Below are 57671 nucleotides of genomic sequence, written 5' to 3' on the forward strand. Positions count from 1 at the left end.
TCAGCAATTCTACCTCGAATGCGATTCGCTACCTCAATCGCCTGGCTTCGACTTGTATTGTTCAAAACTACAAGAAATTCTTCGCCGCCATACCTTCCGCATATGTCAGTTTTGCTAATACTTTCCAGGATTGTTGAGGCTACTTGCTGCAAGACTATATCGCCAACCGCATGACCATACCGATCATTAACCAGTTTAAAATTGTCAATATCCAGCATTATTACAGCCAAGCAACTTCTTTGTTGGCGGACTGTTTCACTATGGTGTTCCAACAGCTTATCTAAATAATAGCGATTGTAAATATGGCAGAGTCCGTCTTTTTGAGCCTGTTCCTTTAATAATTGTCCCTCGACTTTCTCGGTTACATCCATACAACTGCCAATATAGCCGGTAAATACCCCCTCGTCGTCATATACGGGAACGCCTCTATCATTAATCCAGCGATAATTCCCGTCAAATCGCCTCAGTCGGTATTCCATTTCAAAGGGCGCCCTTTTGGCAAAAGACTCAAGATAGACCTGCAGACATTTGTTATAGTCATCTGGATGCACTCCCGCGGTCCAACCATCGCCGATTTCTTGTTCAATTGTACGTCCTGTGAATTTTAGCCAAGTCCGATTGAAATAATCACACTTTGCATCAAGCCCCGCCCGCCAAATCATATTGGGAGTTGATTCAACAATTAATTTGTACTGCTTAAAATCCAGTTCCATTATCTCACCCTCTCTTAGATTTACTTTAATAGTGAGCTAGTAACTGCCTTCACCATGTATTCCTTTTAGAATTAATATATAGACTGGAGCTTACCTAAGAGAAGTTTTACTATCACGAATAACGATATTATCTACTACTTCTCCAATAACTGACATATTCCTCTAGGATTTTTATAGATAACATTCAGACCTTTTATTTCTTTTGCACCAAAACCGTTGCTTGCTCCGCCCACCTCCTCGATAGCTTTTAATCAGACTTCACCCTCATCTTACTGTTTTTATGTAACATTACGTTGATAATCGCAATATAATATATAAACCAGTAATGCTTTAGCTAGGGAGGGATCTTTATGCCAGAGTTATTAGCGGCAATCTCCCTACTTGGTCTTATCGGCATTGGTGTATTCACTTACCTTCAGTCCTGCCGCAAAAACTAGGCGACACTTTGTTGTCGCCTAGTTTTTGTTGTCTGTAACCCCATATTCGACTTATATGAATAAATTTACATTGGAATCTTCCGCTTCGTTAAGATAATAACCGACACCGCCATATTTTATGCCGTCAATCAGTTCTTCCGGCTGTAAACCCATTACATCCATGGACATTTGGCAAGCGACTATCTCAATTCCTGAAGCTAAGGCCGCTTGAATAAGTTCTTCGAGAGAACTTACATTTTTATTTTTCATCACCATACGCATCATTTTACTCCCCATCCCCATCATATTCATATTGGAGAGGTTTAGCTCTTTACTGCCTTTGGGCATCATTAGACCAAACATTTTATCAATAAAGCCTTTCTTTACGGAAACATGTTCGGATTTTCTTAGAATATTTAAACCCCAGAAGGTGAAAAATAAAGTTACCTTTTTTCCCATCGAAGCCGCGCCGTTGGCTATAATAAAGGCAGCCATAGCTTTGTCGAGGTCTCCACTAAAGACAACTATGGTTTTGTTGTCTTTCATTGGTAAGGTGGACACGCTTTGATTTGTAATTTTAGGATCACTGCCTTTTTTCACATAGGCTATAATTTGACCTTGCTCTTTCTTTATATCGAGAAGTTCATTATTTGTTCGAATGCACCAGGCTTTACTATCTTCATAGAAACCTGGATCAGAGGCAACTACTTTAAGGATTTGGCCATTGCCCATTTCATCAATCGATGCTTTAACTTGCATCAAAGGGCCGGGGCAACTTAGCCCGCTAACATCCAATAATTTATCATAGTCTTTTGTTGGGAATTTTGCCTCTTTAATAAGCTGCGTATCAGGATCTATGATAGATTTTTTCTTAGAAACAGCGGTAGTACTATCTGGTTTAAAGCGCAGTGCGGATGCGGATTTGTAACCGCCAGTCATGTTTTTAACGTTAAAACCATGTTGGGTTAAAATTCGCGATGCGATATAGCCCCGCAATCCTACCTGGCAGTATGCTAGAATTGGTTTGCTTTTATCCAGCTTGTCTAACTCTTGTCTCAGTTTATCAACAGGGAGGTTGATGGCTCCTTCCAAATGGCCATTTTCAAACTCAAATTCAGTTCGGACATCCACTAATTGAGTTTCCTCTTTATTGTAGTTTTCCAATTCCTCGTAAGTAAACGTTTCAACACGACCTGCCAAGACATTTTCTGCTACATAGCCAGCCATATTAACAGGATCTTTAGCCGAAGAAAAAGGCGGTGCATAGCAAAGTTCAAGTTCTGCTAAATCGGATACTTTCCCCTTAAGACGAATTACAGTAGCAATTACGTCAATGCGTTTATCTACGCCGTCAGAGCCAACTGCCTGTGCTCCCAAAATAGTACCTTCCTCGTTAAAGATAAGCTTTAATGACAATGGCAATGCTCCCGGATAATAGGAGGCATGGGATACAGGATGCACGTAAATTACCTTATAAGGAATAGTTAATCGTTTGAGTGTTCTTTCATTACTGCCTGTACTTGCGGCCGTTAGACTGAAAACCTTGAGTATCGAGGTTCCCTGAGTACCCTTATAGGTGGAAGTTAATCCAGCAATATTATCGGCTGCAATTCTTCCTTGCTTGTTCGCTGGACCAGCCAAAGGAATTGCCACATTTTGTTTTGTTACAAAGTCAACAACTTCAATGGCATCACCTACGGCATAAACACCTGGACAGGAAGTTTCCAGCTTTTCATTAACAAGAATGTGTCCTTTAGCCCCTAATTCAATGCCACTGCCTTTAAGAAACCTGGTATCCGGTGTTACTCCAATGGCTAGAATAACCGTATCAGCAGTAAGTGATTTACCGCTATTTAAAACGACCTCTATCGTGCTGCCTTTATCTTCAAAGGATTTTACACCATCGCTTAGCAAAAGTTTTACATTGCTATTCTCCAATTCCTTTTCCACAATAACTGCCATATCTGTGTCAAAAGGCGGCAAGATATGAGGTGCTGCTTCTACCAGGGTTACTTCTAATCCCCGGTCTTTTAGGTTTTCCGCCATCTCCACACCGATAAAACCGCCACCAATAACGACGGCCTGCCTGACTTCTTGTTTTTCAATAAAACTTTTTATTGTATCGGTATCAGGAATATTTCGTAATGTGAAAATCTTATCGCTGTCAATTCCCGGAATGGGCGGTCTAATCGCTTTAGCCCCCGGAGATAATACTAGATAGTCGTAGGATTCTTCATAGATGCCTCTATCTTTACTGTTTACGGTTACTGTTTTTCGATCAGGATTAATACTAGTTACTTCGCTATGAATTCGGACATCAATAGCAAACCGTTCTTGCATACTTTGTGGTGTCTGCACCAAAAGCTTACTTCGCTCCTTGATGTTTTGTCCGATATAATACGGCAAGCCACAGTTGGCAAAGGAAATATGCTGATCCCTCTCAAACATAATGATTTCAGCTGTTTCGTCTAATCTTCTCAGTCTTGCTGCCGCAGATGCTCCTCCGGCAACTCCACCAACTAATAATACCTTTTTAGCCATGATAATACCTCCTTTAAAAATTTAAGTGAAAACAAACATCGTTATGTCCTGCTTTTAAATAGGACATCGACCAAGGCGATTGCTTTCTGATCACGTACTTTATAATTAATCTCCAAACCATTGCGAACACCTTCGATAACACCGGCTGCTCTTAGTTTTTGTAAATGCTGGGATATTGTTGATTGAGGAGCATTAAGACAATTCTGCATGTGTGAAACGTTGCATTCACCTTTTTCAATCAGACCTTTTACAATACATAGCCTGATCGGATGAGCAAGCACTTTCAAAAGTTCCGCTGCTTCAGTAAATAGGGAAAGATCACCAACATCCATGTATATCACCTTCTACGTTGTATTGTTTTATTTATATATTACAATATTACGATATATATGTCAATCTACTTCCAGTTAGCTTCGGGTCATACTTTCTGCCACACAGAAATTCCGCCAAGGCTTCTGAAACATTATAAGTATCATTGTCCTCCCCAAAATTGACAATGTATAGCACCAGTGCTATACTCAAATAAAACAAACGATTGTTTGAATTAAAGCAAGGCCTATTACATTTCTAAAAGAGGTTATTGTCATGGAAAATAAGACCCGCTTAAAATTGATTGAAGTTGCAACAGAACTGTTTGCTGTCAAAGGATTTGCCGCTGTATCAGTACGCGAACTGACCGTGGCCGCTCAAACTAACGTATCTGCTATTTCTTATTATTTTAACGGCAAGGAGGGACTTTACGAGGCCGTATTGATAGAACAACTTTCTCCCATTCTGCAGGCAATAGGAAAAGTACAAAAAAATGATTCTACCTCGCCCGTCGCGCAGCTCACCCTTTATGCCAACCAGATTGCGCATATACATGCGCTGCGCCCCCTTATATCCCGTTTTATATACAGCGAAGTGACGAATCCCACAGAATACGGTGCACCTATTATCGAAAAACATCTATCGCAGGTCTATCAGTTTATAGATGCTACCTTACGGGAAGGCATTGCCAGAGGTTACCTTAGGGAAGACTTAAATATTACATATGCAGCAGTTTCGCTAGTTGGTATTCTAAACTTTTATTTCATTGCCAAACCTTTTGTTTCCAAAATTTTTCCCTTGCCGGAACATGCCGATAGTGAATCCGAATATGTAGCGCATGCCTTTCGTATTTATCTGCACGGTATTATGAACTCGGAAACCTAGTAATTATGTAATTACAAGGTAAAACAAAGGCTACAAGTTGATTTATAAAGATGGATGATCGTCTCAGCCGATCCAAACAAACGTTTGTTTATTGATAATTTTTTAGGAAAAGAGAGATTGTATGAAAATACCATCAAAATTCATGAAACTTATAACTGTTCTTTTGCTAGTTATTGCTGGCGCTGGTGGCTATTATTATTTTCACCGTGGTGAGGTATCAACAGATAATGCCGCCATTGAAGGGCGCACAGTCGTTTTAAGTCCAAAAGTACAAGGTTATGTAAAAACTTTGAATATACAAGACAATCAACTGGTTAAAGCTGGTGATGTTCTTATGGAGATTGATCCGACTGACTATATTATCCGTCGTGATCGGGCCAAAGCTGCATTAGTGGCTGCTGAAGCGGCTGCCAACGCTTCCCACAATAATCTGGAAACAACCACTGTTTCCGCATCATCCAATATTGATGCCTCTGCTGCTCAAGTGGCATCCGCTCAGGCAACCTGGGAAAAATCACTAGCTGATAAGCAACGTATGGAGAGCTTGTTCACTGCAGGTGCCTGTTCCCGTCAGCAGCTGGATCAAGCAATTGCAACAGAAAAAGCAGATCGTTCCGCTTTGGATAAATTACATGCCGATCTTCGTACAGCCAAAACAGCACCCAGTGTAATTGCCGCAGCTAAAGATACTGGTGAGCAACTTTTGGCTCAGGTGCAGCAGGCCCAAGCGGATTTAGCGCAAGCTGAAACAGATCTGGGCAATACCAAAATCACTGCCCCGATGGATGGACGAATTACCAAACGCAGCGTGGAAACCGGCAACTATGTCCAGGCAGGCCAGCAATTGGCCTCGCTAGTTGGGACAGAATTATGGATTGTTGCTAATTTCAAAGAAACACAACTGGATCATATGCGTCCCGGTCAACCTGTCGATATCCGTATTGACGCCTTTCCCAGCGTGAAATTGCACGGCAGAATAGATAGCTTTCAAGCAGGAACCGGTTCTCATTTTTCTCTTTTTCCGGCGGAAAATGCTACTGGAAATTTTGTTAAAACCGTACAGCGTGTTCCCGTAAAAATTGTGTTTGACAATCCGCCTGATGCTACTCTTCCGCTAGGACCGGGGATGTCAGTTATACCTACTGTATATACTGAAAGCCCGGGAGCAAAGATATGAACGAAGCGGCTCCCAAGCCAGTAAACCCTATTTGGGTATCAATCGCCGTCAGTCTTGCCGCCTTTATGGAAGTGCTGGACACGACCATTGCCAATGTTGCGCTTACACATATTGCGGGTTCACTTGGAGCAAGTTCAGAGGAAAGTACCTGGGTTCTAACCTCTTATCTTGTGTCCAACGGTATTGTTTTGCCGCTATCCGGCTGGTTATCCGGTCTTATGGGACGTAAAAATTTCTTCATTCTTTGTATCATTGGCTTTACATTTACCTCATTTATGTGCGGTATTGCGACATCACTCCCCATGCTAATTATATTTCGATTGTTGCAGGGGCTGGCAGGCGGTGGTTTGCAACCAGCCCAGCAGGCCATCATTAAAGATAGTTTTCCCCCTGAAAAATTGGGGATGGCCTTTGCTATCACAGGTATAACGACAGTATTGGCGCCGATACTGGGGCCGACTCTGGGCGGCTATATCACCGATAATTATAACTGGCGCTGGATTTTTTTCATGAATGTACCTGTCGGCCTGTTAGCCGCCTTTCTGGTCAAAGTTCTTGTACAAGACCCGCCCAGTGCGCAAAAACAAGTTGTCGATTCCATTGATTATATTGGTCTTGGACTAATCGCTCTCGGCCTCGGGGCGCTGCAGATTGTTTTAGATAAGGGACAGCAGGAAGACTGGTTTGACAGTTCGTTTATTATACTTTTTGCCGTTATATCTGCCATCAGTCTCGTGTTGGCAATCTATTGGTTATTGCAGCAAAAACGTCCGGTAGTCGAACTGAAGCTCTTTAAGATACCCAGTTTTGGTATGCCCTGTGTTATGATGTTCTTCGTCGGTTTTGCTTTATATGGCAGCACCACGCTGTTACCGATGATGGTACAGGCCAACTTTGGCTATGACGCCACCTTGTCCGGCCTCCTCCTATCGCCAGGCGGAATCGTAGTCCTCTTTATGATGCCGGTCGTCGGCAAACTGGTTAATGTAGTTCCAGCAAAGTATTTAATCTCCTTAGGCATGCTGATTAACGCCTTTGGTATGTGGGCTACCGGCCTTATAACTCCGCAGACGGATTATAGTACCTTCGTTTTTGTACGCATCCTGCAAACTCTCGGCTTACCCTTTTTGTTTGTGCCAGCCAGTACGCTTGCCTTCTCGAAAATTTCTCCGGAAAATAGTAGCAATGCTTCGGCGATTATTTCTCTTACGCGCAATCTGGGGGGAAGCATTGGCATTGCGTTGGTAACCAATAAACTTATACACAGTCAACAAATTCAGCAATCCTATTTAGTGCAGCATTTGACAATGGCTGATGCCGGTTACCGCTACGCACTTGATACCTACACACAGGTAATGACGAATTTAGGGGTGCCATCCACTCTGGTCTCAACAAAGGCTATGGGGAAAATATATCAGGATCTTCTTCATCAAGCTAGTATTCTTGCCTACCGGGACGCTTATAACTTCGTTGCTGTCCTATTAATTGTTTTAGGGATTGCGGCTCTGTTCATGCCAACCAATAGACCACCCAAAAAAGGATCTCCTGTTGAGTCACATTAATAAAGAAAAGTGATGATCTTTCATAAGCTGCTGTATGAAACGGAAATAATTATGGCCTTGAACCTTTATCTCATAAGGTTCAAGGCCATAATTTACTTAGATTGGTTGTGATATTGCGAAACCATCATAGTTAAGAACTATGATCTATTTTTAAACCAAGATGGTACTGACATTTCGAGGATACCAGTCCCTAAGCTAACACCAATCATAACAAGGAAAAGCGCATAAAAATGCCGCCAGTCAATTCTTCACCAAGAAATAAGGCAGAACCAAAAATACCAATAATTAGGGAAGCGCTTTGAAAGAGAGCTGTCGTAATGACTCCATAGTTCTGCAAAACCTTCTGCAATCCAATCAAATTATATTACCAGATTGCTAATTTCAGCTTAGTTTTTATGTTACGCTAGCAATTTTCTCGAGTTCTGTAACAATTGCTGTCAATTGTTGCATAGTAGCAGACATTTCTTCGGTGGCTGCAGCCTGCCGTTCGCCAAGTTCTGAAGTCATTGAAATGATCTGTACCACTGATTGAGTATCATTCTGGACAGTTTGCAATATTTGTTTGATATCTTTAACCGATTGAGAACTGTTAAGCGCCATTTTACGGATTTCATCGGCAACTACTGCAAAGCCGCGCCCTTGTTCTCCAGCCCGAGCAGCTTCAATAGCAGCGTTAAGTCCTAATAGGTTTGAGTTATCAGCCACCTCGCTAACAAACTGCAAGATATTATCTGTCTTACCAATATGCCCCAATACCGTTTGCCCAACGTCTTTTGCTTTGTTTATATTCTCGGCAAGCTTAACCGCCGTCGTAGCCAATTCTCCGGCAGTAGAATTTATCTGTTCAGCAGTTGCAGAAATTGACCTGGCAGCAGCATGGATTGAATCCTGTAGTTTCATGGATGTTCCAATGCCTATTGTTCCAGAAACAGATCCATCCTCTTCAATAATCGGGGCAACAGCTATCTTGAGCTTTACCCCATATAAATGTTCCGGAAGAATCGCACTCAATTGCTGCCTTGAAGAAATACATTGCTGAATGGTAGTTCCTTGGTTTAATATCATGTCTACTTTCAAACCAGTATCATAGGTATTGGCAGGAATATAACAAAGGATTTTTCCTTCGACATCTGTTACAGTGGCATGACAGTCGTAAGGATTCAAAGCACAGAATGCTTCGGCAGATACAATAATAGACTCTAGTTTTTTAATGATTTTTCGCCTCTTTTCGAAGTCAAGATTAGCTAATACATACTATATACTATAAAATCTATTTTCCGGTAGCTGCGGAAATCATAGCTTTTATATTCTCTACTTTCGCATTGAGGGGAACACAGCAACCAACCGCAAGAATAAAGCCTTTAGGCCCAAGGTCCTTGACCAACTTGCAGCTATAGTCATACACTTCCTCGGGAGTTCCTAATGTGAGCTTGGCTGCAGGTAAGTCACCCATCAGACACATATGGTCACCAAGCACCTCTTTTGCTTTAAACAAATCGGTATTGCTGTCAGAAGCAAGAATACATTTGCCCTTAGGTAGTTCTTTTAGGTACTCTAACGAACGATCCCAGTTATTGTCCCAGTGTAACAGCGGGTAGGAACCTGCATTTACAACTGTTTCGACGATTTCTTTAATGTTCGGGAAGCAAAAACGCTCCCACATCTTCTTCGACATATATTCCGTTGCGGAGCGGGTGGCACCAATAAAGTAGGCGAATGGTTTTGTCTGAGCGATTGTAGTCTTGATTGTTTCCTTCATCTCTTCGGTCATTATCTTGATTACAGCTTCTACTTTATCAGGAACGCGATATAAATCTGTGAGTAAATTTGCCATCCCACGTGCATTGGAAAGACGGTCAAACGGCGGTGCAGTAGTTGCTGGACTGACCGGAACAATACCGGCATTTTTGTAGTTTTCTGTTATTTTTGACCAGTTAGCGGACCGATGCCATAGAAAATCATCCCAAGACTGCTTCAACTCATTTTGAAAAATCTGTTGTGACCAGGCGTTAAAACCCTTGTCAATGATTACATCATAGTCTTCGATTTTCATCGGATTAATTTCGTCAATTTGCCACTGTGCATCAACAGGCAGTTCTCTGCCGGGCAGTTTCAATTTTGCCATAGATGCCATACCTAACGCCCTGATAACGGGAACTAAATATTCAACCCCATCAACCTCTCCGAGTTGGGCAATAGATGCTATGTTAGTACGGCTGGCAGTTTCTAAATCATTAATATAATCAGCCAATGGAACCCCCATATGGCGGGCGTAAAAAGAGTCCGCAGCCAGTATCACCGGTACACGGTCGGGCGTACCCAATTCAATGGCATTTGTAATGCGATTAAAATGTTTGACATATAATTCATTACTATTTTTCATTTAAAATCCCTCACAAATAAATTAGTCAAAAGCGACTGCTTACAATAATGTCTAAACCACAAAATCACTAACCTTTTATTGCAGTATATTGTTGCACATAATGTTTAATGGGGCCCCGAGCGGGTCGGAGCCCATTAAACTAACTAACATTAATTAGTAATAGAATTCAAATTTGGTCATGTAGGTTTTACCAAGATCATTGGAACTCAAACCGGTTAAGTTTTTATTCTTGATCTTAAGATCTTGTCCCTCAATCGTCCAGATTACATTTTTGCTGATTGTATTTTGAAAAGCTACAAAAAGACCTTTTATGTTATCCGTACCTTTTATGATGGTGGAGTAGGGATCTGTAGCATAGCTAACGGCTTGGGCGTCAAATCCACCGGCACCGGAAGGAACTGCACCCGCGTCAATACTCCGATAGGCAACTGACCAACCGAAATCGCCCTTTTTCTTATAATCCACAAGATTTTTCACTGAGAAGAAGGCCGGAGGCTGATTGACGGCGCTTGAAAGTTCGACTGCCCAGCCTTTAGGTGATGATGGGAGTCCTCTTGCATTGGTAAGACTTGTTGAAACATAGTCCCCAATAAGCATTAAGTTACCCACCTTGGCATCAAAGCCGGCTGTCCAGCCTTTAGACTGAGCAAAAGAACCAACATTGGTATTAAGTGATCCTGTTCCCGCTGCAGTGCTGGTACCCGGAACATCTGACCAGTAGTAACCAGTTTTCCAGCCAGTTTTATCATTTAATTTTCCCGTTAATTGAGCGGTAGTAAGGGTTTTGGCATCGCCGCTGTCCCCGGTACCTGTATTTTGATTAACATTGCTCTTAACGTTGTTTACCGCGCCGGTAAATAATACTTTACCTATATTTTTGTCAATGCGAATACCGTCAACACCCACTGCCTTACCAAAGATAGCATGCGTAAAGGAATCCAATGGGAAACGGCCAATACGGACTTTATCAAAACCGAGAGTATCCTTGGCAGTTACAGCAAATATATCAAAAGCAGCGTTGCTTCCATCGGTTGCGTTGTTGTAATTTCCTGCTTTACCTGTTATCAGAAGTCGCGCTGTCCAGGAAACGTCATCATTAATGGTTCCATTAAGTTTAACTCGTTGGCGGAAGTCGAAGCGGTCTGAACCATGCATCTTTGTTCCGCCCGCTTTGGGATCGTTACCCAAATAACGGAAACGGGTTTCCCCGCTCACCCAGGTATTTGTTTTAGCTTCCACTTTTGCTACCCTTGCGCCCAAACGGTTAAGTTCACTGGCAAATTCAGCAGACAATTTGTCAATCAGTTGCTTATTACTTTCATCAGCTGCCTCAAATTTGTCCATTGCTTTGGCAACAATAAATGCGAATTCATAGCGACTCATGGTTCTATCGCCTTTAAATGTTTTATCACTATACCCATCTACTATTCCAGCTTTTGCTAACTTAGCCACTGCATCATAAGCCCAATTACCAGCAGGAACGTCACTAAAGGATGGAGTTGTAGCCGCGTAAACAGGCGTGATTACCGTAGGCGTTCCTGTCATTGTAAAAGACATTAGAGCTAACGGGACAATTGCCAGCAAACTTTTTGCTTTTATCATTTCTCTTGTTTTTTTCATAAACATCGCTCTCCTTATATATACGTATATATATGTTAGAATAGAGAATTTCAAGGCAATAGCAATAGCGATATAATTTAATGGATGTTAGTTATACCTTCCATATTTTTCAACAGCATCAAAGAAGGCTTTTACATTCTCTAATTTTGAATTCATTGGCATATTGCAGCCTGAGGAATACAGCAATCCTTCACCATTACGGAAGGTAGTCATAAGCTTTTTAGCGTACTCGTCAAGTTCACTTGGAGAAGCTACTGTAAATAATGATGCGCCTACATCTCCTTTAATCGCACAATGACCTTTCAAAATTTCGTGTGCTTTAAAAATATCAGTAGCACTATCCAATTCTAAAACAAATTTAGCTTTTGGCAGATCCAAGAAATATTCAAGATTTTTGGTCCAGTCGGAATCAAAATGCAAAATTGGCACAATATTTTTTTCGACCAAAGCCGTAACCATGGTTTTTAATTGCGGCCAAACAAACCGGTCAAATTGTTTTTTTCCAATAAACTGACCTGAACCTCTTGTTCCGCCAACAAACACCCGATTAACCCCTGTAGCCTTCACTGCCGCCTCAGATCCGGCAATGATTGCGTCATTAACGATCAACAGTAATTCCTCTATTTCGCTGCCAATTTGAAACGTATCTTTATAAAATCGTTCCATCGAACGGCAAATAGAAAGTGCATCAAAAGGAAGTGTCCCCATAATAGCGCCCCAAGTTAAACTTTGACCCCGGGCGTAACTACGTTCAATTTCATCCTGACGGAGTCTGGCCATTTCTTTCTGTCCTGCTAAAACCTCTTCACGACTCACCTGATGAGCGCGTTCCAGAAAAGTAAGCCGATACTCCGTCCACCCCTTTTCTTTAATTATGGAATAATCCTCGCGAGTCATAGCCTCGAATTCATGGATTTGATATTGGGCATTGTCTTCCAATTCAGCACCTGGCATCCTAAATCTTCCCGGACCACATTTTTTTGCTACCTGAGCAATACGTCCATGTAACATGTAAGCATTACTGTCCCAGACAGGAAACGCTTCCCAAAATTTTTGAATAGCTTCCTGCGCTTTATCCCAATTCCAAATAAATTCCTTATTTGTCATTCCTGCAAATTGTCCGGCATTTTGCTCAATGATCGGTGCACAAACTACCCGATCCACTGGCTGAAGATTAATGGAAGCAACAATTCGCTCCTCAGCGGTCATAATATCTTTTGACATATTCTTTTCCCCCTGTTTAAAATATATATTTAATTTTTTGACAACATTATTTATAGTTTTACTATCTTACCTTAATTGACTGATTTGAATCAGCATTATTCAATTGCGGAGCCTTAGCAAATAGTAACGCAATAATACTGATGACACACAACACAATATTTAGCTCTATTGCCGGAGTATAGCTTTTAAAGATATCGAATATTTTTCCGCCAATAAATCCGGAAGGTGCGCAGATAATAGTGGATATCACCATTAGCATGCTAAATAATTTAGCGAACGGAGCCGGTCCAAAGAAATTAGCGAGAATAGCATTCATGCAGGAAAATGTCCAACCGAAACCGGCACCTAACAAAATTGCAGCAGCATAGGACATCAGCACTAGGTTTGCGTTTAAGAACAGAGCCAACACGCTGCCAGCAATTGTAGAGCCCAGACCCAAAATAAATGCATAGCGAGGAGGCATTTTATCCATTAACCAGCCGCCAACTAATCGTCCGCCGATCCCCCCCATAGTGTAAAGCCCCATAGCCCAAGCAGCGTTTGCAGGCGCAATGCCAATTCCTTTTAGAAATAATACCATGTGAGCGATTACCCAATAGAACGGAAAAGAACAACCAATACACCCTACTACCACAAGCCAATACGCTGCCGTTTTATACGCTTGTGCCGGAGTCCATACAGCTTGACTGCTAACTGGGCTGCTTTTTGCTGTTTGTCCTGCCTGAATATCAGCCGCCACACCATCTGGCAATTGACCCAAATCTTCAGGACGTTCTTTTATGAAAGCGTAGGCAATAATTCCCGCTACAACAATAATACCGGCAATAACAAGCCAAGCCTGCCGCCAATCGCCTCCATTAGCCTCCAGTACTTTATTAATTATTGGAGCACCAACAAACCCTGAAAAACCGGATGCCGTCAAAGCAATCCCCATTGCTCTTCCCCGAAAGCGGACAAACCATCTGGTGATAGCTGTAGACATCGGAACAATTGTACAAAAACATTGCCCTATTCCAATAATACAACCATAGGCAACCAAGTATTGCCATGGTTCGGATACCCAGAAAGTCATTAGCAAACCACCGAAGATCATAACCCCTATGCCAATACAAAAGGTGCTTTTGATGCCCCACTTAAATATTGATGAAGCAACCAAAAATGAGGGAACGCCCACAAAGAAATTATACAAAGTAAACGATAAACCAAAGATTGACCTATCCATGGTAATCTCTTTTAGCATATAAGTATTAGCAATAACACCACCATAAAGCGGAAAACCCATGTTCAGGAAGTATAAAAACCACAAGGCGCCCAGCATCTTCCACCCATAAAACTTCTGTGTATCTCCCACTGTTTACCACACTCCTTTTTGTCTATATAGTTGTCCACCAAACGAATAAGAAGTAGCTACAAAACTCTTATGTTCCCTTATCAGTCTTGCTGCACCAATAACCAGCCTGTTCACCTCCTTTTTAAGTGCCAAGTTCCGTATTCCTTGCCATATTCAATGACTAGAACCAGGAAAAAGAGTACAATTACGTAAGCTATTGCTATCTATCCGTAGTGGCAGCAATCCTAGCTTTGACATTTTGGGATTTTGCCTTAAGCGACTAATTTGTCGAAAAATTCTTATGAATCATATAATAGTCCTGCCAGATACTTTTCGTCAAATTCTATTAAACCCAACGACTATTCCAAACTATGATATCAAATTACCATTTTAAAATACCTTGCCTAAAGCAGCATTTTTCACTTTTTTCTTTCTGTAAATGTTAGCAATGCAAAGGTCTAAGGATGTTTTTGACGAATATATATATAATTTATGATCTTTTATCCCATTCTTAGGTATGCAAATTGGACGGAAAAGTAACGCTTGCTTGGCAAACACTAAATATTGTAATCGAATAATATTCACTCTAATATTATTCATCAATTTCTAATAATTCCAATAATTTTTCCAAACAATGATACCAATTACCTATTTACATCTGTCATTTTATTGTGGCTGCTTACATTGTTCACAGCAATCAGTTAGGAGGTAAGCATGGATATCCGACATTTACGTTCCTTTATAATGGTGGCACAATGTTTGAGTTTTACTGAGGCTGCCAAACGTATATTCATAGGTCAATCAGCACTAAGCAAACACATTGCTGATCTTGAAGAAGAGATGGGCGTCGAATTGCTGATTCGTCATCACCGTTCTCTTGAATTAACGGCAGCAGGTAAAACTCTATTAAGAGAAAGCGTTAACCTCCTCGACAGAGTTTCTGATATTATAGAAAAAACCCGTCAAGCCGACCGCGGAATACGTGGAAGTTTAAAAATCGGTTGCTTCGGGGGAGAAAGTGCCTTTTTCCCTTACGCTTTAAAAAGATTCCATTCTCTTTATCCTCAAATAAGTATAGACCTGCAATTACTTACTCTTAGAATGATAGAAACCGCTTTAGAATCTGAAGAATTAGATCTCGGCTTTGTAGTAATACTTGGAAACGAATTAAAACCCAACAAATTCATGCAGCGCTTGATTTATAGAGTTCCTTTATGCTTTCTGATGCCCAGTCATCATCCTTACGCTGGTGAACCTTCTATCGACATTGCTGCTTTATCTAATGAATCATTTATTTTGTTGTCTGCAGCAGAATCTGATGAAGGTATTAAGTGGTTCAATGCCTTTTGTGAAAAACGCGGGTTTTTACCATCTATATCAACTACAACGACTCGAATGGACGGTGTATTATGGCTAGTTGAAGCAGGCTTTGGTATTTCCTTCTGGTCCAAAAATCCTACGCTAACGCGTTATACCCACCCGGGTATCTCTTTCGTTGATATGCAGGGCAAAGAGGCTTATAGTAATATCGTCGCTCAATGGAAAAAGAACCGCCATAATCCTGCAATTTCACTTTTTCTTAACATGCTTGAGACTATTGATAAAAGCAACTAGATTAAGAGTAGTATGAATTCAATCGCGTTTATAAAAACTTTGCAGATTCTTTAACTTAAATCCAACAGGCTATAAGAAAAACCGCTATCGCGGTCCTATGGCTTCGAGTACATCCGAAATTCGGTACTCAAATCCATAGACTCCTTTGTAAATATCTTTGTAATATCGTGGATACATTGCCTTGCCACAGGATTCACATCTGAATTGCGGAGGGTAGCTTAGATCCCTTGTATTATCCTGCTATCAAAGTCCCTTACCACTTGGTAGGGGATTTCTTCTTGTTTTTCACAGCCCAGACAGATGTAATGTATCGCTTCACTCGTTCCTGCCACTTCCCAAGAATCTTACTGCATATACCCCGGATTCTTCGACCATAGATGCCATAATGCGTAAGCATCCAGTGTGGGATCTCCACAATGCTGAAACTTTTCAACCTCTTTCCGTACAACAGGTCGAATTTGTCTTCCATACTTTTCCACGAATCGAAGTTGTTCTGTCCAGGGAAAGTTATACTTTCCATTGGATAAACAAAAAACCCGCGAAATTCGCGGGTTTTAGGGCAACAAGCCTTACTTAATCAATATTCTATCTGAATCCGTAAATACTTTTTCCGTGAAATCCTGTCCTATACCTGGAAGTTCCGGAACAGTATAGCGTCCGTTTACTGGTTGATAATTATGAACACACAGTTCAACATACTCAGGTAATAAAGTTTTTTGGTGATGTTCATGAATGCAGAAATTAGGAATTGCTGTTTCAGCATGTAACGCTGCCGCTTCTGCTACACCCGTTCCGGCCACATGCGCTTGTACTGTAACCTCATAGGCATGTGCAATATCTGCGATTTTTTTGAATTCGGAAAAGCCACCGCAGGAACCGATGTCAGGCTGAATTATATCAATAGAACGATCAGCAAAGAAAGGTAAATACCCCCAGCGAGTATATATTCTTTCACCTGAAGCTATAGGAATATTGATCTTTTCTTTGGCTTTTTGCAGTAATTTGGGATTCAAAGGTGTGTTAATTTCTTCATAAAAGAAAATATTATATTCCTCAATCGCTTTCGCAAACTGAATTGCACTAACCATATCCGTATTAGCATGATTTTCAATAATGATATCAACATTCGGGCCAACTGCCTCGCGAATTGCTTTCACACGTTCCACGCCTATCTGAATTACCGAATTGGGTAATGGGCCTTCCAAATGCACATTTTCATTAGTTCCCTTACGATTAAGTGCCAACACGTCAACTTTTATGGCGTCATATCCTTGGGCAACAGCCTTCAAGGCTTCTTCTGCATATTCTTCTTTTAGTCCCTTCGGCTTCCGCTCCAGACCCCAGCCAAACTGAATTTGTGAAGCATATACTCTGAGATCATTCCTGCACTTTCCGCCTAAAAGTTTATATAATGGCAATCCCAATGCTTTTCCTTTAATATCCCAAAGTGCCATATCAAGTGCACTCATTCCAGAAAAAACAACAGTTCCCCCGCCTTGTCCCCAGAAAGTTTTTTTGAAGAATTTTTCCCATATAAATTCCGTATTAAATGGGTCCAATCCCAAGATCAGCCGGGAAAGATCCTTAATCATACCAGCTGCGCCACTTCCGCCTACACCATAAGCCATACCCGCTTCCCCAACGCCAAAGATCCCCTCATCGGTATCAATTCTTACTAAAATAGGACGTTGCCCGGAATTTTTACGTAGATGCACATGAAATACTTCTACCTGCGTAATTTTCATTTATAAAACCCACCTTTATTTTTCTAAATAGCGTAAATTTGATCTGCAGCTTCACTTAAAGAAGCTTGGTCATTTTTCATTACTTTATCTAAAATTAATCTTTCGAAATAGGCAAAATTATTATCTTTTACCCTAGGCCGGGCAAGTGTTATTTTTTTATCCATGGCTATTTTCCCCTCTTCAATTAGTACTACTCGATCTGCCAGAAAAATAGCTTCACTCACGTCATGAGTCACTAAGACGACTGAAAATCCTTGTTCCCGCCATAATTTTTCGATTAATATCTGCATATTAATGCGGGTCAAAGCATCAAGTGCACCTAACGGTTCATCCAATAACAGCAATTTAGGTTCTCCAGCCAAGGCTCGGGCTAAGGAAACCCTTTGCTTTTGCCCTCCTGATAGAACAGCTGGCCATTCTTCTGCTTTACTTTCTAAATCAACCTCTTTTAAAGCATTAAAGGCCTTTTCTTTACTTCTATCTTTTGAACCTATCGCAACATTTTCCCATACCGATTTCCATGGCAATAATCTTGCTTCCTGAAATAAGTAACGAACAGCCGGATTAATTTTTTTCACTGGCACATTATCTAATGTAATTTGCCCGTCACTTGGGACTTCAAGATTAGAAATAAGCCGTAACAGCGTACTTTTTCCGCAGCCACTCTGTCCCACTAAGGCAACAAATTCTCCTTGCTCTATTGTTAGATTGATATTTTCCAATACTTGGAAATCACCAAAAAATTTACTTAAATTTTGTATTTTAATTTCAAATCCTTTTATTTCACTCATTTTGCTCTCCTGCCACACTTATCTATAATTTGCATGCCATCGTAATACTCTTTTTTCAATTAAGCCTGCTATAAAATCAGAGATACTGCCTAATAGTGCGTAAATAATCAGGCTAAGCACAATTACATCCATCAGCATAAACTCTCTGGCATTGGTAGCCATAAAACCTATCCCGGATTTTGCCGCGACCGTTTCCGCTACAATCAAGGTTAGCCACATACGGCCAAGCGATTGGCGTATCCCGATCATAATGGAGGCTATTGAACCTGGAAAAATAATATCTTTGAACAATTCAAATCTTGTCAAACCATACGTCTTTCCCATTTCAATTAAACTATTATCAACATACCGAATTCCGTGAAAAGTGTTGAGATATATTGGAAAGAATGTTCCCAGAGAAATCAACACAATTTTAGCTGTTTCCCCAATACCAAACCAAATAAGAATCAAGGGAATCATAGCAAGATGTGGAACATTACGAATCATTTGAATCGGTGTATTTAATATCTTTTCTGCAAGCCGAAACTGCCCATTTACCACTCCTAGAAGAAAACCAATTAAACCGCCGATAACAAATCCCGCCGACGCTCTCAAAGTACTAATTTCAATATTTTTTGCCAATGTGCCATCTTGTATCAGACGGATTACAGCATTTCCAACATCACCAGGGGGTGGAAATAAACTTGCATTACTTTGTCCCAGCGTTATGATATACCAGAATATAAGTACACTGAATGGAATACTCCAAGATAGCAGCAGGTCGGTAGCTTCAAATTTATTATTCAAGTCGCCCACCCCGTTTCTTACTAATACTTTTTGAATTTGCTGATTTCAGCATCAAATGAATGATCAAAAATTTTACTAATATCAATTCCGCTCTTTAACAGCCCCAGCTTGGCAAAAGTATTCACAATATCTTGTTCAGAAGCAATTGTTGCATTGTCAATTGGAACAATTATTGTTTTCGTCTGTTGGGTTTCTTCGTTAAATTGATTCAAATAGTCCTGAGTTTTTTGATTAATTTGTGGTGCATAATGTGCTGCCCATTTATCAGGATTTTGCCTTGCCCACTCATTGGCTTCATGAAACCGTGACAGGTAATCCAAAATAGCTGCATGTTTTTTAGGATCCTGAATGGCACCAGGAGTAGCATACCAGTAAAAGTCGCCCGAAAGAATACCGGTTGCTGATTGTAATGTTACTGCACCCTTGGCGTGAGCTGATCGTATTGCATTTCCATAGCTTGCAAGTGCATCAACTTCTCCTGTAAGTAGAGCCGACAGTCCGTCTGACGTTGACATAGCTATTGTTTCTGCATCACCCCAGGAAAGACCGGCATTTTCTAACATCTTTGCAAGAAAATATTGTGATGTTGTACTTTTCACATAGGCGATTTTTTTCCCTTTTAGATCTTTAACCGCTTTAATTGGTGAATTTGCTGCAACAATTAATTCTTGATCTAGAGTTGACGATTTCTTGGTTGCAATAATCTTTAAATTACCCTCATTTTTTGACTGTGAGGCAAAAATTGGCGGAATCTGACTACCAGTTCCCAAATCAATTTGATTTGCTGCCATTGCCTCTAGTACAAGGTTTCCACCTTGCATTACATGAAATTCAACCTTATAAGGGGTTTTATCTAATCCGGCAGCTTCTATAATTGCCTGACCATTTTTTCCTTCAGCTGCTCCTATTCTAATAACCACCCCGGAAAAGTCTACATCAGTATTTGTATTGGAAGTCACCTTTTTAGCACTTTCATTATCAGGCTTAGAATTTCCGCAGCCTACTAGAATTAATGGCACCAATAATAATAGGGATAATAAAAACACTTTATATTTTTTCATTTTCTCTACCTCTCTTTTAGTGTAATAGTAATTGGTGACTGAATCACATTGTTCTCTATGGACTTTGCCTATCCCCTCTCTCTCCAGCATAGCTGGGTACTAATTTAAAATAAAAAAAGAGGCCAATTCCTCGACGGAATTGGTCTCTAGTTATCTAGTCAACCAAGTTAAACCTTTTTTGTATATATTAACCCAAATGATTTTCCTTGTCAAGCTGCTTTCTCTGTTTTTAACTTTAATTTTAGTGATCAAAATGGAATTGTACATGGCAACGTCCATTACTCATTTCCGATTTCATTTTATCGGCGTACTTTCTCATAAGAAAACCGGACAGCCTGATAAATGCGGACTCATCTTCCATTAGTTCAGCTTCTGTAGGACGTACCACAGGAAAATCCATCAAAATTCCATCATAATATATATCTACATCAAGATTAAACTCCTCAAAACTGACGTCCACTTTTATTTTTCCATTAGCTAGGCCAAGTTCGGTAGCTGACTCGACAAATTCATTGATCGCGAATGCGGCCCGTTTGATGATTTCACTTCGCGCCCCCCAAATTTCCCCGCTGGTTTCCATAAAATCAAACACTGTGCTGGAAGACGTGGTGCCTTGTTCCAATTCCAGAATTCGATGCTTATCAATACCAATTCGAAAAATTAAACTCAGAAAAATTGCCATAATTGAAGCCATAGCCATGCTCGTCTTGAACAAAGGCTGAAGCCATTCCGGCAAGGTCATGTAAAAATCAGGAATAATTTCGATCGCCATACCGAAGGCAAAGGATAAACCGATAACAAATATTTTTCTGGCATCCAGCATCCGTGAAGAACATATTTGCATTCCAGTCGGCAGCACAAAACTGATCTCGATTAGCAAAATGACACCCATTACTGGCTTGGGCATAATAGCAAATAATGCTGCAATTTTAGGTAAAAAGGCAAGCAAGATGAACATCGTGCCTACTCCGTAGGAGATACGCCGACTGGTAGCTCCGGTAGCTACAGACAAACCGACACTGCCAGAGCTGGTGGTTTGACCCATAGTACCTAAAAGCCCGCTTATTACCGAACTACATCCCTCCGAAAAAAGCCCCTTACTCACCGTATGAATATCCATCCGTTGCCAATTAGCATCGTTAACTTTTTGACAAGTAGAAATATTCGCGATAGTTTTGATGCTGGAACAAAATGCAGCTACCAAAAATGGAGCCAGCAAAGAGGAATCGAATGACCAGCCGACATGGTCCATGTCCGGGAAGGCAAAAAATGGAGCTTCCACAAATTTGGTTAGATGGGCTTCCGTAAGAACTCCCGTGTAATACGAAATCACATAGCCAACCAAAATTCCGCCAAGGATAGAATACTCACGCATCCTAGCCGTACCCCATACATGCATCACGATGATGACAGCCAGTGTCAGACAGGATATCCAAACTGTAGCGGCAACACTTACTCCCTCGTTTCTATCCAGGCCGACAAAACTCGGAATACTGTAATTGATAAAAGAAACAGCCATCATTGTAACAATCAGGCCCGTAATTTCCACCGGAAACAGAACACGCATTTTATGTAGCACCCGACTCATCAATATTTGGGATAGGCCAGCTACTATGGTCATGCCAAACATCAATGGAAAACCACCGGCCTTCACCGCCATTACAGAAGCAGGAAAGTAAGGCGCACCAGTTTCCTGTGCACAAAAATATCCGGAACCAAGCGGCCCTTTGTGACATGCCTGCATCAGTGTGCCGATTCCCATGGCAACCATCATCAGGCTGACAACGCTTTGCGCCAATTCGGTTGTACCTCCAATAGCCGAAACAATGAGCACCGGAAATATTAAATCAACTGACAGCATAATAATTTGCTGCAAAACTAAAGGAATGAATGATCGTAATGGCATACTATCTTCTACTCCATAAGCGAGATTCGCTGGTTTTTTGGGCTTGTCTTCCGACAATATGTCCACACTCCTCTTAAAATAAAGATAAAATAAATTACATAAGAGCTCTACCTTGCTATTAGAACATTCCACAAAGCTATAATAAATCCTTTTCATGGTATTGCCTAATTATCTGGAATGTTATTTTTACCAATGTCTTTTTCTTTTTATGAAATAATAATATGTGTAATTTCATAACGTATCGCGTGCTTTTGGCAAAGAAAAAAGCTGTTGTCAGCGATAAATTTATATCGCTACGACAGCCCCCGTTTCTAATCATATGCATTATCTCGATACCATAAATTATTCTTTCAGCAGTTTCAAAACCCCTCAATAAAGGCTAGCCCTGAAATAATTTCAGCCACTCCCCATAGCCTTCCTTCGCCAATTCTTCTTTGGGAATAAATCGCAATGCGGCAGAATTGATACAATATCGTAAATTCCCCGGCTGTGGACCATCAGTAAATACGTGTCCCAAATGTGAGTCTGCTTTTTTACTGCGCACTTCTGTACGAGCCATCCCATGGCTTGTATCAACCTTTTCCCGTATTTTCTCTTTATCTAACGGTTTTGTAAAACTAGGCCACGCACATCCGGAATTAAATTTCTCCACTGAACTAAATAACGGCTCCCCCGAAACAATATCAACATAAATACCTTCACGCTTATTATCCCAATACTCGTTTTGAAAGGGGATTTCAGTCGCATTTTCCTGAGTCACAGCAAATTGAAGCGGATTCAGACGCTTTTTCAACTGTTCATTATGGTCATAATTAGCACATTCCCTATCCATGCAATCCCTCTTTTCGTATAAATTTTCCAAACTACATATTTCACATTCCTGTTCAATCAATAAACATTTCGTTCAAAAGCCCTACGAAACCTTACCTCACTTTAGCGTTCTTCCCCTCTGACTAGGGAAGTTACTATCATCGAAACTTTTGCTGTGTATCCAGAATAACTATATCGAATATATTGTACTACGGCCGGATTATATATACCTCTGGTTTCTCTCCACCTAGCGACAATGGCAAATGATCGCTAAAACTTTTGTATTTCCCGCGCCAGGCGCATGCCGTTTAGCGTTACCAAGAGCGAAGCGCCGGTGTCAGCTAACACTGCCAGCCACAAATTGACGAAACCAGCGAAAGTCCCCAGCACAAACAACAATTTTATCACCAAAGAAAAGGTAACATTCTGCTTGATAATTGCCACCGTCTTGCGGCTAAGTTTCATAACATAGGACAGTTTGCTCAGATCATCGGACATCAGCGCAATATCGGCGGTTTCCAGCGCCGTATCCGACCCGGCCACCCCCATGGCGATGCCCACATCGGCTGTAGCCAATGCCGGAGCGTCGTTGACGCCGTCCCCCACCATGGCTACTCTGCCATACTTATGAGTCAATTGTTTTAAAGCCGACACTTTGTCTTCCGGCAGCAGTTCGCTGTAAAAAGCATCTATATTTAATTTATCAGCAATGGCTGCTGCCACCCGCTGGTTATCGCCAGTCAGCATCGCCATATTTTGTATTCCGGCAGCCCGCAGCGCGGCAAGCGCTTCCATGCTATTTTCCCGCAATGTGTCAGCGACAGCAATGGCACCCATTACTTGCTGCTTAGTACCGACCAGCATCACGGTCTTTCCTTGCTGTTCCAACTGAATCAACTGCTCTTCGTAGCTCGCCAAGGCATGCCCGATTTCTTCAAATAAGCGGCAGTTGCCAACATACACCGTCTGATCATCTACATTGGCCTGCGCTCCCCGGCCGGTGAGTGCCTTAAATTGGGTTACTGACTTTAAAGGTGCATTGCCAGCTTTAGCAACAATCGCCTGGGCCAGCGGGTGCTCCGACCACTTTTCGACCGCCGCGGCCAACAGTAACAGTTCTTCTTTGGCATTACCGTTTAACGGCACCACATCGGTCACCATCGGTTTACCAATGGTCAGCGTCCCCGTTTTGTCAAAGGCCACTGCTTGAATACGCCCCATCTGTTCTAAATGAGCCCCGCCCTTAATCAGCACCCCGCGACGCGAGGCATTACCGATAGCGGCTACAATCGATACCGGTGTGGAAATGACCAGTGCGCACGGACAAGAGATGACCAGCAGCACTAATGCCCGGTAAAACCAAAGATCAAAGGGTTGATTGAACACCAGCGACGGGATGAACATCAAACCTAACGACGCCAGAATAACAGCCGGCGTATAGTACTTGGCAAAAACATCAACAAACTGCTGCATAGGCGCCCTGTCCGCCTGCGCCTCTTCCACCATGTGCATGATCTTAGCCAGTGTCGAGTCGGCGGTCAGTTTTGTGACCGCGATTTCTAAAACACCCTGTTCATTAACTGTTCCAGCATACACCAGATCACCGACCTGCTTTTCCACCGGCATGGACTCGCCGGTAATCGGCGCCTGATTGACAGTAGAAACACCGCTCACAACATTACCGTCCATAGCAATGCGCTCTCCCGGTTTGACAATGATGACATCACCAACCACAATTTCTTCCACCGACAGCCGCAATTCCTGACCGTCCCGTCTCACCAGCGCTTCCCGCGGCGCTAAGTCCATCAGGGAGCGAATGGATTCCCGGGTTTTATCCAATGTATAGGCCTGCAGGGCATTGCCCAGCGAAAATAGGAACACAACGGTTGCACCCTCGCTCCATTCCCCGATGGCTACTGCGCCGACGACTGCAATGGTCATAAGGAAATTGGTATCCATGGTCAGGCTTTTAAGACCATATAGACCACTCTTTGCCACATGATAGCCGCCGACAGCTATAGCCGCAAAATAGAGTGGAATACTGATATTTTCACTCACCCCGACCCAATCCAGCAGGATGGCGGCCAGCAGAGCGACCCCGGAAATACTCGTAGCCAGCGTTCGCGGCTTGCGCCACCAGGCACCGGCCGGCTGAGCGCCAGGCCAGGCAGCCTGACCGTCACTGACCGCCTGATAACCCGCCTGCTGTACAGCTTTGATAATATCGGAATCGGTCAGAGCATGCTCGACCGTCAATTTGCCGGCGCCAAAATTTACTGCGGCTGACCGCACCCCAGCCAATGCGGTAATCTTTTTCTCCAGTTTGGCGGCGCAGTCAGCGCAGTCCATACCCGCAATCCTAAGCACCGACGTATGATAACCCGGCGCGTCCTGGGAAGCCTGCAGTATCGTTGCGCTATAGCCAAAGCCGCTTACGGTTTTGGTAATCTGGGCCACCTCTAAGAGCGTCTTATCATACACTACTTTTAGCTTGGCCGCCGCAAAATTTACTTGGGCCTCCCGCACGCCCGGCAGTCTGCGGATGCCTTTCTCCAGTTTAGCCGCGCAGTCGGCGCAATCCAACCCGTCAATACTAAAGGTACTATTCAGCATATTGGCACTATCTACAGCGGCGGCTACCTCAGCCGCCGAGGCAACAATATCACGCGAACTGTGGCAGCAGCCACAATGACATACTTCGGCCCTAGTTTTCATAATTATCATCCCTCCTGGCATTTCTACAATCATATGATTATATGTTCATATGTATCATGATAAATGATTACCTGCCTTCTTGTCAAGTCCTGGATTGCAGACCACACAACGGCAGCATAATCTAGGAGTATGATATAGTTGGCACTTTTCTACCTATTAGTATGCCAAACAAGAAGTAGATAAAAACAAGAGCAAAACCTGATGTACTCAATACTCAAGTTTTGCTCTGTTTGCTCTTGCTTGAATCTGCGAATTCCAAGAGTGATTTTAACTGCTTATCTTCTAGGCGTGGTTGATATGCTCTAATCCTTGGCACATCAGACCTACTACATGCTCGTCGTCCAATGAATACCAAGCCTCTTTTCCATCCTTGCGGAACTTGACTAGCCTGGCGGCGCGCAACACTCTAAGCTGGTGAGATATGGCTGACTGCCCCATTGATAATGTCTTAGCAATATCGCAAACGCACATTTCTCTAAGGGTTAAGAGATGTAATATTTTAATCCGGGTACTATCGCCTAAAATCTTAAATATTTCAGCCAACTGCTGTACTGTAGGTTCCGCCAGCATCTCCTCTTTTGCCCAGCAAATCGTCTCCGGATGTTCGCAAGTTTCCTCACACATATCACATAGTATGTTTTTCATATGTCACCTCAAAAATAGTGTTACCATGGCTCCTTACCCGTAGGCTGTACCTCTTATGCGATTAAATATTCATACATATAATAGTAAAGTCTGGTAAGTACTATGTCAAGGTGACGGCATTTTTGACGCTGATGTTTCATCGCTCTAAATTGTCATTTACTTGCCTCATAGCCTGATTAATAACGCCACAATACCGCAAAAGATAAACGAAATAACAATAATCTCCCATTATCAGTCCCGGTTTATTACATGTTCGACACGATCATATGTAAGATATTCCCATATCCATTTCATAAACACCACTGTGCGATTCCGGAAATGGACTAGCCGCAGCATATGCATTAAAGACCAAATCATCCAGGCAATAAAACCCTGGGACTTAAATTTGCCAATATTAACTACCGCGGCGTTACGGCCAATTGTAGCCATACTACCGACAGGCCTGTAAACAAATTTCTGCAGTGGACGGCCGTTCATCAGACTGATAATATTTTGGGCAACTACTCCGGCCTGCTGAATAGCAACCGGTGCAACCATCGGCAGCGGCGAATTATCCTGTTCAAAGTGCGCTGCATCGCCAATAATAAAAACTTCGGCTTTATTCTGGATATGCAAATACTCATTCACAATGACACGATGGGCGCGATCCTGTTCTTGTTTAAGGCTATCCAGCAGTTTAGTGGCGCATACACCCGCGGCCCAGATAACTGTATGGGTGGGAATTACTTCCCCGCCTTTTAGTAATAGTGTATTACCGTCAAAACCGCTAACTTGTACAAGTAACCGTACTTCAACATGCTTGCGAAGTAATATTTCGGCAGTGGCCTCTTGCAAATCCAAAGGCATAACAGGCAACAAAGCGTCCGAAGCCTCAACAAGCATGATACGTACTTCTTTAAAGTTCAGATTATGGTATTCTTTAGCCAATACAAAATGAATGAGTTCCGACAACGCCCCCGCACATTCAACACCAGTGGGACCACCACCTACTACGACAAAGGTAAGCAGCGAACGGCGTTTTTCCGGATCCGGTTCATGGGCAGCCAATTCGAACATTTCTATAATGTGGTCCCGGGTAGCAACCGATTGGCCAAGTGTTTTCACACATAAAGCGTTCTTTGCTAAGGATTCCATTCCAAAAAAGTTATTTGTACTGCCAGTAGCCACTATCAAATAATCAAAAGGGATCTGATGTCCCGTAACTGTAATAACACGGTTATCAGCTAGATCTATATCTATAACCTCATCCATATGAAACTCTATATTTTTTTGGTCACGAAAAATTGTCCGAATCGGACAGGCTATATCTTTTTCAGACAAACCGGCAGTAGCTACCTGGTACAATAATGGCTGAAATAAATGATAATTATGCTTATCGATTATCGTAATCTGCGCCGCCGTATTCGCTAATAGTTTCGCGGCCTGGATACCGCCAAAACCTGCTCCGACAATAATAATATGCGTTTTTTTATCCACTTGGCCCATTTGACTGATGCCCCCCTAGGCTAAAATTAACAATTGTGATGTCCCCTGATTTAGTTCCCTCTTTAATTTACTCTTAAGCTTAACGTCTAAAAGGACATAATAATACATTAAATAGCATTTCTTATTTTTAATTCCAGCTCAATCCTTCTAATTCCTTCAAAATATCTATTTTTTTTAAATATGTATTTTTATCTTGGTAGTAAAGTTAGTGAAGTAACTACCATAACCCCAAATGCATGAAAAAATTTTTAATTTCATTGACAGGAGCTAACTATGAGCGTATATTTAAATCAAGCAAAGTTACACTTTAACTTAAAATGGTAAATGTGATGAGGGAGAACTTGCGCTCTATGTCGTTTCAGAGAACCGGTGGGTGGTGTGAACCGGTACGATGGGAATGCAAACGTCGCTCCTGAACAGCAAGGCTGAACTGCAAAGTAAGCTGCGCCGGTCTCAACTCCGCAAGGAGTGCAGTCGTTATTCTGCTAAGGTTGTTTGACCTGATGAGAGATGCAGATAGTTTTATTTTATCTGTAAAAAGGGTGGTACCGCGAGAATAATCTCTTGCCCCTTTAAGTCTATTTGACTTGAAGGGCAAGAGTTTTTTTATTTTTACAGGGGGGTATGATGATGCATTACTTGAAAAACTTCGTTTGACGTTGTTTGTCAAAATACAAATCTTGGGGGGATTTTTTAGCATTCATCCTGACATGGATAGGTTAGCTTAATAATATATTTAGGAGATGGTATATAATTATGAGTAAACTAGCAAATATTGATTGGGGTAATTTAGGTTTTAACTATATGCAAACAGACTTTCGTTATGTTTCTACTTGGAAAGATGGCAAATGGGATGAGGGCGAACTAGTAACTGATAATAAACTTTCAATCAGCGTGGCATCGACCGCATTGCACTACGGACAACAATGTTTCGAGGGATTAAAAGCCTACCGGACAAAGAATGGGGATATCCAACTCTTCCGGCCTTATGAAAATGCCAAACGGATAAATCTCGGTGCTCAACGTCTGTTAATGCCGGAAATTCCTGAAGAAAAATTTGTCGATGCCGTATTACAAGTAGTGCGAGCCAATGAAGCCTATGTTCCTCCCTATGGTACTGGCGCCACTCTTTATATCAGGCCATTACTAATTGGTGTCGGAGATAATATTGGTGTCGGTCCGGCCCCGGAATATTTATTTTCAGTTTTCTGCATCCCTGTCGGTCCTTATTTCAAAGGTGGGATGACGCCTGTCAATTTTACTGTTTCCGACTTTGACCGGGCAGCCCCATATGGAACAGGAGCTGCCAAAGTAGGCGGCAACTATGCAGCAAGCCTGTACTCCTATCATTTAGCGAAGAAAAATGGGTTTGGTGATTGTATTTACCTTGATCCATTAACTCATACAAAAATCGAAGAAGTCGGCTCAGCCAATTTCTTCGGTATTACGTTAGATGACGAATTTGTCACACCAAAATCGCCTTCGATTTTACCAAGCATTACGAAATATTCCCTTCTCTATCTAGCTAAAGAAAATTTGGGTTTAAAAGTGGCAGAGCGGGACGCTTTGATTGATAATCTTAAAGAGTTTAAAGAAGCGGGTGCTTGCGGAACTGCAGCTGTTATTACTCCCATCGGTGGAATCCAATATAAGGGTAAACTCCACGTCTTCCATAGTGAAACAGAAGTTGGTCCAAATACTACCAAACTATACAACACTCTTTGTGGTATTCAATTCGGCGATTTGGAAGCTCCCGCCGGTTGGGTTATTAAAGTCTAGGAATATGCCCCTAATACCCATCGTGCTTGCCTCCCAGTCTGAGGTGGTAGCAGGTGTTGTTATTTACCTTCTATTGCTTAATGATTATGGCACTGCCATGCAAATCACAAATTGGAACAACAAATAATCTGTTTTCCCGGCAAAAATCCCGGATTGCCTTCTTTACCCCGGAGTACTGGCTACTGTTATAGTCATGGATAATAATATAGCCACCGATATTTACGCGGGGATAAAAATACTTCAATCCCTCAAATAACGGCTGATACAAATCTGCATCCAGACTTACAAGAGCAAAATTTTCTTCCAGGCCTCTCGCGGTATCAGGAAAGTATCCTGCTTTAAACACAGCTTGACCTGGATAAGGTAATCTAGCCAAAACTCTAGTTACACTTGTATTGTTATATCTTCCGGCTTCAGCACAAGATAACATATTTTCTTTTTCAATGTTTATATCACGTTCGTCAAATCCTGAAAAAGTATCAAATAAGTAAATCTTACGGTCGGGAAATAATCGATTTATTTCTGTTGCAAAATCTCCCTGATACACTCCCAATTCGGCAACTGCCCCCCTAGTGTTCTGCTCGTATATTTCTTCAGCAATCCACCTTAAGTTTGCCAAGCGTAAATCAAAAATTTCCCGGTAAGCATTAATTGGTATAATCTCAGCAGCAATCCCTAATTTCTCAATCTGCACCTTTACCTTTAAACTTTGTTCCTTATTAATAATCGCTATATAGATACGATCAGGATTTTTTAGAAAAAGCTGTCCGGGATTAATAACAGGAAGACCGTCCACTGCTTTTCCTTGCAATTTAACATTATTATCGCAATAAGCAACAACATCTACATCAGTGCTCAATAGTCTTCGCAGCATTTTACCGCCTTGTCCTGTTCCCCAAATTATTGCAGTTTTCATCAGCTCACCCCGACTAAGGAACTAATACAGCACTTTTGCTGCAAAGAGAAACGAGGCAAGCCATGCCGAATTTAATATCTTTCTCACAGACTTGCCTCCTTCAAATTTTATTTTACATTACATGCTTAAAATCAATCGTTTGACGAGTGTCTTAACTTCCTGTACCTTATACGAGTTATGACCGATTCCCTCTGCCCCTGCGCCTGCAAGCTCAGAAGCTTTTTCAGCCAACTGATCTGTAGGCGTTTTGCCAATTAGAAATTGCTCTACATTGGTAAGGCGAAGTGGAATAGGGGCAACACCGCCCATCACAATTCTCACATCAGCGATACCGCCATTATCAAGCTTATAAATGGAAGCCATACTTACCATCGCAAAGTCAACCGCTTCTCTGATTCTGTATTTATCGTACGCGGTTTTATAGCCCTCATAAATTGGAATTTCAATTTCAGTTACTAATTCACCAACTTCGAGCATATCATACGCCTTGAGCTTGGTGGTGAAGAAATCGCCAGCTTTTATCATTTTTTTGTTAGTTTTAATTTTTGCGTCAAGTGCAAGTAGAACCGGGGAAAGGTCTGAAGCATTGACTGAGTAACAACCGCAATTCATGCACCGGGAAGCCTCCTTGAGCATTGTCGCTAAGTCTAGGCTCTGGGTATCTTCAGCCTCTATGCTCCGTTTTTCAATGGGAAGCTCAGTCAGTTTGGCTGCTTCTTTAATCTTGACGCCGTTGACGTCATAGGTTAAGAAGCCCTTATCCTCAGTAACAGGAGCAGCTTTTACGCCAAGATACCCAGTTATTGACTTTGCCGCAATTCCGCCTGCCTTGATCGCTTTGATAACGGTGGAAGGCCCTGATGTTACGTCACCGCCAGCGTAAACGCCGGGTCTGCTGGTCATATGAGTCTCTTCACTCACCTGGATAAGTCCTCGCTGCAGTTGCATTTCATATTTCTCACCCAGGAAGGAAAGATCTACTTTCTGACCAATAGCCATAAGAATGGAATCAGCATTAACAACCTGCTTTTCGTTATAGTCATACTGAGGATTAAAGGCGCCTTTATCGTCGCGCACTGTAGTGCAACGAACAAGCTCCATGCCGGTTATCTTATCGCTGTTGTCACGCACAACCTTAGAAATTCCGAAAGAAGGAAGAATAGTAATGCCCTCTGCTTTGACGCGGGCAATTTCTTCCTTGCTAGCAGGCATCTCCGGCTCCGATTCGAGACAAGCTAGCGTAACCGATGCAGCGCCGAGTCGTTTTGCGGTCAACGCAACATCCATGGCAACGTTTCCGCCTCCGGTAACCAGTACATTTTTACCAACTTTGCCAGCCATCCAGCTATTAACCTCTATCAGAAAATCCAGACCAAACTCTGTTAATTCCTCGCCATCAAAGCCGAGAATTGGACGCTTCCACGCGCCGGTATCAAAGAATACGCTGTCAAATTTACTTTCGATTTCACTAATCGGAATGTCTTCACCGACAGCTGTCTTGAGAACAAAGTTGATTCCCATACCTTCGAGGGCGGCGACAAGGCTGCGAACATATTGCTTCGGCAAACGATAATTAGGAATGGCGTACGTTGAAAGGCCGCCTGCTTCCTCCATTTTGTCATAGACAGTGACAGAATGACCGTATTTTCTTAAAAAATAGGCTGCTGTCAGACCAGAGGGACCAGAACCGATTATTGCCACTTTTTTACCAGTGTTAGTAGCAGGCTTGGCATAAAATTTATCGGTGTGAGCCAAAATATAGTCGCCGACAGAACGCTCAACACTGCTAATCGCAACGCTATCGCCATTGCTGCATTGATTGCATTTTTCCTGGCACGTGTGAGCACATACCCGAGAGGTAATCATTGGCATCGGATTGACGCGCATAAGAATCTCAGCCGCGCCGTCAAAATCATTTTTACGCAATTTTTCCATATAACCAGGAATATCTGTGCCTGCAGGGCACTCAGCAGAGCATGAGCTTGGGCCTACCTTCATTCCTCCATAAATCGAATGATAACGGTTATCGCCATGAATAGCATAACACTCCTCGCCACCCTTGCGTTTACAGTTCATTCTTCTTCCGGCCTCATGCGGATAGCGATAAAACCAGCAACGTACATCCTGACAAATATTTCCGCCAATGGTGGCGACGTTACGAACCAGCGGAGTAGCAACTGATTTTGCAGCTTGAGAAACGATAGGTAGTTTTGCCTGCAACTCAGGCGAAGCAACTAAGTCCTTAAGTTTAGTTAACGCACCAATGGCTATCTTATCGCTGTCAAGCTTGATATAGGCAGAATTATCAATTGTTTTAAGATCGACAACCGTTTCCGGGTAAGTAGTAAGGATTTTATCTTTGAGAACACCGATGAGATCGGTTCCGCCAGCAATAGCAACCTTTTTGCCCTTCTTTGCACTAATGAGGATCTCTCCTGCCTGATCGAATGAGGTGGCACTTTCATGTTTAAAATATTTCATTTATGTTCTCCTTCCTTAAGCCTTCTTCAATGCTTTTAGAACAACTGCCGGCGTAGCGGGATACTCTGCAACCTCTACTCCAATTGCATTAGAAATAGCCAGCATTACTGCACTGGCTCCTGCTGCACCGGAAACTTCACCTATGCCTAGAGCCTTGAACATGAAAGAATCAACCTGTGATTCCATGATTACTGCCTCATAATGCGGGAACTCGTTGAAAGGACGCCACTTGTACTCGATCAAATTGGTAGTTAATGGTCTGCCGGTATTAGGGTCATAAATGCATTCTTCAAAAAGTGCAGTGTCAACACAGGCCGAACCAATACCACCCTGCAATTGCATTAATACAGCTCTGGAATCTATAATTTGGCCGATATCGGTACCGCCTGTAATCTTAACGATCTTAGTAAATCCGGTGTCGGTATCAACCTCAACCTCGACAATGAATATCATACAACTGGGAATATCAAACTGCTCGATATGTCGTCCATAACCTGTAATATTGAGATCCTTCGGTCCTAGCTTCTTAATTGGGATTTTTTTCTCAGGGTTATCACGAACATAAACTATGAAATCCTTCATTTCAAGTTGCTCTTCGGAAACTCCAAAGTGAAGTGCTCCCAATTCAAAAACTTTTTTCTTAGCGTCAGCTGCCGCAAGTGTACAAGCCTTTCCAGATGTAATGGTACCCCTTGAACCACATAGTCCAAAATTTGTCGGGTTATTCATAGAATCCGGCTCAGTTACCTTTACCTTTTCAATCGGAACATTAAGCACCTCAGCAACCATCTTCGCTACATTGCTTCGTTGACCCATACCGGACTCAGTGATGTCACACTGAACCACGACGGTAGATCCTTTGCCTTTAATATCAGAAATTAGTCGTACATAAGCTTCAGTGTTGTCCTCTCCAATGTCAGCATTTCCGATAACAGCAGCACCGACGCCTCTAGCTTTACTGCCATTAACTGATGTAGGAATACCCCAACCTTTCCATTTGTCCTTCCAGCCAAACTTGTCAGCAGCATTTTGTATAGCCTCGGGAAACTTGGTTGGTACCCTACTTTGCCACCAGCGGCCATCACGCCAAATATAACGGTCTCCAGGAGAAACATAGTTCTTTTTATAACATTCGATAGGATCAAAGCCACCTGCGCGCATTGTACGCGCCATTAACAATGTCAAACAACTATTGAGCTCCTGTCCGCCATAGCCACGAACAATACCAGCAGGACATTTGTTCGTTACGGCAATGTGGCTGTCCAGATTCCAGTTTTTGCACTTGGCCATAACTAACTGTGCTTCACCTAGGCCAACACCGACCTGACCTTGCACTGAATCGGCAAGAGCACCGGTATCGACCATCCAATCCCCTTCAACAGCACAAACAATACCTTCTTTGTCCATTCCTATCTTTGCTTTAATTTTGCTGCCCAGACGCACTTCATGCGCCATAAGCTGCTCGCATTTGGTCAAAAAGAACTTAACCGGACGATTAGTGGTCTTGGCCAGCAGCGCCGCGCATAATACCGTCACGCTTAAGGTCTGCTTGTTGCCATAGCTGCCGCCCACATTAAAGGTCTTCACACGAAGATTAGAGCCAGGAATACGGGGCGAATTAAACAACTTGAGTATATAGGGACTCTGTGAGGTCGCCCATATGGTATAGTCAGGGCCTCCTTCCCAACGAACGATGGCGCCAGGGGGTTCGGGAGCTAGTGGCGCCGGCATTTTATTGAACTCTACGAGATCCTCTGCGACAAATGCCGCTTCGGCAAATCCCTTTTCCACGTCACCATACATAACCTGCCAATGCGGGCCATCAGGCTGGAAGTGAGGAACGCCTGGATCAACCAGATTATTTTTAAAACGTTCATAAATCTGAGGAGCACCTTCAGCAAGAGCCACTGCTGCATCGAAAATAGCAGGCAATTCTTCGTATTCTACTATAATAAGATCAACGGCTTCCTCCGCGATTTCTACGGTGTCTGCTGCAACAATAGCAACAAGATCTCCAGCAAAATAAACGATTTCATCCATCAGTTTCTTATGAACAGGCCAGCCAAGTTCCCACCCCTTCGGTATCTCCTTATGGGTGATAACCGTATGGACACCTTTGAGCTTCTTTGCTTCAGTAGTATCTATAAAAGTGATCCGGGCATGAGGATATGGGCTACGGAGTGCCTTGCCAAAAATCATTTGTGGAACCTTGAAATCGTCAAGGAATGTCGCCTTTCCGGTAACAATATCGTTTGCTTCCAACCGTTTGGTATATTTCCCTATATAACGATACTCTGCCATTAATTACGCCTCCTTATTTCCGGCAATGCTATTCAATGCTTCCATTACCGTATAGTGACTTATGCATCTGCAGTAATTGCCAGATAGTGCCTCTGCAAGCTCTTCCTGCGTTGGATGAGGGTTTTTGTCAAGAAGGGCCTTTGACGCCATGATGATTCCAGGGGTGCAATAACCGCACTGGAACGAATAGTAATCAATAAATGCTTGTTGAATGGGATCAAGCTCTCCCGTAATTGGATCCGCTAAACCCTCAATCGTGATAATATCCTTTCCCTCGCATTCGACTGTCAACAGCATACAGGAAGTCACCGCATCGCCATCCAGGATCACAGTACAGCAACCGCAGGCGCCCTCACCGCAGGACTCTTTAGAACCTGTAAGTTCCAAACGGTTGCGCAATGTCTGGGAAAGTGTCTCTGAATCTGGAATCTCACCAATTCTTGTTCCAACAGGGAATTCATATTCTTTGCCATTAACTTTCAATGTAACATATTGCTTTTCCATGCTTTTCCTCCGTTCTTTTTTGATTTAATTGCAAGTATTCGTAATGAATACTTGGAACGCAAAAGGAGTGTAAATATAATTAGGTAGTTCGGCCGACCTGTCAAGGTGCAAAATTTTTTCCTTTTAACCCTAAGTTATATAAGACATAGTTGCTCACATCCTTTCGCCAAAAGCAGTTTCACTATTTAATAATTTAGGCAGGGGCTTCTTTAGAAAGATACTTTACAAACAATCCCTTTCCTATCGGCGATATCAGCGTTTGTCGGAACCTTGCATTCTTTACCTAAGTATGATATCTTTTAGATAATATTGCCAATTGGCAAGCTTATAGAATGATTTAGAAAACCAGGTGAGGAACCGATAATGAATACTCAAAATAATAAAAGTAAAGATAATTCCACTAAAGACCGCCTCATTCACGAGGCCCGCAAATTGTTTGCCGAACTGGGATATGATGCAACTACTACCAGAATGATTGCCAATAAAACAGGAATTTCGCAATCGGCAATTTCTTTTCACTTTACAACTAAAGAAAACCTCTGCAAATGCGTTGTTGAATACACGGCTTGTCAAATTGCCGCAGCCTATGACTCGATGTGCCAAGAAATTGAACAAGCTTACCAAGACGGCGTGATAACTAGAGATCTGGCCTGGTCTTACATCAATAAACTTTTGCTGCATCAAATTCATTATTCCTTTAATCAAAGGAACAGAAATATCATCGGTCTCGTACTCCGTGAGTCCAGCTTCCCGCCGCAAATTGCCGGCATCCTTTCTAAAATCATTTTTGAAAAGATTGAGGGCCCTCTAACCCGTTTAATTGTCACCGTATCAGGACGTGATGATTGCTTCTGGGCGGCGGTCATTAGCCGTACTATTAACGGCTCCATACTTACCTTCGCTGAACACCCACTGTTATTGAAAAACATAATTCAAACAACCAACTCTTCAGATTCCGGTGGCAGTAATACAAATTTTTTTGTTAAGTTAAAAGCTATAATTCAAACAGCCGATTCCTTAGATCAAAATGATTTGATTATCAGCTATATTCATGAATATCTGGTTGGGGGCATTAAAGCCATCATTGCCCAAAATAACATTTCTGTCGATGGTAGCTCAACTCTGTTCTGCCTCGGTAAATAGTAAAAAACCGTTATCCACTCCGCAATACAAATTTTTGTACTTTACCGGTAGTTGTTCTAGGCAGTTTATCCAAAAACTCATAGGAATCGGGAACTTTACAAATGGCAATCCGCTCAGTCAACCACGCTTTCAGCTCGGCGGCGCACAATAAGCCTTTGACTTTGGGAACTATAAACGCTTTGACCCGTTCACCTAACATTTTGTCAGAAATGCCGATTATGGCAACCTCACGCACGAGTGGATGGGCTTCCAGAACAATCTCTATTTCCCGGGGATAAATATTCTCTCCACCGCGAATAATCATATCCCTTTTACGATCAGTAATAAAAAGGTACCCTTCATTATCAAAATAGCCTAAATCCCCAGTATGCAAAAATCCGCCCCGCATCACCTCGGCAAACTGCTCCGGCTTATTCAAATAGCCAGACATCAAGCAATCGCCTTGAATGCAAATTTCTCCGATTACATTATTTGGCAGAATATTACCCTGTTCATCCATTATTTCAACTTTTTGTTCGGTATAAGGCATACCGCATGAACCTTCCTTAAAGTGTCCCAGCGGCGGCTCGACACTGGTTCCGCTACAAGCCTCGGTTAGACCATAGCCGACCAGAAAATCAATATTGTAACAATCTTTAAACCTCCGGCGCGTTTCCACTGAAAGTGGAGCTGCGCCGGTATTTGCATACTTTATTTTTACTTTGGTCATATCAACACTTTGCGGGTCAATTTTGTTCAAAATATAGTCATACATAGTCGGTACACCCATAATAATAGTAATCCCATATTTGATAACATCCCGCCAAAAATCACTGACAGAGAAACGAGTGCTGATACACAAGGCTTGCCCGGCGTAACTTAATGGATAAGTAAACACACATAACGGACAGGCGTGAAACATTGGTAACATCAGCAACATTACATCATCACCGGTTACAATACCGCTGCGGTTAACATCCCGGCAAACCGAAAGGCCTGCTTTATTGGGAAGCAGCACTCCCTTCGGCCGCCCAGTTGTGCCAGACGAATATAGCAGCAAAAAATTATCGTCCGGACTTTGTGGGACTAAACATTCATCAACCTGATACCTTGCTAAGATGTCAGCCATCTTTTCCCGTACTAATTTTGAAGAATGTTCAGATTCAGTCGCCACCTCTACTACATAAGGATGGCAACCCGCCTTGTTAAAACCCTTGGTGAATTCAGTCATAAAATCATTGCCGACAAATGCTACCTTAGGCCGGGCGTCATTAAGAAGATAGGCAATCTCTGTACCTTTCAACATATAATGAACTGCCATAGCTATCGCCCCTAGTTTTTGGGCTCCCCACATGGCGTAGTAAATTTCAGGAGAATTCTGAACCATAACTGCGACAACATCTCCCTTTTTCACGCCCTTTGCCTTGAGAAAATTGGCTACCTTATTCGCCCGGTCATTGGTATCCTTGTACGTTAATTTCTGATCATAATAATATACATGCGGCGCAGCCGGAGTTTCCCTCGACCGTACCGTAAGCATTTGCGCTATACTCTCAAATTCTAACTGTCTGCCCTGCAGATAGGGCTGCTTATCGAGCGGAATATGCGGTGCTACCGGTCGTCTCGTAGTCATGATACTAACCCCTCCGCACTAATAATATTCTTTATATTGCTACTACGGTCTCATCGTGCAATATGATTAGTGCTAAGGAGTTTACTTCTTTTATCAAGCATTTTGTAACCAAAGGTAATAACAAGCCCGATAACATTTAAGACCATGGCAAACCAAAATGCCTGGGTATAAATTCCATTATTGGCCTTCGCAACATTGGCGGCAATCATTGGCCCATAATAAGCCGCTACACCGAAAGCTACAAAAGTAATCCCATAGTTAACCCCGACATTTTTCGTCCCATAATTTTCCGCAACCAGCGATGGGAAAATGGCTTGGGCTCCTCCGAAGCAGGCACCGATTCCTGCGCCGGCAGCGGCAAAACCAACGTACGAAGCTGCATTTGTCAACAAGAACAGCATGCACGCCGAGATGGTAAACATAATGGCGAGCGTATTAGGTCGCCCAATTTTATCTGATACAAATCCAAAAATAATACGTCCGGCCATGTTAAAGACAGCAATTAAACTGACGTAAAAGGCGGCAATTTGTGGACTTAATTTGAACATGGTCTGGCCGATTGACGAAGCGTGGGCCAAAATCATCAGTCCGGACAAAGCAGCTATGGCAAACATGCAGGCCATAACATACCAGCGAGGGTCTTGCAGCATTTGTCGCCAATTTTTGTCAATCAACGCCGGGCTTACCGCGTTAGCGGCGACCGGAGGCTGCCAGCCTTCGGGCCGGTATCCCGTGGGAGCAGCTTTTATGATTAACGAACAAACCAAAATAACTACCAAAAACACGGCCCCGAATATTTTAAAGGTATCCAGCACACCATTGTTCATAATCAAGAAACTGGCGATTGGAGCTGCAATCATCGCCCCTGAACCATATCCGGCCGCGGCCAATCCAACTGCCAACCCCCGTTTATCTGGGAAAAACTTATTCGTGTTGGCTACATTGCCGGCGTAAACAATTCCTCCACCAACCCCAGCAATAAGTGAAAACGTAAAATAAAGCATCTCCGGGCTGGAAATGAATCCGGTAAAAAACATACCTACACCGAAGAGGATGCCGCCAATCACAATGTTAAACTTTGCTCCCTTATGGTCTTGCAGCATACCACCTGCAGTCATGACAATCGGCCCAGTGATGAAAGTAAGTGTAAAAGCTAAAGCAAGAACCGGTCCACTCCAACCAAACAAATTTCCCAGCGGCATTGCAAAAACGCTCCAGGCATATTGTGATCCGATACAAACATTAACAATGATTGTCGCGCCAAGTATTAACCAACGGTTATATTTTGTTTCCATATTAATACCCCCATTTATCCAAATTATTGGACTATCCGTGGCTGGTATTCTTTACCGTTCCTCACGTTAGACTAAATCTTTTGCCCTATTGGATGAACCCATGAGATCATTTGGCAATCCTATGACGAGCGGCTTAATCAATAACACCCTTACCCTTTAACGCCTCAATTTCGCTTTCGCTGTAGCCAAGGAGTTCGGTAAGAATCTTATTCGTGTCCTGTCCTAGAGCCGGAGCCCCACGCCATACCTGTCCCGGAGTTTCCGAGAGCTTAGGCATAACACCAAAGGCTTCCACTTCCTTGTTTAGCGTCTGATCGGTGTATTTTACCCAGTCACCTCTCATGCGCCAGTGCGGTTCATTGTAAACCTCCTCAGCGGTTTTAATATGTGCTGCTGAGATCTTGTTGTCAATGCAAATATTTATTGCTTCCTGTGCCGTATGGTCCTTAAAGAATTTTTTGAAAATACCATCCAGTTCACGGCCCAGCGGACTGGCAACTGCTTCCGGTGAGCTGCTGCATTCTTCGTAGGAGTATTTCTTCGAGTCAATGCCAAAGCCTTTTAATACGTTATTGTAAGCTGTCTTTCCATAGGAACCAAGATTAATAAATCCTCCGTCCCCACATTCAAAAACGCCTGCCGGCTGAAAAGCGGTCTGCATGATGCCCTGTCTGTGTTTGAGGGTTTTGTTCATGGTCCAAAGGACAAAGTTGTCATCCATTACCCTCATCCAGCTTTCAGTCAAGCTAGCATCGATCCTTTGACCCTTGCCGGTTTTTTGGGCATTCATATAAGCCATCAAAATTCCGTTGACTGCGATTAAACCTGTCAGGTAGTCACCTACATACTGCTGAGCATAGTATGGCGCAAGATCAGGATACCCCTGCAGCAACGCCCAGCCCGATTCAGACTGTCCCAAGGGGTCATATCCGGGTCGGTTTATGTGTCTTTGCTCACCGCCAAATCCAGTTGTTCCGTAACCGCTGATGTGACAGATGACTAATTTGGGGTTGACCTCCATTAACATTTCATCGGTGATTCCCAGCTTGTCAATCCAAACCATGTTTTCAATCCAAACATCTGAGTTCTTAATCAACGACAAAAAGATTTCTTTGGATTCCGGTATATTCAGGTTGGTTTCCAAGGCAAAACTTAGTTTGTTTCTGGAATTTTGCATCCATCCACCACCGATATGCTTGTCTCCTTTAACAATCTGTGGTTTCTGATGGCGGGCAGGATCACCACCTACTTTAGGCCGTTCAAGAGCAATTACCTCGGCGCCAAAGTCACTCATCATCGTAGCGCAGAAGGGAGCTGCCACGACAGTTCCATTTAGCAAAACTCTTATTCCGGAAAGGGGTCCAAAAGTAGGGGCAAATAGTGGGGCTGGTTTGTACTCAAGCTTTTCCCATCGATTCATAATCCAAATCCTCCCTTATTGTCTTTTTTGCTATGTAGTTTATTGACTTCAATCGACCAATGGATTATTTATAAAAACATATATAAACACCTCCATAATGCTTAGTGCTATAAATATTAAACGCACTAAGTAACTTTTAGCTATACTGCAATAACAGATAACTGATCCCTGTTACAGCAAGTTAATTAGTATTAAAAATATCAGGTCGGTCGATTGACCTATTTTTATAATAATCTAATAATTTTACCATGTCAACCATTTTTTACTAAATACATACGTGTTCACTTATGTTATCGCATTTATCCGTAGGAAGCGCCCCCAACAAAAAATCGCTTAGACATCATCTAAGCGAACATAAACACACATATTTTACTTGACTTCAGTTAGCTGGTCCCTGTATTACCATCTTAAAAGACTTTATACTTTTACAATTCCTGATACCCAGCTTGCAATTCGTTGCAAATCATTCGATGTCTCCTGCTTATCTCTTGTATAGGAGATTAATAATACTGTACAAACTACACAGTATAGCCCAATAGTATACAAAACTACCACTCCTTACACTTATTAGTTAGTTAAAAATGAATTAACTAATTGATGTAACCATTACTCTCTTTTCGAAATAGAATGGGCAATTATCTTTTCCAGAAGTGAGCCACCCCGAGTACATTAAAATCCTGTTATGCTTTAGTTGACGAGACAAAATCAGCAGGAGATTTTAGAGGTGATCGAGGTGGATCAATATCCAGTAATCAGGCCAATCAAGGAATTCGAGTTCCTGTCAGCTGCATTAAATCAGTGCCGGAAAAAACACGTCATGAATAATCAATTCTTCTCTAACGTCATAAATTTTGTGTCGTACTCCTTTGGGCACTCTAACTGCCACGCCAGGGATTAATGGGAAATCGCCAACACCATCAATCCACATAGCGGCTTTTCCAGACAATGGAAAGAGAATGTCGTCTTGTTGCGGATGAATATGTTCTGGTACTTCAATCCCGGGTGCCACCTTGACTAACATACAGGTAACGTCTAGATAATGCTCTTTTTGAGAAATATAAGGTTTAATTTTTACCCCGGGGGCAGTTAAATGATTTTCCCAGGGAATCTGCTCCAGATAGCGCCAATCTGCCGTGGATGTTTTTTCTAATTCTGACATATAAATACCTCCAGACTATTAATTATTTATTTTTTCGCTTATTCAATCCGGGATGCAAATTGTATTACGCCAAAAGGCGTTAATCGTTTTTATCACTACTGTTACAACGATTAAAGTGGTCACCATTAATAGCATAGCTGCCAGCCAGAAAAAAAATGGCAATCCCGTAAATTTAAAGGCAACCGTAGTAGCAATCGTTACAGCGCACATAGGGAAGGTATATGCCCACCAGGATATAAAGAAATTAATCTTAGTAAATTTTTTTGTCATTGAGAGCAGTAAAATAACAATAAAAAGAGCTATATATATAAGTATTCGTGCAAAGCTATCCATTTCTCCGGTTATTTTTGTATAAGAAATAAACGCCAGTGACGGTGGTGCAACTAATATAAACAATGTTGGCATTAACTGGGGTGGAAGCTGCCTTTGGAAAATAATTCGGTAAAATATTACGGAAAACAACATTAACCAAAAAAATAGACCGATGCTAAAAAAGAACCACGCGAATTCACGGTGTGCAATCTCCACTCCGGCTATCGGTACTACTATAGTGCCAACTACCGGGATAAACCATGCCGGATTCAAATGAACAATTTCATTATTATGATTCATCCACCTGGACAGAATGACTGTTGTAAAAACAATCTGTAACGCGGAGCCTGCTATCCATAAACATTGCGCCACTTCATATAACTTATCGACCGTGCCAGCACTTAAAAGCAGCATGCTAATAGATATCGCTGGAAAAAAACAAACTTTAACCGGATGCTTAAATTCATCTACTACTTGTTTCGTGTATTTTACTAATTTTAAAAAATAAGCGGCACTGACCATAGCAAACACTACATAAGAAATTATAAGGAGATTTGTGCTTATTCCGAAACATAAGCCGAAGACTTGTTCAAAGCGTTGATAAGCTATTGACAATCCGCACAACCCCATTATGCTGGTAAATAACCCAACAGGAAAGTAGGCTAATCTGTTATCCAAAATTCTATTCCTCCAGTTGTTTGGATACCCGCTCTCTACTTTGAAGGTCGTTTTCCCTTCTTAAAATCCCATTTACTATATTATTTGGTACTTCGCCACGCACTACTCGGGCCATGTTTTTTAAAGCATTTTCAATCATTCGCTTATATGCCCCCACTGTTATGCCAGAGGTATGCGGGTTTAGTAGTAAACGTTTTTTAGCATTTGATGAAAGAGTAAGCAATGGATGATCGTCACCTGGCGGCTCAGGGGTAAAGGTATCTATAGATGCTCCTGCAAGATGACCTTTTTCCAGTACTTCGGCAAGTGCTTTTTGGTCCACTATTTCACCCCGTGCGGTATTGATAAGAATGCTTCCTTGCGGCATCAGTGCTAGTTCCCTTGCCCCAATCAGGCCTCTAGTTTTATCATTCAATGGAATATGCAAACTTATAACATCACTTGTCTCTAATAACGAATCAAGTGTTTTGTACTCGATTGAATATTGGAGTTCTACATTAGGAGGTTGTCTATGTGAAGCGCAGTAACTGACTGATGCACCCAGTACTGAGGCGATTTGGGCAACTTGCCTCCCAATATTACCAAACCCGACAAGGCCTATCTTACTCCCCCTAACCTCTTTTATCCCCTCTCGCAGTATATTGTTTCTAAACGAAAGATAATTTCCTGCCTTAATTTCAGCATCGGCCTCCACTAGCCTTCGTTGTATTGCAATAAGTGATCCAATAACATATTCAGCAACTGAAGTTGCATTAGAACCCGGTACGTTAGCCACAGGAATCCCCGCACGTATACTCGCAGGAATATCAACACGGTCAAATCCCACTCCCATGCATTGTACAATTTTAATATCGGGAATTCTTTCCAGGATAAAAGAGTTAATCATCGCTGCTGACCCAACTGAAAAGAGACAATCTGCTCCCTCACAGGCATTTATAATATCAAGATCAGACAATTGATTAGGGAAAAAGATGTTCAACTCTTGAGGAATAACGGGTTTTGCAGAATTAAACTTGTCCTCAGACAGTAAACTAACCACTGTTGGCATAGCAAACCACCTCCGAAAATGTTACAGCCTTCTACGATATTATTATTAAAAGTATCGAGAGATAGTCCTGGATTCCTCCTATAACCTTTTGTCCCGTATAAAATCAGACAAACATTCAGCCGTATTGCCGGTAATCTTTATACAATTGCGTAAATGCTCTTTGCTGTCAAAAGGATGCGAATTAAGAATTCGACAACAGGTAGCACCAAATTTTTCTCGGAAAAGATTATGAAACTCATGCGAGCTTGTATAAATAGGTTCTCTACTTTGCTCTTTATTTTCACGGCCTTGAAGCATTCCCAGAACCATAATGCTTCCAGTTAGAGCGCCACAGAGACAACCAGCATGGCCAAGGCCACCACCAAAGCCACTTGCCATCCTCAAAGCTTCATCTGAAATGTCCAGCTGCATCGCATCACGAAAGGCTCTTACAATGGCTTCAGCACAATTATAGCCTGCGCGAAAATTCTGCCCGGCGGCCTGTTTCATATACTCTTTGTCAACAACATGTCTTACATTTTCCATTTTTAATTCTTCACTATATTGTTTTGTCATACTTATCACTCCCTTGTATGATTAATAAGTACTATCGTTTTAACTGACAAAAAAATGTATAGTAGATTGTTATTTCTTTATTGGTGTTGCGTTAGATTGTGACCCTGCTGGCTTACCTCTTTCCGTTAGCCATCTGCCATGATTCCGGATGGTTGCGAAGCAGCAGCATACAAACAACGCCTAAAAAAGGTCCAATTGCCAAGAAAGAAAACGCCCATCCCCAGCTGTAATTATCTACGATCAATCCAAATAAGCGTGGCGTAATTACAGTGATGCCAAAACCAAGTACAGACTGCAGCCCTAAGGCTGAACCCATAGCATGGGCTGGAACCAGCTCAGTAAGCCCAGCCTTGTATATAGCCGAGTCGGCTACAATAAAGAACCCATAGATCAGACCCACTATAATCAATAGCCACAAAGAAATCTCAGCTAACCACCCGAAAAGCAAAGCACAGCAGCCGCTTATGAGCATAAGTGTTGTGGCGGAAAGACAACGACCATATCTATCTGACACCCAGCCTCCCAATCCAGGAGAAATTCCTCCCATTGCAGTACAGGCAGCTGCGATTCCCCCTCCATAACCTATAGCAACAGAAGTTTCATAGCCATGAAACGTGAAAGCGTAAGTTATGTAGGCCCCAAGCCAACCCCAGAAAGCATACAATTCCCACATATGACCTACATAACCTACTATAATTAGCCAAAAAGCTTTACTAGATAGTGTGAGCGAAGATTTTTTTTCTGCCTTAGCTACCGGTGCAGCAATAGCGGGCGTCTGTTTTTCGGTTACTAGGAAGAATACGGCTAATGCTGCCGGAAAAGCCCAAATCGTTGTCCAGAACAGTCCTGTTTGCCATGAATATGCTACCGCTAAAGCGGAAGCAAGATAGTAGGCACCCGCATAAGAAAATACAGTAGAGCAAGTAAAAATGCCGATAATTCGTCCCCTCTCCTGTCCCGGATACCAGGTGCTAAGGATTTGTATCCCTGGTATATAGAGCCCGCCTTGTCCCAAGCCGGCTAAAGTCCGCCACAGAAGTGCGGATTGGTAATTATCGGCAAAAAAGATAAATCCAAGTCCAGCTAGCCCTGTTTCGATCGCACTGAGGGCAAAAATCAAACGACCGCCATATTTGTCTGTGAGCCAGCCGGTAAATATTACAGCTATGACGTAGCCTAATTGAAAGACTGATAGCAACGCCCCTGCCTGATCGTTGGATATCGACCATTCCGTACGAAGTATAGGAATTACAGCTGCAAAATTATACCAGATCAGCATTGCGCCAATTTGGCAAAGGCAAAGTATCCAAAGTACCCGACGTTTTTTATTGTCTTCGGTCAAACTTTTCCCCCCATATATAACATCCCTGAGCATCATACCTGCGAGAAATGCAGTTAATTTGGCTAGCAAATCAAGTACATTTCTCGCAGGTTCATTAATCCATCTGCTGGCTAAGTTTCACACCGAACAGGCATGCTAATGCTGGAAAAATGTCATATTTTCTTGAAATACAGTATGCTTGCCATGATACAACCCACAACACTGCAGCCAATAATATAAGATAGTCCGCCTGCATAGGTGCCAGTGAAAGCAATCAATCCTCCGATCGCCACCGGTGCCAATGCCGAAACTCCATTCGATAATCCATTCATTAAACCAGCTGCAGAAGCAACCCCTTTGCTGGGGACAACGCTTTGCATCACCGTCCAGGAAGCAGGACCTCCCAGTCCAACAGCCCCTACCCCCAGAACCATAAATGCTGCCGCTATATTATTATCAGAGACTTGTGCCGCAAAAAACACTCCCACTCCAACTCCGACCATTTCAAAGATCAGGATCAATGATCTGCGGGGCAGTTTATCGGCAAGATATCCGGATAAAATCTTTGTCCCTACCGCGAGGATAAAAGGCAGAGACGATAAAATCCCCATAGCCGCCCACGAAAATCCTCTGGCCTCTTTCAAATAGCTTGGCAGCCAGGTCAGAGTGCCAAAGTAGATCGAAACATGCATCATATAGAAAAAAGTCAGTAACCAAAAATTACGATTATCAGCGAATGATTTGAAGGCGGCAACAATACCTTGCTTTTCCTCGTCCCCCTGTTGCTCTCCCGCCGCGGCCAATTCCTTCGCTTGACCAGCTTCAATGTACTCCCTTTCAAGATGGTTCACACGTTTACTTTGGCGTGGCCCGTCAGCCGTATACCACCATACCATTAACAATGGGATAAGACTTAGCGCAGCAAGGACAAAGAAGCTCATGCGCCAGCCGGAAACATGAATAATCCAAGTAAAAAACGGCATCGCTATGGCCGGTGCTACAGCCATGCCTGTCTGCCATACAGCATTAGCCTTTCCCCGTTCTTGCGTCGGAAACCATTGCTTTACAAATTTGCTCTGCATAGGAAAGTGCATAGCCTCGCCTAATCCCAGCAATACCCGTGAAATGGTGATTATTGCGTATGTCGGTGCCAATCCGCCAATAATCATCGAAATAATCCAAATAACAATACAGACGGCCATAGCCTTACGAGGACCAAAGACATCGCCTAAGGGGCTGAGTATGACATTGCCAACACCATAGGCAATTAGGAATGACGTCATCAGCATCCCTTTTGCCACTGCCCCAGAGATGCCCATCGCAGTCAAAAAGGCTGGGTCAACCACTAGAACCGAAACATTGACCCGGTCAAGGTAGGAGAAAAAAACTGCGGTGAATAAAACGGCTGCTACTAACCAGCGTTGCTTGGTGGGCTTTAATTGGGTATCAATTTGAGCACCAATATTGCGATTTTCCATATTCATTTGTCTATCTACATCCTTCCCCGTTTTTATTTGATTTTTAAATAAGCTCCACTTCAAATCTAATGGCGTAAACTTTCTGGTAGATAGTACTGTCGAAATTGGCTAAACGAGAAGATATGTGCTTGCTATTTCACACTCTCTACAATCGAGGCTTTAATTGTAGCTTCTGTCAATTCTTGACCAATGCCAGGAAGATCAGGTACATCATACATTCCATCTTTAGGCAAATAATTATATTTACAGCTTGTTGTATTCGGTTCCAGCAAAGCATATCTATGCAATTCGTGAATCATGAAATTGGGAATAGCCGCCTCCATTTGTAGCGCCGCCGCGGTAGAAATGGGCCCCCCGCAAACGTGAATTTGCACAGTAACATCATATATATGAGCCATATCACAAATTTTTTTGACTTCTGTTAGCCCGCCGCAAGTGCAAATGTCAGGCTGAATGACATCAATCGATCCATCTTCAAAAAAAGGCCTGTAACCCCATCTCGTATAAATTCTTTCTCCTGCAGCAATAGGAATAGCAACGTTATCGGCTACCTTTTTCATTTGTTTAGGATTTAAAGGCATCACTGGCTCTTCATAATAATATACTCCTAGCTCTTCAATCATTTTTCCAAATTGAATAGCTGCAGTAGTATCCGTAAAGGCATGCATTTCAACAATGATATCCACATCGGTCCCAACAGCTTCTCTTACTGCTTTGAGCCTGTTATAACCTAAACGTAACGTCCGGTTAGAAAGAACACCATTGAGATTACGCTGGTTCCAATTAGCTTTATCATCCATGGCAAGTACATCAATCTTGATTGAATCATATCCCTCATCAACCGCAGCCAGAGCTGCTTCAGCATATTGTTGGGGTTCCACAAGCATAGCTTTATCGGTTCCCTTGCCCCAACCAAACTGGAGTTGACTAGCATAGGCCCTGATTTTATCTCGTGTTTTCCCTCCTAATAGCTGATAAACTGGTGTATTGAGCATTTTTCCCTTGATATCCCACAACGCAATATCAATACCACTCATGCCAGCGGTAACTACCGTACCACCACCTTGACCCCAAAATGTTTTTTTCTGCATCTTATCCCAAATTGCTTCATTCTTCATTGGATCCATTCCAATGATAATTTTAGCCAAATCTTTGGCCATGCCAAATCCTGCTGATGCACCAACACCATAGGCTAACCCAACTTCACCGAAGCCGGTTATTCCTTCATCAGTATTAATTTTTACGACAACCGGACGCCATTTGCTGGTAGCCGAAGAAAAATCGTTAGCTACATCAATGATATCCACACTTGTAATTTTCATTTATGGCCTCCTACAATGTATTTTCGTTTAATGGAACTCCCTCAGTATGGTTAAACTTTAAATAAATATGCTCTTCCTTTCTGTTTAAAATTCATAGTAAAATCTATACACAACATACTGAACAATAGCTCATTGCTCAGGAAACGCTAAAATTCAGTTATTGGAAACCAAAATAAGCGGAAAACCTAAACAATGAGCTACTCAGGCTTTAAAAAAAGTACATGTTCATTTATCTCAACCGTAAGTTTTACCTGCAGAGATGGTAACAATTGTGGATTTAGCGATCGCTTCAGGTGTCAATTCTTGGCCGATTCCTGGTAAATCAGGAACTTTGTACTTACCATTGACAGGCTGATAGTCATATAGGCATGTTGCCCGGCTTTCGGGATTTAGGGCTCTCTGATGATGTTCATGGATGAGGAAGTTCGGAATCACCGCTTCAATCTGAAGCGCAGCAGCTTTGGAAATAGGACTTCCACAAACATGAATCTGAACAGCGCAATCATACGTATACGCCATATCACAAATTTTCTTTGCTTCGGTAAGACCGCCACAAAGACAAATATCCGGCTGAATAACATGAATAGATCTATTTTCTAAGAACTCTCTATAACCAAATCTTGTATAGATTCTTTCGCCAGAAGCAATAGGAATATCAACATTGTTTTTAACTTCCAGCATCGATTGTGGATTCAACGGATGGCATGGCTCTTCATAATAGAATATCCGCAAATCTTCAAGAGCTTTACCAATTTGAATCGCTGATACTGTATCGGTGTTCGAATGGTGCTCGATAATAATATCCAGATCATCTCCACCAGCTTTACGCATTGCCGCAACCCGGTCATATACTGTTTTAAGTACCTTTTTCTCCAAAGGTCCTGTAATCTTCCATGGCCCTTTGCCATCCGGCTGGTTGCTTAAGATAATCGGATCAACCTTGATAGCATCGTAGCCTTCTGCCATGGCAACTCTAGTAACCTCTGCATATTCCTCCGGCTCGATGAGTGCTTCTTTGACAAGGTTAGGACCCCAATTATACTGCAGTTGACTAGCATATGTGCGCAGATTGTCGTTCGTTTTTCCGCCTAGAAGTTGCCACACTGGAAGGTTAAATGCCTTTCCCTTAATATCCCACAGGGCGATATCAATACCACTGATACCGGCATTGACAACAGTTCCACCGCCCATACCCCAGAATGTTTTTCTAAATATTTTTTCCCATATCTTTTCGATATTTAAGGGATCTTCTCCGATAATGACTTCAGCAAAGTCCTGCACCATGCCAAATCCGGCTCGCCACCCCTTACCATACGCAAGGCCAACCTCACCGAAACCGCTTATTCCCTCATCTGTATTAACACGTACAATAACCGGACACCAGTTTCCCCTTGACGCACCAGAATTTCCGCTTGGAACCTGCATTACATCAACGCTAACGATTTTCACAAAATATCCCCCTCTTGTTTAATATACTCTCTCAAAAAATTCGAGAGGCTCTATGGATAAAGGCTTTAACTCATTCGCGACTACAGTTGCGAGTGAGTTAAATAATACCCTGTTCCCAGACTATGAATTCATACCCATACGATTTAAGAATTTCTGTTAACTGCCCAATTACAGTAATGATTATTCAACATTTTCAAAAAAGTCATCCTATTCAACTATCTTATTTGACACGATTTTCTTTGAAAAAGACGAAAGCAATAATACCTAATAGTAATCCACAAGCTGGGATAGTAAATGCTGCTTGATATGCTGCCAATGGATATACTCCCGGTGCAAGAGGCGCATAAGAATTAATGACCATTCCCATGACATATTGGTAAAATGCACCGCCAGAAAAGAGAAAGATATTCAATGCTCCTACAGCAGTCCCAGCAAATCGCGGCTCATATATTTCCTGGGCACAAACGAAGCAAGAAACAAAAGTCCCCCCAGAAACCCCATACCAAAAAAACAATGCATATAATAGTACAATGGACAGATTATTTGTCAAAAACAGCAAGGGAATATAGCATAAAGTGTGAAGAATACAACCCCACAACAAAACCTTCTTGCGGGATTTCAAAATTTTGTCCGATACATATCCCGATAGCGGGCAACCTAAAACCATGCCAAGAGGAAACATCATGAGAATGTTGCCTGCTAGCTGTTTGGATATTCCATAAATATTCTGCAAATACGGACCAGCCCATAATGAACCGACACCCATGAAAGTGCCATAAAAAGAGAAAAGCAATAGTCCGAGCAAATAAAATTTCCGATTGCAAAACACCACTTTTATCGCTTCACTCAGAGAAGTTTTTTCATTAGTATCCTGCATCACCGTTCCAGACGTTACTTTGAAAGATGGGAAACCCATTTCATTAGGTTTATCCCTGATCACTCTATAGGCGATCACGCTAGCAACCATCGTCAATACGGCTACCAGACTAAAAGAATTTCGCCATCCGATACTGCCCATAAGAAAAACCAAAGGTGTAGTAGATATAAGGGCTCCAATATTTCCGACAGCTAACAACACACCAGAATATGTGGCTAGTTCGTCAGGCTTGTACCAATCCGCCAGAATCCTCATAGCTGCCACATATACGACACCAACACCAAATCCTATTATGAATCGTCCCCAGGCCATACTCACCACATCGGTCGCCAAGGAAAAAACAAATCCTCCAATACCTGCAAGAAAAACAAAGGCCGCTATCGTCTTGCGAGATCCCCAAGAATCAGCCAATAACCCCGCCGGCAAAGCAGTTGCTGCATATGCCCAGAAATACATAGATCCGATAAACCCCAAGGCAGATGGCGCCAGGGAAAATTCTTTCATAATTTCCGGTCCTACCACCGCCGGTGCTGCCCTATGAAAATAGGAAACCAAGTATGTAGCGGAGATCACAAGAAAAATCCACAACCTATACTTCTTCATTTTGTCAATCAAGTCTGCGTCATTTGTAACACGGTTTGTCCCACAGTTCATTCTTAAAATATCCTCCTCAGTTCTACCACACATTGGTTTCAATCAATTTACGATTGAGGAAATAATCTCGTTAGTGCAAACTCGTCATGTTTAAGTACTTCTGTAGCCGTGAATCGACCACGAGCCGTCCTAATGATGCACTCCATGATTTTGTCGCCTGCTTGTTCCAAGGTTAATTCCCTGCTGATAACCCCACTTATATCAACATCTATATTTTCCGGGATGAGACGACAAATCTTGGGATTGGCGCATAATTTGACAACTGGAGTAATCGGATTGCCAACATTATTTCCCTTACCGGTAATGAATACAGTCATCACCGCTCCAGCTGCGGCCATGGCTGTCACCAAATCAGCAGCAGCCGACGAAGTATTCATAAAGTGAAGTCCCTGTTTCTTTGGAGCCTCACAGGTATCCAAAATTCCAACAATAGGCGAGTTGCCTAACTTTTGAATATTGCCCAGCGCCTTTTCCTCAATGGTAGATATACCACCAGCAATATTTCCTTGATTAGGCTGCGATCCTAACAGATCCTCTCCTTTTGAGAAAATTAGTTCAAGATAGTCTTTATGGATTTTGAGAAATTGCATTCCTAGTTCCCTGGTGGCAAAATGCTTTACCAAGATATGCTCTGCACCAGTAATTTCCGGAGTTTCGCCAAACATCACTGTTGCATCCATTCCAATTAAACGGTCACAAACCACACCAGCGGCCGGGCAACCTGCCAAACCCGAAGTTGTATCTGATTCTCCACATTTATAGCCAATAACAAGATCTTTAAGATCAGCCTCTACTTTTTCCAATCCTGTCGCATAATGCACAAATTCTGCTGCTTTGCGTGCTGCTTGCTCGATTGTTTTCAAATCGCCATTTTCTACAGTCCAGAAAGCCGCCACTGGCTTTCCGGTCTTAGCAATACCATCAGCAACTTTTTGGGTCCAAACTGGCTCTATACCAACAACAATAACCGCTGCTACATTTGGATTGCTACCTGTACCTATCAACGTCCTGAAATGCAGTTCAAGATCCTCTCCAAATTGCATCCGCCCATATGGATGGGTAATGAAGGTAGTCCCAGCAACGATGTTTGACACTGCCCGACATACTGGATAAGATACCGCATCCAGTGGAAGTAATAACACATGATTTCGAATACCAATCTTCCCGTTTTCACGACGATAACCCAATATATTTGGATTCATGTTTACCACCTCGCACTTTTAATGTTATGAATATGTACCCAGTCTCCCCTGCTGATACTTTTAGTTGCTTTACCGATGATTTCAGCATATTCAACTACAAAATCATCCGTCTTTATCATATTTAAAGCGATCTTGTGTCCGAGTTGGATATCTTGATTTGCCTTGACTGTAATTTCAGTATCTGTATCCAAAAAAATACCTACCACATCTTCGCCTGCCTTGATATCCTGAACAGCCACACCAACATTGTCCTCTTTTCCGTGAATCAAAAACTTATGCATCATATAAGACCCTCCTCCATATTTTCTCGAAGTCTGATAAAATCTATATGATCATAGCAAATAACGAAGATTTACTCTTTTTCAATTGACAACCTTGAAATCACCCGCAGATTGTATTGAATGGTAGCTAACTTTAGACATGCATTATAGTGGCATGCTGGCATGCCATTATAATAATCTAAGAAGATACCTTTCATATATTTAATTCACGTAAATGCTCTAACATCATACACACAGCCTCATTGACATCTTGATTTTTAATCGCTTGAAAAATCCGTTTATGTTGGCGCAATGCAATATCTTGTTGGGTAATTTCTCTAAGAGATTTTTGGCGGGAAAATAGCAATAGGGCCATCAAAAATTCATTGATCTTGACAATTACATCATTGCCCGAAGCCAGGATTATTGCTGAGTGAAAACGTATAGATGCATTACTCACTTCTTTTTTCATAGTAATATTTCTTTCCATCTCTAGTAGAGCGTCTTCCATAACATCCAGATCTTCTTTCGTCCGACGCTGCGCAGCAAGTCGGACCGCCTGAATTTCAATCGCTTCGCGGGCTTCAAGCAGATCTTTCAATCCAGACTGCGGATCCAGTACTAAAAATCCAATATTATTCAATAAATGTTTGATATCGATTTGTTGTACACATACCCCTTTACCTCGGATATATTTAACAACACCTAAGAATTCTAATATTTTGATCGCTTGACTTACAGGCATTCGACTCACATTAAAGAATTGCGCCAGTTCCCGTTCCGACGGAAGTACTTCACCCTCTTTAATATAGCCTTTCATGATCCACATGCGGATACGTTCTACAATTTGACTATAAAGCACTTCCGAGTTTTTGTCACTTAATTTCAATTCTTGTTCTTCCTGTGGAAAACGAAACATAATAACATCCCTTTTTTGAGTACTTTGGTATTCCGGCATTCCAATTTGTAAATTAATTATATTCCAGCAATATCTATTTGTCAAACTATTTTTGCTTTTTGTGAACTTATCTTGTTCATTATGTCATATTGTACCGAAAAAGCACTACAAACAACGAACTGCTTCCATCATCTCCTAAATAAAATACTAAGTTATGTATAAAAAGAAAGAACCAGTTATGATGTCGCTAAACACCTTAACTAGCTCTTGATTTATCCTTTCTATTTAATAAAGTTCTTCTTATTTATAGCTAAAATGATTCACAAGCACAGATAGCTCCTCGGCCATTTGGGCAAGTTTCTGACTGGATGCAGCAATTTCCTCCACCGACGCCGACTGTTGCTGCGTAGAAGCGGAAATTGTTTCGCTTTGAGCGGCAGTCGTCTTTGTTACACCTTCAACTTTTTGATTCGCTACCATGAGTTTGTTGCTGCTGGCAGCAATACCTTCCAAAATTTGGCTGCTTTGAGTTACTTGCTCCGATACTTTCTTTACAAAAGCAACAATGTTATGGAAAGCTTCCCCGGTAGCTTTTACGACCGCTACTCCGCTCTGAACCTCGCTGGAACCGGATTCCATGGTCTCGACAGCTTTACTTGTCTCAACCTGGATCGTTGAAATGATTTCACTAACTTGTTTTGCCGCATCACCGGATTGCTCAGCTAATTTCCGTACTTCCTCCGCCACAACTGCAAATCCTTTACCGGCTTCACCAGCTCGTGCAGCCTCAATTGCCGCATTTAACGCCAAAAGATTTGTCTGGTTTGCCAACGACGTAATAGTACTAACAATTTGGCCGACTGCCTGGGAATGCCGGCCTAATTCAGCGACTGCAGTAGCAGAACAAGCAACAGTTTTCTCAATATTCTCCATTTGATTTACAGCCAAATCAATTTGCTTTTCGCCTTGTGTTGCAGTCTCTGTCGATTGTTCTGCAGCTTCGGCTGCTTGTCGCACATTAGAAGCCGCATTGTTTATATCCTCAGACATCCGCTGGACTAGGGTATTCATCTCATTTACGATATCACGTTGTTTCATAGTTTCTTCCGCAATATTAGTAACAGCACCTGCTATATCGTTTGCGGCTTGTGCCGACTGTTCTGAAGTCGCTGTTAATTGCTGACTGGATGCGGTAACCTCCTCAGAGGAAACAGACACTTTTTGAACCAGAACCCGCAAGCTCTTAACCATGGCACTAAAATTTTCCGTCAACAATCCCATTTCATCATTTGCGGTTTTATCAACCGTTACAAGAAGATTGCCATCTTTTACCGCATTCGTAGCCGCTACTAAACTTAAAATTGGCTTTACTATTTTTTGGGCGAAGAAATATCCGATGGCAATCACAATACTCATCGTCACGATTAGTATTATAATATCCGTTACTGCCAGCTTACGTACTTGGGCTGTATATCTGTCATAGGATTGTTCAATACAAATTCCCCAGCCTGTATAGGGGTCCTGCGCATAACTTACCATACGCTTTTCCCCGTTGCTGCCTGTGATATTCATGCTCCCTTCCTGACCGCTTAATACCTGTTGTACATAGTTAAGCTGGGTTACATCTTTTCGTTCCTCTACAACCGCGCTATCAGGATGAGCAAGGATTTTTCCCTCCCTATCCACAATGTATGCCGTATCCCCATCTTTTGAACGCTCCGCAATAAAGCCGCTTAAAGTAGTCAAATCCAGTGATCCCTGGATAGCTCCGATTACCGCACCTGATTCATTTTTTATTGGCGTCGCTAAAATTACCATCGGGTGTCCATTGGTTTGCCCAATTAGAACATCGGAAACAACATCATCTGAACCTTGCATGACTTGCTTAAAATAAGGGCGCTTTGATACATCCGGCAAACGATTATTATCATTTCTTACGATATGCATTCCCAACCCGTTAACGAATGCGATGGGTGAAATATCAGTATATACTGTCGCCGCATTAACCAGCACTTCTTTGCCGGAAACAATATCCATACTTTTTGCGCTACTAGAATTAGCAACGGCTTTAAGCCCGTACATATTCTTCTGGAGCAAAGAATCCACTTCCAGCCGCAGATTGCCAACCTTAGAAATTCCGGCACGTTGATACTCGTCTTGCATCGTAGTGCTAATTTGCCAATAAGCGAAAAATGATAAAAAACATAATGGAACAATACCAATTAAAACTAATAACATCATTAATTTACGTTTCACAATTTCACCTGTCCTTTTTGATAAGATAAGACTTGGCTTGTGCCAAGAAAAGCGGCAGTGATGAACCATCCCCGCCTATATCATTTTACCTCCTCCCTGAAAGCTCACTATATTCCTGCGAAAATTACCTGTCCCTGAAATTTTTTCCGGCCATCTTTTTAACATTAACTGCATTAACCATAAATCTACCTCCTTACTATGTTGTTATTTAGTTAGTTCTTATTAATATCTTTATTGGTATTCTGGAATGCCATTGGAATGTAACCCGCTCTGCAACCAGTGATAAAGCATATCTGATGATTTATCACTAAATTTGTCTAACTTTTGATCATTAACTAGAATCAACGCATATTGCTCCATTTTACACTATCCTGGGATACCACAGTGATAATATTATCATATTTGTAATAATATGTCAAAGCAGTTTCCATTTTGTCGTAAATGAAGTTGTTTACAAGGTACTCTTTACCCATATCTTAACTTTTTGCTTACAAACCGCAGACTCTAATGTCACATCATATATCAAATTCTTCATAGATCATCTTCCGTTTTCCATCCTGATCAACAATTGCTGTCTTGGTTCCACACTTATTCACATTTTCTTTAGATAGTTTAATGAATGTGCCATCTTCGCAGTTCTCCTTCATCATTGACAATAATTCATGAAGACCTTGTTCCCCGTTGGCACAGGCAGCTAGTGACAACAGCAAAAAGCCGGTTAGAGTACATTTTAAATACCCCAACCGGTTCTTCCTCTATACTATTTTACCTGTTCATTTTTTTGCCGCTGAAAAGGCCTGCCGGAAACGCCTGGATTTCTGCTGCCAATAAAGGGTCCCGAGATTTGCAAAGGATCTAAGACGACTTGCTTTACAGTCCATACTCCTTTGCTAATTTTTCAAACAAAGGCAAAGCACGCTGAACAGTTTCGGTTTGTACACAGTAGGCGATGCGCATATGCCCCGGAGCGCCGAAATCTGTACCATGTACGAGCAATAGATCATATTTTTTGGCGCGTTCACAAAATGCCTGA

Annotated in this window: 45 protein-coding genes, 1 pseudogene and 1 other annotated feature (2 of these 47 only partly in view); of the genes and pseudogenes, 6 read left to right on the top strand and 40 right to left on the bottom strand. The window is 42.2% G+C overall.

Annotated features, from left to right (window positions below):
* The 3 genes from SALPA_RS01105 to SALPA_RS01115 form a co-directional block, all read right to left on the bottom strand.
* Positions 1-713, bottom strand: the 5' portion of a protein-coding gene (locus SALPA_RS01105) for a sensor domain-containing diguanylate cyclase (RefSeq protein WP_145088645.1). Its footprint begins 178 nt before the window's first position; the window shows 713 of its 891 coding nt (coding positions 1-713); it begins with the start codon at positions 711-713; the stop codon falls past the left edge of the window.
* 488 nt (positions 714-1201) lie between these two features.
* The gene (locus tag SALPA_RS01110) at positions 1202-3670 is read right to left on the bottom strand and encodes a CoA-disulfide reductase (RefSeq protein WP_145088647.1); all 2469 of its coding nucleotides are present in this window, start codon (positions 3668-3670) and stop codon (positions 1202-1204) included.
* 41 nt (positions 3671-3711) lie between these two features.
* Positions 3712-4002 carry a helix-turn-helix transcriptional regulator gene (locus SALPA_RS01115; protein WP_094606845.1) on the bottom strand — a complete coding sequence of 97 codons (291 nt, stop codon included), beginning with the start codon at positions 4000-4002 and terminating at the stop codon, positions 3712-3714.
* Between the two features lie 253 nt (positions 4003-4255).
* Between SALPA_RS01115 and SALPA_RS01120 the strand changes: the two genes are divergently transcribed.
* The 3 genes from SALPA_RS01120 (at position 4256) to SALPA_RS01130 (ending at position 7603) form a co-directional block, all read left to right on the top strand.
* Positions 4256-4864, top strand: coding sequence for a TetR/AcrR family transcriptional regulator (locus SALPA_RS01120; protein WP_145088649.1), 609 nt, complete (start codon positions 4256-4258; stop codon positions 4862-4864).
* Between the two features lie 121 nt (positions 4865-4985).
* Positions 4986-6041 carry an HlyD family secretion protein gene (locus tag SALPA_RS01125; RefSeq protein ID WP_145088650.1) on the top strand — a complete coding sequence of 352 codons (1056 nt, stop codon included), beginning with the start codon at positions 4986-4988 and terminating at the stop codon, positions 6039-6041.
* Positions 6038-7603: a DHA2 family efflux MFS transporter permease subunit gene (locus SALPA_RS01130; protein WP_145088652.1), complete on the top strand. Its 1566-nt coding sequence runs from the start codon at positions 6038-6040 to the stop codon at positions 7601-7603. Before SALPA_RS01125 ends, SALPA_RS01130 begins: the two co-directional genes overlap by 4 nt.
* 205 nt (positions 7604-7808) lie before the next feature.
* Here SALPA_RS01130 and SALPA_RS29400 read toward each other — a convergent pair whose 3' ends face one another.
* The 6 genes from SALPA_RS29400 to SALPA_RS01155 all read right to left on the bottom strand — a co-directional run bounded on the left by SALPA_RS29400 (position 7809) and on the right by SALPA_RS01155 (position 14181).
* The gene (locus tag SALPA_RS29400; RefSeq protein ID WP_222427799.1) at positions 7809-7952 is read right to left on the bottom strand and encodes a hypothetical protein; all 144 of its coding nucleotides are present in this window, start codon (positions 7950-7952) and stop codon (positions 7809-7811) included.
* 44 nt (positions 7953-7996) lie between these two features.
* Positions 7997-8767, bottom strand: a complete 771-nt coding sequence (locus SALPA_RS01135) for a methyl-accepting chemotaxis protein (RefSeq protein WP_145088654.1) — start codon at positions 8765-8767, stop codon at positions 7997-7999.
* A 106-nt stretch (positions 8768-8873) separates the two neighbouring features.
* A complete protein-coding gene (locus SALPA_RS01140) occupies positions 8874-9986 on the bottom strand; it encodes a uroporphyrinogen decarboxylase family protein (protein WP_145088656.1) in 1113 nt (370 codons plus the stop codon).
* Between the two features lie 153 nt (positions 9987-10139).
* Positions 10140-11606: an S-layer homology domain-containing protein gene (locus SALPA_RS01145; protein ID WP_186450843.1), complete on the bottom strand. Its 1467-nt coding sequence runs from the start codon at positions 11604-11606 to the stop codon at positions 10140-10142.
* An 87-nt stretch (positions 11607-11693) separates the two neighbouring features.
* Positions 11694-12830, bottom strand: coding sequence for a uroporphyrinogen decarboxylase family protein (locus SALPA_RS01150; protein WP_145088660.1), 1137 nt, complete (start codon positions 12828-12830; stop codon positions 11694-11696).
* A 61-nt stretch (positions 12831-12891) separates the two neighbouring features.
* Complete coding sequence (locus SALPA_RS01155) at positions 12892-14181, bottom strand: MFS transporter (RefSeq protein WP_145088662.1); 1290 nt, start codon at positions 14179-14181, stop codon at positions 12892-12894.
* A 693-nt stretch (positions 14182-14874) separates the two neighbouring features.
* Between SALPA_RS01155 and SALPA_RS01160 the strand changes: the two genes are divergently transcribed.
* Positions 14875-15774, top strand: a complete 900-nt coding sequence (locus SALPA_RS01160) for a LysR family transcriptional regulator (protein ID WP_145088664.1) — start codon at positions 14875-14877, stop codon at positions 15772-15774.
* Between the two features lie 569 nt (positions 15775-16343).
* Here the strand turns inward: SALPA_RS01160 and SALPA_RS01170 are convergent.
* The 9 genes and pseudogenes from SALPA_RS01170 to SALPA_RS01210 all read right to left on the bottom strand — a co-directional run bounded on the left by SALPA_RS01170 (position 16344) and on the right by SALPA_RS01210 (position 27718).
* Positions 16344-17519, bottom strand: coding sequence for a mandelate racemase/muconate lactonizing enzyme family protein (locus tag SALPA_RS01170; RefSeq protein WP_145088666.1), 1176 nt, complete (start codon positions 17517-17519; stop codon positions 16344-16346).
* A 23-nt stretch (positions 17520-17542) separates the two neighbouring features.
* The gene (locus tag SALPA_RS01175; RefSeq protein WP_145088668.1) at positions 17543-18310 is read right to left on the bottom strand and encodes an ABC transporter ATP-binding protein; all 768 of its coding nucleotides are present in this window, start codon (positions 18308-18310) and stop codon (positions 17543-17545) included.
* 18 nt (positions 18311-18328) lie between these two features.
* A complete protein-coding gene (locus tag SALPA_RS01180) occupies positions 18329-19105 on the bottom strand; it encodes an ABC transporter permease subunit (protein WP_255450710.1) in 777 nt (258 codons plus the stop codon).
* An 11-nt stretch (positions 19106-19116) separates the two neighbouring features.
* A complete protein-coding gene (locus tag SALPA_RS01185) occupies positions 19117-20157 on the bottom strand; it encodes an ABC transporter substrate-binding protein (protein ID WP_145088672.1) in 1041 nt (346 codons plus the stop codon).
* Between the two features lie 241 nt (positions 20158-20398).
* Entirely contained in the window at positions 20399-22120 is a 1722-nt protein-coding gene (locus SALPA_RS01190) for a uracil-xanthine permease family protein (protein WP_186450844.1), read from the bottom strand.
* A gap of 322 nt (positions 22121-22442) precedes the next feature.
* Positions 22443-22895 (bottom strand): peptide-methionine (R)-S-oxide reductase MsrB, encoded by a 453-nt coding sequence (gene msrB / locus SALPA_RS01195; protein WP_145088676.1) that lies wholly within the window; start codon positions 22893-22895, stop codon positions 22443-22445.
* A 248-nt stretch (positions 22896-23143) separates the two neighbouring features.
* Positions 23144-25564 (bottom strand): annotated as a pseudogene (locus SALPA_RS01200) (heavy metal translocating P-type ATPase); the annotation flags it as partial.
* Positions 25565-25870: 306 nt separating this feature from the next.
* Positions 25871-26158 carry an ArsR/SmtB family transcription factor gene (locus SALPA_RS01205; RefSeq protein WP_370516696.1) on the bottom strand — a complete coding sequence of 96 codons (288 nt, stop codon included), beginning with the start codon at positions 26156-26158 and terminating at the stop codon, positions 25871-25873.
* Between the two features lie 306 nt (positions 26159-26464).
* The gene (locus tag SALPA_RS01210; RefSeq protein ID WP_145088682.1) at positions 26465-27718 is read right to left on the bottom strand and encodes an NAD(P)/FAD-dependent oxidoreductase; all 1254 of its coding nucleotides are present in this window, start codon (positions 27716-27718) and stop codon (positions 26465-26467) included.
* A 320-nt stretch (positions 27719-28038) separates the two neighbouring features.
* Positions 28039-28293: a binding site (T-box leader), on the top strand.
* 181 nt (positions 28294-28474) lie between these two features.
* Here SALPA_RS01210 and SALPA_RS01215 point away from each other — a divergent pair.
* Positions 28475-29497 carry a branched-chain amino acid aminotransferase gene (locus SALPA_RS01215; RefSeq protein ID WP_145088684.1) on the top strand — a complete coding sequence of 341 codons (1023 nt, stop codon included), beginning with the start codon at positions 28475-28477 and terminating at the stop codon, positions 29495-29497.
* 70 nt (positions 29498-29567) lie between these two features.
* Here SALPA_RS01215 and SALPA_RS01220 read toward each other — a convergent pair whose 3' ends face one another.
* From SALPA_RS01220 to SALPA_RS01235, 4 genes are all read right to left on the bottom strand, one after another.
* On the bottom strand, positions 29568-30413 hold the full coding sequence (locus SALPA_RS01220; RefSeq protein ID WP_145088686.1) for a TylF/MycF/NovP-related O-methyltransferase: 846 nt from the start codon (positions 30411-30413) through the stop codon (positions 29568-29570).
* Between the two features lie 117 nt (positions 30414-30530).
* Complete coding sequence (locus tag SALPA_RS01225; protein ID WP_145088688.1) at positions 30531-32894, bottom strand: FAD-dependent oxidoreductase; 2364 nt, start codon at positions 32892-32894, stop codon at positions 30531-30533.
* 15 nt (positions 32895-32909) lie between these two features.
* A complete protein-coding gene (locus SALPA_RS01230; RefSeq protein WP_145088690.1) occupies positions 32910-35195 on the bottom strand; it encodes a xanthine dehydrogenase family protein molybdopterin-binding subunit in 2286 nt (761 codons plus the stop codon).
* A gap of 3 nt (positions 35196-35198) precedes the next feature.
* Entirely contained in the window at positions 35199-35699 is a 501-nt protein-coding gene (locus SALPA_RS01235) for a (2Fe-2S)-binding protein (RefSeq protein ID WP_145088692.1), read from the bottom strand.
* A gap of 363 nt (positions 35700-36062) precedes the next feature.
* Here SALPA_RS01235 and SALPA_RS01240 point away from each other — a divergent pair, with 363 nt between their 5' ends.
* Positions 36063-36842, top strand: coding sequence for a TetR/AcrR family transcriptional regulator (locus SALPA_RS01240; RefSeq protein WP_145088695.1), 780 nt, complete (start codon positions 36063-36065; stop codon positions 36840-36842).
* Positions 36843-36852: 10 nt separating this feature from the next.
* On the opposite strand, the gene SALPA_RS01245 is transcribed toward SALPA_RS01240, so the two are convergent.
* From SALPA_RS01245 to SALPA_RS01330, 18 genes are all read right to left on the bottom strand, one after another.
* Complete coding sequence (locus tag SALPA_RS01245) at positions 36853-38454, bottom strand: class I adenylate-forming enzyme family protein (protein ID WP_145088698.1); 1602 nt, start codon at positions 38452-38454, stop codon at positions 36853-36855.
* 50 nt (positions 38455-38504) lie between these two features.
* Entirely contained in the window at positions 38505-39749 is a 1245-nt protein-coding gene (locus tag SALPA_RS01250; protein ID WP_145088701.1) for an OFA family MFS transporter, read from the bottom strand.
* Between the two features lie 133 nt (positions 39750-39882).
* Positions 39883-41169 (bottom strand): CoA transferase, encoded by a 1287-nt coding sequence (locus tag SALPA_RS01255; RefSeq protein WP_145088704.1) that lies wholly within the window; start codon positions 41167-41169, stop codon positions 39883-39885.
* 790 nt (positions 41170-41959) lie between these two features.
* Complete coding sequence (locus tag SALPA_RS01260; protein WP_145088707.1) at positions 41960-42328, bottom strand: cupin domain-containing protein; 369 nt, start codon at positions 42326-42328, stop codon at positions 41960-41962.
* Between the two features lie 42 nt (positions 42329-42370).
* Positions 42371-43318, bottom strand: a complete 948-nt coding sequence (locus SALPA_RS01265) for an SLAC1 anion channel family protein (protein WP_145088710.1) — start codon at positions 43316-43318, stop codon at positions 42371-42373.
* 4 nt (positions 43319-43322) lie between these two features.
* Positions 43323-44366 (bottom strand): 2-hydroxyacid dehydrogenase, encoded by a 1044-nt coding sequence (locus tag SALPA_RS01270; RefSeq protein WP_145088713.1) that lies wholly within the window; start codon positions 44364-44366, stop codon positions 43323-43325.
* 78 nt (positions 44367-44444) lie between these two features.
* Entirely contained in the window at positions 44445-44921 is a 477-nt protein-coding gene (locus SALPA_RS01275) for a C-GCAxxG-C-C family (seleno)protein (protein WP_222427801.1), read from the bottom strand.
* Positions 44922-45033: 112 nt separating this feature from the next.
* A complete protein-coding gene (locus tag SALPA_RS01280) occupies positions 45034-46263 on the bottom strand; it encodes a nitrate/nitrite transporter (RefSeq protein ID WP_186450845.1) in 1230 nt (409 codons plus the stop codon).
* A 152-nt stretch (positions 46264-46415) separates the two neighbouring features.
* The gene (locus tag SALPA_RS01285) at positions 46416-47726 is read right to left on the bottom strand and encodes an MFS transporter (RefSeq protein WP_222427802.1); all 1311 of its coding nucleotides are present in this window, start codon (positions 47724-47726) and stop codon (positions 46416-46418) included.
* A gap of 125 nt (positions 47727-47851) precedes the next feature.
* Positions 47852-49042, bottom strand: a complete 1191-nt coding sequence (locus SALPA_RS01290; protein ID WP_145088719.1) for a mandelate racemase/muconate lactonizing enzyme family protein — start codon at positions 49040-49042, stop codon at positions 47852-47854.
* 234 nt (positions 49043-49276) lie between these two features.
* The gene (locus tag SALPA_RS01295) at positions 49277-50491 is read right to left on the bottom strand and encodes a mandelate racemase/muconate lactonizing enzyme family protein (protein WP_145088722.1); all 1215 of its coding nucleotides are present in this window, start codon (positions 50489-50491) and stop codon (positions 49277-49279) included.
* A gap of 220 nt (positions 50492-50711) precedes the next feature.
* Positions 50712-52022 carry an MFS transporter gene (locus tag SALPA_RS01300; RefSeq protein ID WP_186450846.1) on the bottom strand — a complete coding sequence of 437 codons (1311 nt, stop codon included), beginning with the start codon at positions 52020-52022 and terminating at the stop codon, positions 50712-50714.
* Positions 52023-52069: 47 nt separating this feature from the next.
* Positions 52070-53224, bottom strand: a complete 1155-nt coding sequence (locus SALPA_RS01305) for a UxaA family hydrolase (RefSeq protein WP_145088728.1) — start codon at positions 53222-53224, stop codon at positions 52070-52072.
* A gap of 2 nt (positions 53225-53226) precedes the next feature.
* Entirely contained in the window at positions 53227-53508 is a 282-nt protein-coding gene (locus SALPA_RS01310) for a UxaA family hydrolase (protein ID WP_145088730.1), read from the bottom strand.
* 190 nt (positions 53509-53698) lie between these two features.
* The gene (locus tag SALPA_RS01315) at positions 53699-54442 is read right to left on the bottom strand and encodes a FadR/GntR family transcriptional regulator (RefSeq protein ID WP_255450711.1); all 744 of its coding nucleotides are present in this window, start codon (positions 54440-54442) and stop codon (positions 53699-53701) included.
* 240 nt (positions 54443-54682) lie between these two features.
* Complete coding sequence (locus SALPA_RS01320; protein WP_222427803.1) at positions 54683-56623, bottom strand: methyl-accepting chemotaxis protein; 1941 nt, start codon at positions 56621-56623, stop codon at positions 54683-54685.
* Positions 56624-57153: 530 nt separating this feature from the next.
* On the bottom strand, positions 57154-57381 hold the full coding sequence (locus SALPA_RS01325; protein WP_145088739.1) for a hypothetical protein: 228 nt from the start codon (positions 57379-57381) through the stop codon (positions 57154-57156).
* A 127-nt stretch (positions 57382-57508) separates the two neighbouring features.
* Positions 57509-57671, bottom strand: partial view of a pyridoxal phosphate-dependent aminotransferase gene (locus SALPA_RS01330; protein ID WP_145088742.1) — the 3' portion only. It continues 1031 nt past the right edge of the window; the window shows 163 of its 1194 coding nt (coding positions 1032-1194); the start codon falls outside the window, past its right edge; its stop codon occupies positions 57509-57511.

The sequence above is a fragment of the Sporomusa sp. KB1 genome (assembly GCF_007830295.1).
Lineage (GTDB): Bacteria > Bacillota > Negativicutes > Sporomusales > Sporomusaceae > Sporomusa.

What these genes read in the sequence shown, in the direction of transcription:
- SALPA_RS01210 (WP_145088682.1), bottom strand. Translation starts at nt 27,718, where the DNA reads ATGGGCCAAGTGGATAAAAAAACGCATATTATTATTGTCGGAGCAGGT.
- SALPA_RS01145 (WP_186450843.1), bottom strand. Translation starts at nt 11,606, where the DNA reads ATGAAAAAAACAAGAGAAATGATAAAAGCAAAAAGTTTGCTGGCAATT.
- SALPA_RS01220 (WP_145088686.1), bottom strand. Translation starts at nt 30,413, where the DNA reads ATGAAAACTGCAATAATTTGGGGAACAGGACAAGGCGGTAAAATGCTG.
- SALPA_RS01300 (WP_186450846.1), bottom strand. Translation starts at nt 52,022, where the DNA reads ATGAACTGTGGGACAAACCGTGTTACAAATGACGCAGACTTGATTGAC.
- SALPA_RS01240 (WP_145088695.1), top strand. Translation starts at nt 36,063, where the DNA reads ATGAATACTCAAAATAATAAAAGTAAAGATAATTCCACTAAAGACCGC.
- SALPA_RS01230 (WP_145088690.1), bottom strand. Translation starts at nt 35,195, where the DNA reads ATGGCAGAGTATCGTTATATAGGGAAATATACCAAACGGTTGGAAGCA.
- SALPA_RS01110 (WP_145088647.1), bottom strand. Translation starts at nt 3,670, where the DNA reads ATGGCTAAAAAGGTATTATTAGTTGGTGGAGTTGCCGGAGGAGCATCT.
- SALPA_RS01315 (WP_255450711.1), bottom strand. Translation starts at nt 54,442, where the DNA reads ATGCCGGAATACCAAAGTACTCAAAAAAGGGATGTTATTATGTTTCGT.
- SALPA_RS01215 (WP_145088684.1), top strand. Translation starts at nt 28,475, where the DNA reads ATGAGTAAACTAGCAAATATTGATTGGGGTAATTTAGGTTTTAACTAT.
- SALPA_RS01275 (WP_222427801.1), bottom strand. Translation starts at nt 44,921, where the DNA reads ATGACAAAACAATATAGTGAAGAATTAAAAATGGAAAATGTAAGACAT.
- SALPA_RS01160 (WP_145088664.1), top strand. Translation starts at nt 14,875, where the DNA reads ATGGATATCCGACATTTACGTTCCTTTATAATGGTGGCACAATGTTTG.
- SALPA_RS01130 (WP_145088652.1), top strand. Translation starts at nt 6,038, where the DNA reads ATGAACGAAGCGGCTCCCAAGCCAGTAAACCCTATTTGGGTATCAATC.
- SALPA_RS01120 (WP_145088649.1), top strand. Translation starts at nt 4,256, where the DNA reads ATGGAAAATAAGACCCGCTTAAAATTGATTGAAGTTGCAACAGAACTG.
- SALPA_RS01185 (WP_145088672.1), bottom strand. Translation starts at nt 20,157, where the DNA reads ATGAAAAAATATAAAGTGTTTTTATTATCCCTATTATTATTGGTGCCA.
- SALPA_RS01170 (WP_145088666.1), bottom strand. Translation starts at nt 17,519, where the DNA reads ATGAAAATTACGCAGGTAGAAGTATTTCATGTGCATCTACGTAAAAAT.
- SALPA_RS01225 (WP_145088688.1), bottom strand. Translation starts at nt 32,894, where the DNA reads ATGAAATATTTTAAACATGAAAGTGCCACCTCATTCGATCAGGCAGGA.
- SALPA_RS01290 (WP_145088719.1), bottom strand. Translation starts at nt 49,042, where the DNA reads ATGAAAATTACAAGTGTGGATATCATTGATGTAGCTAACGATTTTTCT.
- SALPA_RS01270 (WP_145088713.1), bottom strand. Translation starts at nt 44,366, where the DNA reads ATGCCAACAGTGGTTAGTTTACTGTCTGAGGACAAGTTTAATTCTGCA.
- SALPA_RS01235 (WP_145088692.1), bottom strand. Translation starts at nt 35,699, where the DNA reads ATGGAAAAGCAATATGTTACATTGAAAGTTAATGGCAAAGAATATGAA.
- SALPA_RS01115 (WP_094606845.1), bottom strand. Translation starts at nt 4,002, where the DNA reads ATGGATGTTGGTGATCTTTCCCTATTTACTGAAGCAGCGGAACTTTTG.
- SALPA_RS01260 (WP_145088707.1), bottom strand. Translation starts at nt 42,328, where the DNA reads ATGTCAGAATTAGAAAAAACATCCACGGCAGATTGGCGCTATCTGGAG.
- SALPA_RS01305 (WP_145088728.1), bottom strand. Translation starts at nt 53,224, where the DNA reads ATGAATCCAAATATATTGGGTTATCGTCGTGAAAACGGGAAGATTGGT.
- SALPA_RS01150 (WP_145088660.1), bottom strand. Translation starts at nt 12,830, where the DNA reads ATGTCAAAAGATATTATGACCGCTGAGGAGCGAATTGTTGCTTCCATT.
- SALPA_RS01205 (WP_370516696.1), bottom strand. Translation starts at nt 26,158, where the DNA reads ATGCTGGCGGAACCTACAGTACAGCAGTTGGCTGAAATATTTAAGATT.
- SALPA_RS01320 (WP_222427803.1), bottom strand. Translation starts at nt 56,623, where the DNA reads ATGATGTTATTAGTTTTAATTGGTATTGTTCCATTATGTTTTTTATCA.
- SALPA_RS01140 (WP_145088656.1), bottom strand. Translation starts at nt 9,986, where the DNA reads ATGAAAAATAGTAATGAATTATATGTCAAACATTTTAATCGCATTACA.
- SALPA_RS01285 (WP_222427802.1), bottom strand. Translation starts at nt 47,726, where the DNA reads ATGAATATGGAAAATCGCAATATTGGTGCTCAAATTGATACCCAATTA.
- SALPA_RS01245 (WP_145088698.1), bottom strand. Translation starts at nt 38,454, where the DNA reads ATGACTACGAGACGACCGGTAGCACCGCATATTCCGCTCGATAAGCAG.
- msrB (WP_145088676.1), bottom strand. Translation starts at nt 22,895, where the DNA reads ATGGATAGGGAATGTGCTAATTATGACCATAATGAACAGTTGAAAAAG.
- SALPA_RS01255 (WP_145088704.1), bottom strand. Translation starts at nt 41,169, where the DNA reads ATGAATCGATGGGAAAAGCTTGAGTACAAACCAGCCCCACTATTTGCC.
- SALPA_RS01310 (WP_145088730.1), bottom strand. Translation starts at nt 53,508, where the DNA reads ATGATGCATAAGTTTTTGATTCACGGAAAAGAGGACAATGTTGGTGTG.
- SALPA_RS01250 (WP_145088701.1), bottom strand. Translation starts at nt 39,749, where the DNA reads ATGGAAACAAAATATAACCGTTGGTTAATACTTGGCGCGACAATCATT.
- SALPA_RS01125 (WP_145088650.1), top strand. Translation starts at nt 4,986, where the DNA reads ATGAAAATACCATCAAAATTCATGAAACTTATAACTGTTCTTTTGCTA.
- SALPA_RS01175 (WP_145088668.1), bottom strand. Translation starts at nt 18,310, where the DNA reads ATGAGTGAAATAAAAGGATTTGAAATTAAAATACAAAATTTAAGTAAA.